Below are 54,586 nucleotides of genomic sequence, written 5' to 3' on the forward strand. Positions count from 1 at the left end.
ATCGAGCAGGTGGCGCAATCGCGCGGCTACAATCTGATCATCGCCAACAGCGCCCGGAAGACCGGGGCCTCATCGGTCGAGGCGCTGATGCTGGAGCGCAAGGTGGACGGGCTGATCCTGCCCCCCTCCACCGTGAAACCGGCGCTCATCAAGAAGATCGGCGACTTCCCCTACGTGGTGCTGGGCCAGCCGGACGTCGCGGCCCAAAGCGCCAGCTGGGTGGACGTCAACAACGAGCAGGGCGCGGCGCTCGCGGCCAGGCACATGTACGACCGCGGCTACCGCCGCATCGCCTACGTGGGCGGTGACGGAAAGGCCGGCTTTGTCAAGCGCCGGGTGATGGGCTACCTGGGCGAGATCGACTACGCGCCCATGATCTTCAAGGCGGACGGCAGCGCGCAGGATGCCGAGCGCGCGGCCCGGGAGGCGATGAACGCGGCTGTGTGCCCCGACGCCTTCCTCTGCAACGACAACCTGACCGCCTTCGGCGTACTCAAGGCGCTCAAGGCGCTGCACATCGCGGTGCCCGATCAGGTCGGGCTGGTCACCTTCGACAACGCGCCGCTGGCGGAATACACCGACCCGCCGCTCACCGCCGTCGACGTGGACACGGCGCTGTTGGGCGAGCAGACCGCACGCCTGCTGTTTCAGCGCATCAAGCGCCCCGCGGCCGGCCAGCAGGTGATGCTGTCCGCCGCGCTGATCGAGCGCGAATCAACCTGTAGGATGTGAATAAATGAACCTCGCCGCCATCGCCCATGGGATCGACTTGCCGTTTAGGCAACCGATTGCACGAAACCGAATCCGATTCCGGCTGCTGGCCGCCGACGGCGACCTCGCGGCCTGCGCGCTCGTTTTGTGGAAGCGCAGCGAGCCTTACCCGGACAGCCGCCGGACGCTGTCCATGCGGCCGCGCTATCGCGATGGCGTGAAAGCCGAGTGGGTTTGCGACGCCGCGTTTCCGGAGGAGGCGCACTACATCAAGTACTTCTTCCGCTTGGAGGACCGCGCGGGTCAGACGCTGTGCTTCTGCGAGCACGGCTTTTCGGAAGGCGAGCCGGCCTCGGGCTTCTTCGAGGTGCTGCAGGTGTTTGACTGCGACATTCCCCGCACCCCGGCGTGGGCGACCGGCGCGGTCTACTACCAGGTCTTTCCCGAGCGGTTTGCCGTCGGCAACCCCGCCAAGGCATTGCGGGATTACGCGCCCTGGGACGCCGAACCGACGCGCGAGAACTTCCTGGGCGGCGACCTCAACGGCATCCGGGCGAAACTGCCATATCTCGAGGAATTGGGCGTGCAGTGCCTGTACCTGACGCCGATATTCGCAGCCGCGTTCAACCACAAGTACGCCACGACCGACTACTTTCGGATCGACCCCGACTTTGGCGACGCGGACGACCTGATCGCGCTGGTCGACTCGGCGCACGCGCGCGGCATCCGCGTGCTGTTGGACGGCGTGTTCAACCACACGGGCACGGGCTTTGCGCCGTTTCGGGACGTGGTGGACAACGGCGTTTCCTCCGCCTACCGCGACTGGTTTCACATCAAGCGTTTTCCCGTCGAAATCGACCCCGCCTGCTACGAATGCGTGGGCGACTACCCCCATATGCCGCGGCTCAACACCGGCCACCCGGACGTTCGCGCGTTCATCCTCAAGGTCATGCTCCATTGGCTGGACGAGGCCGGCGTCGACGGCTGGCGGCTGGACGTGGCCGACGAGGTGGACATGAACGCGCTGCGCTGGCTGCGGGACTGCGTGAAGGCGCGCCATCCCGAGGCGCTGTTGCTGGGCGAGACCTGGGGCGATGCCGGCCGGCTGGTCGCGGAGGGCGGCGCGCTGGACGCCGCAATGAACTACCTGTTCCGGGGCGCGATGGTCGACTACTTCGCCAAGGACGCGATCGACGAAGCGCAGTTGGGTGTGCGGCTGGAGCGCATGCTCATGAAATACCCGGACGAGGTCAACTTGCGCATGTACAACTGCCTGTCCAGTCACGACACCGCCCGCTTCCTGACCGAAGCGGCGGGTGAGCGCTGGCGGCTGATGCTGGCGATCGCGTTCCAGCTGCTGTTCCCGGGCAGCCCGGCCATCTACTACGGCGACGAGATCGGCATGGAGGGCGGCAACGATCCGCTCTGCCGGGGCGGCATGGCCTGGGACCGGGCGGACGGCGATTTGCTTCAGTGGAGCAAGCGCTGGATCCAGTTTAGAAAGGGCAGCCTGGCCGTTCGGCAAGGCGGCTATCGGACGCTGCTCGCCGACTCCGGGCGCAGGCTGTTTGCATTCGAGCGCGCGGTCGCGGGTGAGACGATCATCGCGGCCTTCAATCGCGGCGACGTGCCGCAGACGCTGGACTTCGCGGACGCGGCGGGCGCCATCGTTCCGCCCCGATCCGTAAAGATCATCAAGCTTTAAGGAGGGGACCTCATGCGTACCATCAGGAACATGCTGGCGATCGCGCTGGCGGCCATGCTCTGCCTTGCCGGAACGGCATTCGCGCAGGCGGCGGAGCCGGTGACCATCAACTTCTGGCACCACTACAGCGCCCAGTCTGCGGAGAACGAGACGCTGACAAACGTACTGATTCCCAAGTTCGAAGCCGAGCACCCGGGCGTCAAGGTCAATGCCGTACCCCACGAGTGGGCGGAGCTGCACGACAAGATACTGATCAGCGCAAGCTCCAACAGCCTGCCGGATGTCGCCCGATGCGACATCGCCTGGCTGCCCGAGTTCCAGAAGATGGGCGTGCTGGTCGCGCTCGACGAGGCCATGCCCGACTACGGCGAGGTCAGCGCGCAGCTGATCGACAGCGCCATGTCCACCGCCCACATCGGCGGCCATTACTACGCGCTGGCGCTCAACACCAACAGCAAGATCCTCTTCTATAATGTAGAGATGCTCGAGACAGCGGGCGTCACGCCGCCGACCACGATGGACGAGTGGGCGGACGCGGTGGCCAGACTGTCGGGCGAGAACGCCAATGGCCAGCAGGTTTGGGGCTGGAACGAGCCGGGGCTCAGCGGCTGGAATATCTGCCCCTTCATCTGGAGCTTCGGCGGCAGCCTGACCGACGACAGCCAGACCGTCGCCAGCGCTTACGTCAACTCGGACGCCACCGTCAAGGCGGTGGAGACCTTCGCCAAGCTCGCCCAGCAGGGCCAGCTGACCGGCTTTAACAGCGGCGATATCCCGATGACCGACGGCTTCGGCACCGGCCGCTACGCAATGATGCTGGAGGGTCCCTGGAAGGTGGCGGAGCTCGCCGGCGCGTACCCCGACGTGGTCTATGGCACTTCGCAGATCCCCTCGGGCGCGGGCGGAAGCGTCAGCGTGCTGGGCGGCGAGGACATCGCCATGTTCACAACCGCCAACCGCGAAGCGGCCTGGCAGTTCATGCAGTTCATGACGAGCGAGTATGCCCAGACCGAGATGGCGAAGTGCGGCCAGATTCCGGTCAGCAAGTCGGCGCTTGAGAGTGAGACGGTCAGGAGCGCCGCCTTTGCCCCCTACCTCGAGGCCATCAAGACCGCCAAGGCGCGGCCCACCGTCGCCGCTTGGAGCGAGATGGACAATGCGCTGGCCGGCGCGCTGACCGCGGTCGTCGCCGGCGAGAAGACCGCCCAACAGGCCATGGATGAGCTGGCCGTGGTTTTCGACGGGTTGCTGAAATAACGCGCGTCAGGGCCGGGTGCTGCGGCAGATCCCGGCCCCCTTGCCTCCCTCAATAAGGGAAGAGCCGGCAGACAGGGGGAGAGAAGAGCGCTCGTCGCACCTGATGAGGCCTGCGTCAAGCGTCAAGCAGGTTCTCTCCCTCGGTCGGCCGCGGCCGACGCTACGCCCCCACCAAGGAGGATTGCCCATGGAAATGCGATCCAGCCTGAACCGGTTTCAGCTGGGTGTGCTGCTCGCGCCGGGGTTGATTGTGTTCGGCGCGCTTACGGTGTACCCGATCGGAAGGCTGCTGGTCGGCAGCTTCTGCGACTGGAATTTCGCCTCGATGCTGAACCAGACCTACATCGGCACGGCCAACTACCGCGCGGTGTTCGCAGACGCGACCTTCCGGATGGTGTTCGTCAACAGCATCGTCTACACGCTGGTCACGGTGCCCGGACAGATGGCGCTCGGGCTGCTCGTAGCCGTGTTGCTGAACGGCGTTCGCCGCTTTAGCGTGCCCTTTCGCGTGGTCTACTACCTGCCGGTGATCACCTCCTGGGTCATCGCGTCGCTGGTGTTCCGCTACATCTTCAACACCGAGGGGCTGCTCAATCACCTGCTGACGGAGGTGCTGCGCGTGACCGACCGCAATGTGCGCTGGCTGGACAGCCGCTGGGGCGGGCTGACGGTGGCGATGATCCTGGGGATATGGAAGGGCGTGGGCTGGAACATGGTGGTGTTTCTGGCGGCGCTGCAGCAGGTGCCGCAGGACCTGTACGAAGCGGCGGAAATCGACGGCTGCAGCGCATGGAAACGGTTTGCCCATGTCACGATCCCCTCGATCCGGGGCACGGTGCTATTCGCGCTGATCATGCTGACGATCGGCGGGTTCAACGTGTTCACCTCGATCAAGATGATCACGGGCGGCAAGCCCGCGCACCAGACCGACACACTGCTCACATGGATGTACTACAATGCCTTCAGCGCGGGCAAGTTCGGCTACGCAGCGGCGCTCAGCTTCATCATGGCGCTGGCGCTTTCGCTGATGGCGGCGCTGCAGTTCAAGACCATGAAGCAGCTGGACGCGTGAGGGGCATGCTATGAAAAGACGATCGAAGCGCTGGACAGGGTTTGCGCGCTACCTGCTGCTGATTGTGGGCGCAACGGTCTCGCTGCTGCCGATGCTCTACATGCTGTCCACGTCGCTCAGGCCCAACGGCGCGCTGTACGAATATCCGCCGCGCTTCTTCCCGCGGCCGGAGGCGCTGACGCTGGAAAACTACCGCTACATCCTGGCGCAGGGCAGGTTCCACCAGAACTTTCTGAATTCCCTGTTCGTGGCGCTGGCCTCGGTGGCCTGTTCCGCGCTCGTATCCAGCGCAATGGCTTTCGCGCTGGGCAAATTCCGGTTTCCCGGGAAGAAGCTGCTGTTTGGCTTCATCGTGCTGACCATGATCATCCCCGGTACGACGATGATTGTGCCGCAGTTCGAGCTGGCGTCCAAGCTGAACCTGGTCGGCAAGCTGTGGGGCCTGGTTCCCTTCTACGTGGCTTGGGTCATCCCGTTTTCCACCTTCATGATCAAGGGGTTCATCGAAAACATCCCCGGCGAAATCACCGAGGCCGCCTGGATCGACGGCGCGAGCGTGATGACCGTGTACGCGCGCATCGCGCTGCCGCTGGCCGCGCCCGCCGTGGCCTCGGTCAGCATCTTCAATTTCCTGACCGTGTGGGAGGAGTATCCCTGGGCCAACCTCGTAATCAACGATGCCGCCAGGCGCACGCTCCCGATCGCCATCGCGGGCTTCTTCGGCCAGCACCAGTTCACACAATGGGGCTACGTGTTCGCCATGTCGGCGCTCACGCTGGTGCCCGTCGTGATCGTGTTCATCACCTGCCAGAAGTATTTTGTGCGCGGCCTGACCGCGGGCGGGGTGAAGGGATAACTTGTTCGAAACGGGGCTTGCCAATCGCGCCCGCTTCTCGTATAATGGGGCTGTGATGTACAAACGCGGGAGGGCTATTGTTTTTATGAAGAAGTTATTGTCGATCGTGCTCATCCTGTGCCTGCTGCTGACGGGCGTCGCGGCGCTGGCTGAGCAGGACGGTGCGCAGGGGCAGGACGAACAGGGGGAGACAGATGCGGACGAGTGGCTGTTTGAGGAAGACGACGCGGGCGATGAGGACGAAGGCGGCGTCGACCTGAGCGAATTCGACGAAATCGAGGGCGATGAGCCGCTCAGCGAGGAGGATGAGGTCGAGGATACGCTGCTGGGCGCGATGGAGGTGTACAGCTGGTTTGTGCTGCAGCCGCTCGACGTTGACATGGAGAAGCCCAGCGTCGACGGTACGCGCTACCAGGTGCTCGACGAGCGCTTCAACACCATGGACGCGCTGCGCTCGTTCGTGTCAGGCTACTTCAGCGACGAGCTGACCGGCGAGCTGTTCGCGATGAATGTATACACCGAGGAGAACGGCTACCTGTACACCACCGCGAGCGGGCGCAACATCGACGAGGGCATCGGCGAAACCGAGTTCGAGGTTGCCGAGGAGACCGCCGACCGCATCGTCTACACGGTCACCGTGCACTACTGGGACGAGGCGACGGAGACCGAGAAGTTCACCTACGAACGCCGGTTGATCGACGGAACGTGGAGGTTCACCGTGTTCCCGTTCTTCTGGTAAACCCAATGGAAGCAGTTCACGCGCATACGGCCCGGCCGGATGCGCGTGATTCGATTACAGAAGGGGAGGAGCTCATGAAACTCAAACGGCAGGCCGGCGTGCTGATGCACATCTCATCGCTGCCCGGGCCCGAAGGCATCGGCACGCTGGGGCGACCGGCGCACGACTTCGTGGACTTTCTTGAGCGCGTCGGCGTGCGCGTGTGGCAGATGCTGCCCGTCGGGCCCGCGGGCGGCGGCGATTCGCCCTATCAAAGCCCCTCGACCTTCGCGGGCAACCCGCTTTTGATCGACTTTGCGCTGCTGCGCGAGGAGGGGCTGCTCGACGAGCGCGCCGAGGCGTGGCCCGACGGGCCGGTCGACTACCCGCGCGTGCTCAGGAATCGGCGCATGATGCTCGAGCGCGCGTTTGCGCTGTCCTACGCGCGGCTTGAGAGCGAGGTCGCGGACTTCCGCCGGCGGAACGCCTGGGCGGAGGATTACGCGCTGTTCATGGCGCTGCGCGAGCACTTCGAGGGCGCGAGGCTCGACGCCTGGCCCGACCGCGCCGCGCGGCTGCGCGAGCCGGAGGCGATCGAACAATACCGGGCGCTGCTGAGCGATCGGATCGACCGACACCTGTTCGCGCAGTACCTGTTCGAGCGCCAGTGGGCCGCGCTCAAGGTCTACGCCGCGGGCAAGGGCGTCCGGCTGTTCGGCGACCTGCCGATCTACACCGCCGCCGACTCGGCCGACGTATGGACGCACCCGGAGCTGTTCAAGCTCGACGAGGAACGCCGCCCGGTCAAGGTGGCCGGCGTGCCGCCCGACTACTTCAGCGAGGACGGCCAGCTGTGGGGCAACCCGGTGTACGCCTGGAAGGCGCACAAGGCGAGCGATTACGCCTGGTGGGTCGAGCGCATGCGCGGCGTGGCCAACCGGTTCGACTGGGTGCGCATCGACCACTTCATCGGGTTTGTCAACTACTACAGCGTGGATTACGGCGCGCCCAACGCGCGCGAAGGCGCGTGGAAGAAGGGCCCGGGCGCAGGGCTGTTCCGGGCGATCTGCCGGGCGCTGCCCGAGCTTACGATCGTGGCCGAGGACTTGGGCGTGACCAACCCGAAGGTGGACGCGCTGCGCAAGCAGTACGGCTTCCCCGGCATGAAGGTGCTGCAATTCGGCTTCGACCCCGGCAAGCGCAATCCGCACCGGCCGGAGCGGATTAAGAAGAACTGCGTGGCCTACACCGGCACGCACGACAACGACACCACGCTCGGCTGGTGGGCGAGCGCCTCGCCCGGGCTGCGCCGCGCGGTGCGCAAGCGCCTGCCGCTGGGGCCGGGCGAGGACGTGGTGGAGCGCATGGTGCACGCCGTGATGATGAGCCGCGCGGCCACATGCGTGATCCCGATGCAGGATATTCTGGGATTGGGCAACGAGGCGCGCATGAACCTGCCGGGCACGCCCGAGGGCAACTGGCGCTGGCGCATGTCGCCGGATGCGCTGAGCGATGAGCTGACGCAGCGGCTCAAGCGGTTGATCGACGAGAGCGGAAGGGGAGCGGACGCATGACGAGAGGGGAGAGGTTGCTCGAGGCGGCGCGTATCCGGCTGATGGCCGAGCATCGGGTGACGCTGGATGCGGCGCGGCCCGAGCAATTGCACGGGGCGCTCGCGGGCGCGCTGATTGAGGACATCGCACCCGCCTGGGCGCACGCGGAGGAGAAGCGCGACGCCGGGCGGCAGGTCGCCTACCTGTCGGCCGAGTACCTGATCGGGCGTCAGATCTTCAACAACCTCTATTGTGCCGGCTTGCTCGGCGAGGTCGAGCCCTTGCTGGCCGCGCAGGGCGCGTCGCTCGCCGCGCTCGAGGACATCGAGGACGCGGCGCTGGGCAACGGGGGTCTGGGGCGGCTGGCCGCCTGTTACCTGGACAGTGCCGCCACCCACGGCGTGCCGCTGACCGGCTACGGGCTGCGCTACCGCTACGGGCTGTTCAAGCAGTCGTTCGAGGAGGGCCGCCAGGTGGAGTCGCCCGACGACTGGACGCGCTGGGGCGATCCCTGGGGCGTGCGGCGCGAAGCGCTCGGCGTGGTGGTCGAGCTCAAGGAGGGCGCCGTGCGCGCGGTGCCCTACGACATGCCGGTTCTGGGCTTTGGCACGGACAACATCGGCACGTTGCGTCTGTGGCAGACCGAGGCGATTGAGGGCCTCGACTTTCAGGCGTTCGCCGATCAGCGCTACGCGCAGGCCTCGCTCCGCCAGCGGCGCGCCGAGGACATCGTGCGGGTGCTCTACCCCAACGACACCCGGCGCGCGGGCAAGCTGATGCGCGTCAAGCAGCAGTACGTGCTGTCGAGCGCCTCGCTCAAGGACATGCTGCGCGCCTTCCGCGCGCGCTTCGGCGGCGACTATGAGAAGTTCCCCGAGCGCTACGCGATCCAGCTCAACGACACCCACCCGGCGATGGCCATCCCCGAGCTGATCCGGCTGCTGATGGCGGACGGCGTTTCGTTCGACGACGCGTTCGCTCTTTCGCGGCGCACGTTCAGCTACACCAACCACACCGTGATGGCCGAGGCGCTCGAGGTCTGGGACGAGCGGCTGCTCGCGGGCGCGGTTCCGCAATTGGCGGGCGTGATCCGCAAGATCGACGCGCACCTGTCGGCGCGGCATCCGGGCAGGCACATCGTGCTGGGCGGGAAGGTGCACATGGCGGACCTCTCGGTGTACGCGACTTGCGCGACCAACGGCGTGGCCCGCATCCATTCGGACATCTTAAAGCGCGACCTGTTCGCCGACTGGCACGCGCTCTACCCCGAGCGGTTTTTCAATGTCACCAACGGCATCACCCAGCGCCGCTGGCTTGGATTGTGCAACCCGGAGCTGACGCGGCTGCTCAAGGACCGGCTGGGCACGGACGGCTTCCTGACCGACCTGAATCGGCTGTCGGAGCTCAAGGGGATGATCGACGAGGCGCTGTGCGATGAATTCCTGGGCGTCAAGCGGGAAAAGAAGCGCCAGCTGTCGTCCTTTATCGAGCGGCGCGAGGGCGTCGAAATCCCCACGGACTTCATCTTCGACGTGCAGGTCAAGCGGCTGCACGAGTACAAGCGCCAGCTGATGAACGCGCTCGCGCTTCTGGCGATCTACTTCGAGCTCAAGGCGGGTAATTTGCAGGATTTCCGCCCGATGGCCGCAATCTTCGGGGCCAAGGCCTACCCCGGCTACGTGCGCGCCAAGGCGGTGATCCACCTGATCCACCGCATCGCGGCGCTGGTCAACTCAGACGAGCGGACGAACGACCGGCTGCGCGTGGTGTTCGTGAGCGACTACAACGTCAGCTACGCCGAGCGCATCATCCCGGCCGCCGAGATTTCCGAGCAGATTTCGCCCGCGGGTACCGAGGCCAGCGGCACCGGCAACATGAAACTGATGCTGAACGGCGCGATCACGCTGGGCACGATGGACGGCGCGAACGTCGAAATTGTGGAGCAGGCGGGCATCGCAAATGCCGCCATCTTCGGTGCGACGGTGGAAGAGCTGAATGCGATGAAGGCCAACTACCAGCCGCGGCAATTATACGATGCGGACGAACTGCTTAGGCGCTGCGTGGACGCGCTGGCCGACGGCACGCTGGGCGAGCGCGACGCGGCGATCGCGGAACTCAAGGATGCGTTGCTTGCCGGAACCGATTGGCATGCGCCCGACCACTATTTTGTGCTCCACGACTTCCGTCCCTACCTCGAGGCGCGGCTGAACCTGAACAGGGTGTTCGCCGACCCCCGTGTCTACGCGCGCATGGCCCTTCACAACATCGCCTCCGCCGGCCACTTCTCCGCGGACCGCGCGGTTAAGACCTACGCGCAGGAGATTTGGAGGGTCTGAGGAGGCAATGCGGTAGAACGGAAGGGGGGATGCCGGTGGGCAAGGCGCTCAAGAAGCTGGCGCTCACGGTCACGGATCGGGTGTTCGTCACCGGGGTACTGATCCTCGTGCAGCTGTTTTGGTTTTTGTTTGTGTTCATCCACCTGACGCGGTACTCGGCGCTGCTGACCGCGCTGCTGCAGGTGGCCAGCTTGGTCATCGTGCTGGGGCTGGTGAAATCCGACGACAACCCGTCGTACCGCATCGCGTGGATCACGCTGGTGATGGCGCTGCCGGTGTTCGGGGGCTTTTGCTACCTGATCGCCGGCAACAAGCGTCCCTCGAGGCGCATGCGCAAGCGGATCGAGGTCGAACGACGCCGGATCGCCCCGTTGAAGCCAACGCTCACGCAGGCGCTCGAACGCCTGCGCGAGCGGGACGTGCGCGCGGCCGGGCGCAGCGAATATCTGAAGCGTTACGGCTGTCCGCTCTACGAAAACAGCCGCGCCACCTACTATCCGATCGGCGAGGAGATGTTCGCCGCGATGCTCGAAGCGCTGGAGGCCGCCGAGCACTTCATCTTCATGGAGTACTTCATCATCGAAGACGGCGAGATGTGGCGGAAAACCCTCGAAGTGCTTCAGCGAAAGGCGCGCGCGGGCGTGGACGTGCGGCTGATCTACGACGACTTTGGCTGCTTGACGCTGCTCCCGAATTCGTTCGTCCAGGACATGGAGTCAAGGGGGATCAAGTGCCTGCGCTTCAACCCATTCGTGCCGTTCCTGTCGATGGTGATGAATACCCGCGACCACCGCAAGATCATGGTGATCGACGGGTATGTAGCGTTCAACGGCGGCATCAACCTGGCCGACGAGTACATCAACCGCAAGGTCGTGAACGGCCATTGGAAAGACACCGGCGTAAAGGTGCGCGGAGACGCCGTATGGAGCTTTACGCTGATGTTCCTTGAGATGTGGAACGCGTTCCGGCGGGAGGAAGGGGACTGCGAGGACTTCGATGCGTTCCGCCCGCATGCGCACCACCCGGAAGCGTTTGAGACCGATGGGTTCGTGCAGCCGTTCGACGATTCGCCGCTCGACGACGAGCCGGTGTCGGCGACCACCTACATCGACATCCTCGCGCAGGCCAAGCGCTACGCGTACATCTTCACGCCCTACCTGATTATCGACGACCTGATGCGCGCGGCGCTGGCGAACGCGGCCAAGCGCGGGGTAGACGTGCGCATCGTGACGCCGGGCATCCCCGACAAGAAGCTGGTGTTTCGGCTGACGCGCTCGAACTATCCGCCGCTGCTGAGCGCCGGGGTCCGTATCTTCGAGTACACGCCGGGCTTCATACACGCCAAGAGCATGCTCTCGGACGATTGTTACGGGCTCGTGGGCACGGTCAACCTGGACTATCGGAGCCTGTTCTTGCACTTCGAATGCGGCACATACCTGTACGGCGCGGCCGCGCTCGACGCGCTCAAGGCCGATAAGCTGGCGACGCTCGCAAAGTGCCGGGAGGTCACGACGGACGACTGCCGGGAGGGGTTCTGGGGAAGGCTGTTGGACGCGGTGCTGAGAGCTTTCGCGCCGCTGTTCTAGGCAAGCGCTGCTCAGATCCCGTGCGCTTTGGCGCCTGCCCAGGGGTCACCGCCTATCTGAGGCTATCCGGGCAGCGCGGCGCCCTTGGACGTTCGCATCTTCACCTCATACCGCACCGTCTCCGGCGGCACTTCCAAGAGCGCCGGGTCGTTCAGATACTTATACAGCACCGCCAACGCGCGCGCATAGGACGCCCCGCCCATGATGCGCTCGTCGGTCACGATCCCGAGCGGCAGTTGGTTCTTGTAGCCCACCTGTCCGCCCGGAAGCGGCTGGAGCGCGCGCTCGATCTTGCCCAGCGACACGAACGCGCTTGTCGTGCCGAAGTTGTACAGGTGATGGTAGATGTACGACATGTTGATCGACGCCATGTTCGTGATGAACAGGCTCGTGTGGAACGGGCTGGCGTCGTAGATGAGGGATGGCAGCAGCCCGTACCGGTCGAGCAGTTTCACCAGCGCCACCGCCAACGTACCCAGCCCGGGTACCGCCAGCAGCGCCCGCGCGAACCGGTCGGTCAGCGTACCCTCATCGCTCACCCGCCCGTGCGCGATCGCCCGCCCCATCCTCGCGTCGACGTCGTAGATCGTGTCGGTCAGATTGAGCTCCACCTTGGCCACCGATTCGTCCACGCCATCGCCGCCGCTTTTCAAGACCACGAACGACACGCTTACCCGATTGCGCGCGTAGATCTGCTTGTTGACCACGAAGCGGTTAAGTTCCGGACAGGCCGCCATCGCGCGCAGATAGGCCGCGACCACGATCGTCATGAATGAAAAATTGTGCCCGTCCGCCCGCTTGGCCTTGATGTACTGGGCCAGTACGTCGTAGTCGAGCGCGTGCTTGCTGAAGTTCTGCGCGTCGTTACGCACGGGCATGATGTAGGGCCCGAATCGCACGATCGGATCCAGTTTTGTCAGGCGGCGGCCGTCGGGCCTGATGCCAAACACGGCAATCCCCCTTTTGTCTTCATAATCCTGTGTACATGCCAATCGGAATCATGAACGCGTTCATCAGGCGAGCGGGTCTTTCGTCCTCGCCAAGCCTTGCGGCGCGGGCGCGGCGATTCGGTGCCGCACGGTGCGGAAGGGAAGACGCCGCTGATGGATGCGGAAATGATTCCGGTTGGTATCCGTATAGAAAAGGGCCGCCCCTCAGCGAAGCGGCCCATCGGCCCGTGCGGACCGCCTATTGCTCAGTTTGATCCTCTTCGTCGTCTTCGTCGTCTTCGTCGTCATCGGCGTACAGCTCGTTCTGAACGAAATCGATCAGCTTATCGAGCAGCGCCTCGTCGACCGGGACGAACTCCTCTTCGTCGTCGCCCACCGGCTCGACGCGCATGATATAGGCTTCCTGCTGCTCGGCACCGCAACCATCGCAATGCTCATGGTCGTGATCGTGCTGCTCATCCTCGTTGTATTCGACCATCACGGCGTATTCCTGGCCCTCGTAAAAGAAATAGTCAAGAACCTCCATGGTGATTTCATTGCCCTCGTCGTCTACAATGACGATCAGATCCTGCTCCTGTTGCTCCATGGGAACACCGCCCCTTCCCGCGATCATGATGACGGACGCGCGTCCGCTCCCATATTATACCCAACGACCTAGCAAAAAGCAACAGCAATTTAAAAATAACAGGCTGCGGCGCGCGCGAAAATGGTGTAAAATAATGAGGTTAGACCTCGTCGGTCGGTTTCGCGTTTTTGCGCTTGTAGGCGTCGATCAGCGACTCGCGGCTGCCGTCGGGGTACTTCACCACCGTGTTTTCGATGGTGGAACGAAAGTTCTTGCGGAAGTTATCGAGGTATGCCGCGCGCAGTTGCTCGCGCTCGGCCAGTTCGTTAGGCGTCAGCGCCCGTTCGCGCGCGATGCGCGCAAGCTCGTTGATGCGCGCAATGTGTTCCTCCTGCATAGGTTTCTCTCCCCGTATCAATCAAAATGAAAAGGATGGTGCCGCGCCTATGATCCGCGCCCGATACCTGAGCTCGATGGACGATATCACAAGCGTGCTTGAAATCCGCCGCGCGGTGTTTGAGCGCAGCCCCGGCGCGGCCGCGCGCGACGCCTTTGACGACATGGCCGTGTACGCGCTGGCCTTTGACGAGGCAGACGCGCCCAGTGCCGCCGGCCGGCTGTACATCGACGCGGACGACCGCTTCCGGATCGACGCGGTCGGCGTGCTCGCGCCCCTGCGCGCTCGCGGCTACGGCGATCTGGTCATGCGCATGCTGCTCGACCGCGCGCTCACGTTGGGCGCGCCGGCGGTCTACGCAGACAGCTTCCCCTGCGCCGTGGGTTTCTACGCGCGGTATGGGTTAAGGCCGGTCATGGATACGCCCGTTTCGGACGGCGCGCTGGTTCCGCTGTGCGCAAGTGCCGATCAGATCGCTCTCGAAGGCAGTTGCGGCGGGCGACACGGATGCCCCGGCCGCACGCCCGACCCGTCGTAGGGGCGACCTGCGGCCGCCCGCCCCGTCGGACGCGGCTTGGGCAATGCGCCGCAGCGGTTCGGGCGACCCCGGTTCCATTTCGCTAATCCCAATCGCCGTCGTCGTACAACGCTTCGTCTTCCCCACCCAACAACCTCGCCCCCGCCTCGGCATCCAGCTTCGGCGCGCTCTTGAGCCGCCGCTGGATCGCGCGCGACTTGCGCGAGGCGTCTTCGATCGACTCGCCGGCCTGGCGGATGCGTTTCTGTGTGCGCGCCAGCGCGTCCGCGAAGTTGGCAAACTCGCCGCGCACCGCGCCCAGCAGCGCCCACACCTCTTCGCTGCGCTTTTCGATCGCCAGCGTCTTGAACCCCATCTGCAGGCTGTTGAGCAGCGCCGCCAGCGTACTCGGGCCGGTCAGCATCACGCGGTGGTCGCGCTGCAGCGCCTCCGCCAGGTCGCCGCGCTTGATCGCCTCGGCGTACAGCCCCTCCGACGCCAGGAACAGCACCGCAAAGTCGGTGGTTAAGGGCGGAGCGATGAACTGCCGGCCGACGCGCTCGCCCGCGAGCCGGAGCTTCTGCGTCAGCTCCTCCGACAGCTGCTGGGCGGTCTGGGCATCGCCGGCCTCTTCGGCCTCGAGCAGCCGGTAGTAGGCTTCGTGCGGGAAGCGCGCGTCGATCGGCAGGTACATTGTGCCGTCGCCCCCGCTGCCCGGCAGCCGGATCGCGAAGTCGCAAGCCTCGCCGCCGATCACCACGCGCTCCTCGTACTGCTCGCGCGCCATCAGCTGCGAAAGCAGCGCGCCCAGCTGGATCTCGCCCACCAGCCCGTGCGACCGGACGCCGGTCAGCACCCGTTTGAGGTCGCCCACGCCGCTGGCCAGCGTTTCGATCTCCGACAGCCCCCTGTACACCTGCTCCAGCCGCTCGCTGACCAGGTTAAAGCTCTCGCCCAGCCGCTTGTCGAGCGTCTGGTGCAGCCGTTCGTCCACCGCCAGCTGCATCTGCGTAAGCCGCTTGTCGTTGGCGTCCTGCAGGCTCACCATGCGCTGTTCCACCGTCTCGCGCATCCGCTCGAGCCTATATTCGTTGCGCTCCAGCTTGTCGTCGAGCGCGCCGCCGATGCGGTCGATGCGCTCCTCGTAGGACTGAAGCCGTTCTTCCACGCCGCGCTGCAAATGCGCCATGCGCGCCTCGTCCACCCGGCCCATATCGCGCAGCTGAGCGGCAAACGCGTCCAGCTGCGCCTGCTGCGTGCGCGACATCTCGCCCATCACGCGGGTCACCGAATCGCCCATCCCGCGCAGGTTGACGCTCATCTCCTCGCGGTCGCCCTTGGCCATCTCGCCCGCCTGCTCGCGCGACAGCCGCAGCTGATCCGCCAGCCGGTGCTCCACCCCGCCCAGCCGCTCGTCGAGCATAGATTCGCGCTTGCCCGCGCGCTTAAGCAGCAGCAACAGGCACACGGCCAGCAGCGCCGCCGCGCCCACCACCAGCCACAGGATCAGGTTACTGTCCAGTCCAATCGTCGGCATCGTCGTCCTCCGCATGATGTTTATCCGTTCGTTTTTTGGTAACCGCCGTCCGCCTGCCGCGCGTAGATTTCATCGGGCCCCAGCAATTCGTAGGCGACCTCGGCTATGCGCCGGCCCTCGGCGTCGGTCAGCACCACGGTCTCGCCCTCGGCGTTGAGCTTGAAGTTTGCGTGCAGCTCGCCGCCCGGCGCGCGCCGGTCCTTGCCCGAGGCGAACACCCTGATCCGCCCGCCCGGCTCGAGTTTTACGTCGGGCAGCGCCCAGCGCTGCGGCTGGCCCTGGTCGTCCGACAGCGCGTAGTCCTTCAGCGACACCGGTTGATCGCCCGTGTTGGCCAGCTCGATCCAATCGCAGTAATCGCCGTCGGCGTCCCTGACCAGTCCCCGATTCCAAGCGCACAGCGCGTGGATCGTCACGGGACTGGCAGACGCGCCCGCCGCCTCGGCCAGCAGCGCGTGATTTTCATCGGTGTTCCCAAGCCCCGGCGTGTAGGCGTCGGTGATGCGCCACGCGCCGCGCTCATCGCGCGCGTAGACCTGATCGGCGGCCAGCGCCGGAATGACCAGTGACTCCATGATCGCGCCGCGCGCGTCGTAGAGCAGCAACGCGTCGCCGGTCGAGCTCAGCCGGAACGGGGCCTCGAGCACCTCGCCCGGCGCGCTCCTGAAATCGCCCGTGCAATACACGAGCACCCGCTCGCCGGGCTCAAGCACCTGCTCGGGGAACCGGAACGGCCGCTTGCGGTCCGGCCGGTCGGTGAGCGCCCAGCCGGTGATGTCGATGGGCTGCGCGCCCGTATTGCAAAGCTCCGCCCAGTCGGCGTATCGCCCGCCCGCACCCGCCCAGGCTTGGCGGTTGCTGGTCATCACCTCGTCGATCCGCACGGGGCCGACCGGCGCAATCTCGGCGGCGGCACCCACCGGTCGCGGCTCGCCCAGCCGCAGGCCGCCGGGCAGCCAACGGAACTGCGCGAACCAGGAAAGCGCCAGCGCAATCGCCGCCGCCGCTACGAACCACGGCGGGACGGGCCAACGTCCCCGCCACTTGATCCAGCGCATCCTACACCGTCTCGGCCTGATAGGCCACCAGCGTCGCGTCGTCCACGCCCTCGACCGAAAGGATCTTGCCGATCAGCGCGTCCTGCCGGGTCACGCGCACCTCAAGCGCCATCTCGACGCCCTGGCGCGAGGCGGTCTTCGACTTCATCTTCTGGCTCTTGACCAACTTGGGGTTGTTAAGCGCGGCCAGCGCCTGAGCGTCCGCGCCCGGCCGACAGCGGATCACCAGCAGGTAGCAGTCGTCGCCCTTGTGGACGAACCGCCCGAGCAGGAAGATCAGCGCCGCGATGCCCACCGAGGCCAGCGCCGCCAGGAAGAACTGGCCCGCGCCCAGCAGGATGCCCATCGTGAGCGCCCAGAACATGTAGGCGGTGTCGAGCGGATCCTTGACCGCCGTGCGGAAACGCACGATCGACAGCGCGCCCACCATGCCCATCGACAGCTGGATCGAGTCGCGGATGCACATGACCACGGGCGTGGTGATGAGTGTCATCAGCACCAGCGTCAACCCAAAGTTGACGTTGAACAGCACGCCCCGGTAGTTCAGCCGGTATACGGTGAAGATGAAGACCCCGACCGCGAAGGCCAACCCCAGCGCCAGCAAAATGGTCGGCGTGGAGCTTACTGTGATGGACATGTTGGAGAAGTCGATCTTGTTCATCTAAAGATGCCCCCTCAATTGCATTGGTTCGCCTAATCCAGCGGCCTGACGCGCCTAATCCAGCGGCCTGACGGCTACTGTGGCTGCCAGACCACCATCTGCTAAACGGGCGCGTACTGCCTGCACAGCGTATACTTCGAGATCGCGCTGCGCTCGGCGCTGACGCTTGATAAAAGCGCCGCGATGAAGTCGGGCAGGTAGCGGTCGTACTTGACCTCGAGCACCATGCGCCCGGGTTCGAGCACCGGCAGCGTCCTGAGTCCCGGGTCGAACAGGTTCCGCCCGGTCAGCCCCGAGCGCACCTTCTTGTCAAAGGTGATGCGCACGCGCTCGGCCGGGTGCAGGTAGGCGACGCGCTCGTAGTCGACCACCACGCAAGGCTTCAGTCCCCTGAGCCGCATCTGGACGAACATGTCCTGAAGCAGCGGGTTGTCCGCCCTGTGCAGCCCGGCGGGGTCGCCGCCGATCAGCTGCTCGGCCAGCCGCCGGGTGATCGCCGCGCTGTCCTTGCGGATCAGGTCGCCCAGCTTGCGTTTGCGCTCGAGGAAGATCTCCCGGTCGCTGAGCTTGTAGATGCGGATGCGGTACTTGTCGCGCTGCGCTACGCCGTCCAGCTTGTCGTTGTAGGCGGAGTCGTTAAGGTCGTCGAAGTACAGCGAGCGCACCATGTACTCGCCGTGCGCGCCGGCGTTCGGGTCGATTTTAAGCACCTTGCCGAGCCGGTCCATCAGCCCCGGCGCGTCCGCGACCGAGATGAAGTATTTGAGCTCGTGCCGAACGTCAGCCATGTCCGCGCCTCCCTCGATGGTGTTACCTGCCAAGATGATCCATGATGTCGCCGAAGTACGCGCGCATCTGCGCGTCGCTCCATTTCAGTTCCCGCTTGATGTAGCCGAGCATCTTCCTGGGCCGCTCGTCGGCATACTTCTTGAAGCTGTTCAACGCGCTGCGCCAGCGCTTGACCGAGCCGCCCCAGCGGGCCGTTTGCGCGGCCATCTCGGGCTCGATCAGCCGCGCGTAGGCGTCGATCTTTGCGTTCACGATGTCGGGCCGCCAACTCGTATACATCAATTCGCCGAAGCGCCTGAGGAACTTCTCCTTGATCGCGGGATTGCGCATCAGCTGCACGAACAGCGTGTTGTCGGTCTTCTTGCCCGAGCCCGCGCCGCCCTTGTCGAGCCAGCGCCGGTAGGAGTCGGTGTCGGTGTAGAACGCCCAGTCGGTGTCGTACAGCACCCATTTCCAGCGCCCGTCGCCCTCGCGCGATCGGTAGCGCTTGACGTTGAGCAGGTCGGTGTTGCCGGTGTACATCTCGAGCGCCACGTAGTCGAGGTAGTTATCGACGTCCACCATCTCATAGACCTTTGCGAGGTTCGCTTCGCTGACGCAGCCGTTCTTCTTGAGCCAGGTCAAAAACGCCTGGTAGTCGGCGTCGGTACCCTGCTTGACCGTGCCGTTGCCCTTGACGATGTCGATGGCGTCGAGGTCCTTCCAGCCCTCGCGCTGGGCGATCGAGTACTTGTGGATGCGCTCGCGCAGGTTGTAATGCCCCCAATACTCGCCGTTCAAATACACCACCGCCGGCGCGGCATCCTGGTAGAACACGCCCGTGTTCTCGGCCAGCGAGGCGAGCACCGCGTCGCGCAAGCGCGTCTTGTTGGTGTCCTGACCGGAGGAGCGCAGCAGGAACGACCGGTAGCTGTCGTACGCCCGGTTCGGGAACAGCGCGGCGTCAAAGCTCGGCGGGCCGTAGACCGCGCGCGCGGTCAGCTTGAACGCCTTCTGCGACTCCATGCGGCTGTACTGGCCCTGCAGCGCCAGCGCCGTGCCCTGCGACAGGACGGTCGTGCCGTCGGGCGCGAACAGCTCGATGTTGGCGGCGCGCTCCCAGCTCTTCCAGAAGTTGGCCCCCTTGAACGGGTATTTCAGCTCGTTCGGGCCCATCGCGTAGATGCCGCCCCGGCTGCCGAACAGGTACTCGGGATCGGACACCAGCGACACGACCGGCAGGCTGTGCCTCGGCCCGAACAGGTAGCTTTGGGTATGGGTCATCGAGGGCAGCAGATCCTCGCCGTAGGCGCGCGCGCGGATGATCGTGGTCTTCGATACCGCGATCGCGCCCGAGTACAGGCTCGATTGCTCGGTCGGTTCCGACGCGTCGAGCGTGTAGCGGACCTGCTGCCCCGGCCCCGCCGACAGCTCGACCAAAAACTCGCCGCCCTCGAACCAGCCGCCCGGCCGGGAGAACACCACCGCGTCCGCGCGACCCGCGTAGGCGGGCCCCGCGTTGGCGGCGCCCGGCGTAGGCTCGGTGAGATAGTAATAACCGTCGCGCCCGGACATGCGTCCGTAGGATACCGCGGCGCGTTGATTCAGCATCGGCAGCCGGTCGATCACCGTGCCGTCCGGCCGCGACAGCGTGAGCGTCTCGCCGCGGGCGCAGGACAGCTTGAAATTGGCGGCGTAGAGCGCCTTCGCGGGGTTCGCCCGATCCTCGCCGGTCAACTGCACCAGCAGGTACTGGCCCGGCGCAATGTGAGCCCCGCTCGGGAAGCGCCACTTGCGCGGATGGCCCGGATCGTCCGACAGGCCGTAGCCTTTGAGGTCGATCGCCTCGCCCGACGCGTTGTACAGCTCGGCCCAGTCGCCGGTCGATTTGGCGGTGTTGGGCTTGCGCGCCGAGGCGATGGCCTCGTTCAGCGTCAACTTGTCCGGGTTGCCCGCCGACAGCGCGCGCTCGATGCGCTTCAACCCCTCGGGCGTGTTGGGCTCGCTGGGCGTGGGCGGGAAATCGGCGGTGAAGCGCCCGTCGTCCATGCGCGACCAGGCGCGGTCGGCATCAAGCGCCGGGCAGCTCACCCGGTCGATCAGCCGGCCCGAAGGGTCGGACAGCACCACGGTTTCGCCCTTGGCCGACAGCTTGAACGGCGCGTGCGGCTCGTCCGGCGTTTGCGACGCCTCCCCGGACGCCAGCACCAGCAGCACCGCGCCCGGCTCCAGCGTCCGGCCGGGCAGCACGTGTTTGTCGGGCCGGCCTTCGTCGTCCGACAGCATGTAACCTGCCAGGTCGATCGGCTGATCGCCCTGGTTGCGCAGCTCGATGTAGTCGCAGCTCTCGCCGCGCGCGCCCAGGCGGTATGTCTCGTTATCCGGCATCAACTCGTTGATGACCAGCGCGCCCGAGGCGCTGCCCACTTGCGCCGCCCAGCGGCGGTGGTTTTCGGGCGTGTTGGGCATGCCGGGCGTGTAGTACATGGTCGTCACCCACGTCCCGTTCTGCGTCCGGCGCGCGTAGGCCTGGTTGCCCTCGAGCGACGGGCAATCGACCGCGTCGACGAGCGCCCCCGACCGGTCTCGCAGCACGACGCGCTCGCCGCGCGCGTTTAGCTTGAACGGCGCGTGGTAAGGATAGCCCTTGACGTTCTTGAGGTTGCCCGTGGCGTAGATCAGCACGCACTCGCCGGGCGCCATCACCTGCTCGGGGAAGGTGAACCCGACCAGCCGCTCCTCGCCGTCGGTCAAACTCCAGCCGCCGACATCCACCGGCGCGTCCGACGCGTTGGTGAGCTCGACCCAGTCGGCATACCGGCCCCGGTCGTCGCGCACGGCCGAGCGGTTGGCGCTCATCAGTTCGTTGATAACGACGCCCCGTACAGCCGGCGCGGCCGCCACCTCCGCCGTCCCGCCCGCCGCGCGGTTTTGCAGCGCAAGCCCCAGCGCCAGCAGCACGACGGCGACGACAATCAGCCACAGCGGCGGTGCCGCTGCGGTTCGATCGGGCCATGGCGCGCCTGACCTTCGCGCGCCGCGCGGCGTATCCGTGGGCAAAATGACGCCTCCCATAATTCCATGCCTGGGGATGATTATACAATAGATTGGGACAAATTACAACCGTGTGGCAAAAGGTTCGGCGACACGCGGGCCGGCCCTACGGTCCGTCGATCCACGCAAAAAAACCTTCGGCGGTGGGCTGATTAAGCGGAAGAAACACCTCGCGCTCGAAGATGTCCTCGAGGCGGTGGGCGTCCGACGAATGGAGGCGTTTGGGGCCGTCCGGCAGCGGCGGGCAAGGCAAATGGCGCGCCACCTCGAGCGCGCGGTAGGGCGCGCCGGGCGGCAGGAAGCCCAGCACGTTAAGCAGGCCGTTGCTGCCCCGGTTGATGTGCGCCGGCACCGGCAGGCCATGCGCCGCAAGGATCATCCCGGTCAGCTGGTCCAGCCCCAGGTCGAGCGCCGACAGCAACAACCGCGGCTCGTTCCCGGTCGGCTCGTCTTCGGCGTCCATCAACTGCTGCTCGCCGAAGAAGGCCGGGCGATTGGGCATGTCCGGCAAGTGCGGATAGAGCGCGTCCGAGAAGGCAAGGGCCTCGGGAACCGTCCGGAAGTAGGCCAGCAGATGCACCTCCTCGCGCGTGGTCAGCTCCATCCCCGGCAGCAGGTTCAGCCCGATCTCGCGGCACACGCCTTCCACGGCGGGCAGCTGCCGCGCCGTGTTGTGGTCGGTCACCGCGATCAGCTCGAGCCCCTTGAGCAGCGCCATCCGGCAGATGTTGTTCGGGGTCATCAGCGCATCGCCGCACGGCGACAGACAGGAGTGGATGTGCAGGTCGGCCGCGCAATCCATGGGCTCTTCTCACCATCCTCGCTCATCCCAGCCCTGGGAGGGTTTGGGAGGGCCTCGGCCCCCCCGGAACGCGCCCGCCTGCCTGGAAACCCCGCGGGGTTTTCAGGCAGGCGGGCCCGTAACCCATCAGCTCGAAAGATTCCCGACTGGTCGTCCGCGCAGCGGGCGGATGGGCGGGAAGGTTTCGAGCCCCGCGTCAGCGGCGATCGGGTACGCCGGCGGCATACAGCAGACCGCACAGCTGGTAGGCGGTCTTGTCCGACTGAAGCAGCGCCACGCCTTCCTCGGCGGCCTTTTCTATGACGTTTTCTTCAAACGCAATGCCCTCGGGCGCGACCACCGCCGCCATGTCCATCAAGGTGGCCACCGCCACCACGTTCAGGTGGGTCTGCACGGTAACCCAGCACATGCCGGCCGCGCCGTGCGCCATCACCCAGCTGAGCAGGTCGCAGGTGTAACCGCAGCTGATCTCGCGCGCGGTATCGACGCCCGCGGTCAGCAACTTCGCGCCGGTCAGGTCGATGAACGACTGAATGGTCATGGGCTACCTCCTCGTATTATCGCTTAGCTCTACCATCTGCTTGGCCATGTCGCGTACGCGCGCCTTGAGCAGGAACAGGCAGTCGGTCTCGTGCGCGTAGCCGCCCACGATGTCCTCGGCCAGCGCCTGGCACGAGGGCGAGCCGCAGGAGCCGCAGTCGAGCCCGGGCAGGCGCTTTCTGATCTCCTCGACTTGGCGGATCTTCGTAAGCGCCGTCTCGAGGTTTTGGTCGATCTGCATGGCCTTGACGGGCCGAATCGGCCGGTCGAGGTGCACGATCGACCGCAAATGCGCCATTTCCTCGTCGGAGATGTTCTCCTCGGGTTTGAGCATGGGGAGCTTGAACAGCAATTCGCGGATGCGGTTGCGCGCGATGAACACGTTCTCGTACACCAGCGGCCCGCCCACGCAGCCGCCCACGCAGGCCAGCCCCTCGAACAGCGTCAGTCCTCCGAGCTTGTTGTTTTCGATCTCCTCGAGCGCCCGGGCCACGTGCTCGATGCCGTCCACCGCCAGCGCGTTTTCGATGCCCGCCGCGGTGGCCTCGCCGCCGGTGCGCGCCCAGCCGACGCCGAGCGCCGTCGCGCGAAAGCCCGTGTCGTCCTCGGGCGGGCCGGGCTTGCGCAAAAGGCCCGACAGCAGCCCGTAGATCTCCATGATCGAGATCGCGCCCGACACCTGGGAGGGCCCGTGGCCGATGGGGTTCTTGATCGCGGTCATCTTGGCGGCGCAGGGCGTGATGAAGAAGCAGCCCACATCCTCGGGCGGGACAGAGTTTTTCTGGCAAAACTCGCGGCGCGCCTGGGTGGCCGCCATCTCCATCGGCGATTTCACGTCCACGATGTGCTCGATCAGCTCGGGGAAGCGCGTCTGGATCAGCCGGATCACCGCCGGGCAGGAGGACGAGATCAGCGGGCGCGGGCAGCCGGGCTGCTTGAGCCGGTCCTGCACCGCGCGCGTCACGATGTCCGCGCCGCGCGCGACATCGTACACCTCGTCAAAGCCCATCTGCTTGAGCGCGCGCGCGACGCTGCCCACGTGCTTCAGGTTCCTGAACTGCCCGTACAGCGCGGGCGCGGGCAGCGCGATCTTGTAGGGGAAGCGGTTGATCGCGGCCAGCGGGTCGGTGACGCCCACCTTGGCGTGGTACGCGCACGCGCGGATGCACTCGCCGCAGTCGATGCAGCGCTCGTCGATGATGTGCGCCCGCCCGCCGTACACGCGTATGGCCTCGGTCGGGCAGCGCTTGAGGCAGTTGGTACAGCCTACGCACTTGGTAACGTCCAGCGTGACCGAATGGTGGTAGGCCTTGATCTCGCTCATAGCTGAAACCCCATCTCAATGGTCGTGCCCACGCCGACCGTAGATTCGATGTGAAAGTCCGTGGTGTTGCGCTTCATGTTGGGCAGGCCCATGCCCGCGCCAAACCCCATGGTGCGCACGTCGTCGGTGGCGGTGGAGTAGCCCTCGCGCATCGCCATCTCGATGTCGGGAATGCCCGGCCCCCGGTCGCGCACGTTGAGCTCGAGGTAGTCGGGCCGGATCCGCAGTTCGATCTCCCCGCCCAGCGAATGAATCACCAGGTTGAGCTCGACCTCATAGGTGGCGATCGACACCCGGCGTACGACGCCGCTGTCCACGCCCAGCTTTTTCAGGATGCGCTTGATGCTGGCCGACACCTCGCCCGCGGTTTCAAAATCGCCCTTCTCGACCGGATAGACCTCGTGCAGCGTAATCTGGTCGCTCATGCTTGACTCGACTCCTTACGTATTCTGACCTAGTCCGGCTCGCGCAGATGTACGCCGCCGGGCAGGCCGCTCTCGTATAACAGGCCGCAGGCCTCGTAGAGCGTATAGGGCGTGCCGATCACCACGATGCCGCGGTTCTTGGCCATGTTCAGCACGTCCTGCCCGGGGACCTTGCCGCGCACAAACACGATCAGCAGCACGTCCAGCATCTCGCAGGTGCGCACCACATGCGCGTTGGTCAGGCCCGTCAGCAGCACCATGCGCTCCTTCGGGAAGGCCAGCACGTCGCTCATCATGTCCGAGCCGCACGCCGACCGGATATCCTCCTCGGGCAGCTTGTCTCCGCTGAGGATCTTGGCGTCGAGCACCTTTATTATTTGTTCGGCTTTCAATGGGCTGCGCTCCTCTCGACGGGGATTCGCGGGGCGGATACCGCCCCGCCTCTTACGCCATTATAACGGATGGAGCGCCAAAAGAAAAGGGTCATTGGCATAGAACTGTCAAATCCGTAACGAATCGTGACGGCGCGCAGCCATCGTAGGCAGCCGACGCCCGAATGGATCATCGGCTGCCTAACCCCTTTAGAAACTCGATGTGCCCGGCGCGCAGGTCGATGAAGGCGTACTTGAGCCGGGACGACAGGATGAGCGCGGAATCGCCGCTGTCCGCGCTCAGCCGGCGGCAGGCGTCCTCGAGCGCGGCCAGCCGCTCGATCAGCCCGGCTGCGACGGCGTTGGGTGCCTCGCCCGCGGCCTTTTTCAGCCGCGCCAAATTTGCGCCCGCCTGCTCGGCCTCGATCGACAGCGCGGCGCGCAGCCCCGCAGGCTCGACCATGCCCCGGTCGAGCGCCAGCGCATGGGCGGCCAGCGCAGGGGTCAGCGCGCGCAGCGCCCCTTCTCCTTCGACCAGCGCCTTTAGCTGCGCCTCGGTGGCGGTCACGCGCAGCAGCGCCGCCTCGCCGGTCAGCACGTGGATCCGGGCATCAATCGCCTCATCCTGCTTGAGCTGGGCCGCGACGCGCTCGGCATCGGCCTTGTCGGAAAAACCCGCGCCGATCACGCAGCAGGCCTCGCCGTCCCTCAGCACATAGCCTGCCGCGCCGCGCGGCACGTAGCGCGCGGCCTCGACGCGCGCCGCGTCGGCTTGATCGCTTCGCTTAAGCTCCACCAAGTACAGCGAAAGCGCGTCGAAGCCCACGTCGCGGGTGATCCGCTCGGATGCGACCGGCGCTTGATCCAGGTCGAGCGCCAGCCGGTGGATCGCGGGCCGCGCATAGCGCACAAACGCCACGAGCAGCAAGGCGATGAACAGCAAAAGCAGCACCGCCGGCCTCGGAAAGCGCCGCCGCACGTATACGCGATGGCGGAGCAAGCTCTTTTTTCGCATAGGATCGCCTCCACAAAAGGCTATGCGCGTTGCGGCGGGCGCTATCCCTTCGCGCCGATTTTCCGGGATTGACAATCGGGGCGGGGTGTAATACAGTGTAACAAACAGGAGGTACCCACCTTGAAACAACACATCGACACCGCGCCGGTTTGGGCGGCTTATGAGCGCGGGGGGGAATGCCCGCTGTGCGCGCTCGAACGGCGGAGCGAGCGCGACTACATCGCCTATTTTCTGGGTGGATCGGTCATGGAACCGGCCCAGCGCATCGAGGTCAACCGCAAGGGCTTTTGCGCTCAGCACTTCCGGCTGCTCTACGACGCCGGCAACCGGCTGGGGCTGGCGCTGATGGCGCACACCTACCTGAAGGAGACGATCGCCCGGCTGGAAAAAGGCGAATTCGGAGCGCCCACGCGCTCCTGGCTGGGCGGCCGCGCGCAGGCCGAAGGCGGGGGGGCAAGGCTGTTCGACGGATGCGCGCTGTGCGACCGGCTAAATGAGGCCATGGCACGCTATGAGGAGACGCTGCTGTACATGTGGTCGCACGAGACGGCGTTCCGCGAGGTGTTCGAGGCATCGAAGGGGCTGTGCGTGCGCCACTGCGCGCACCTGACGGCGCGCGCGCCGCAATCCATGTCCGGCCGGGACGCGCGCGCGTTCTGCGAAGCGGCGGCGCGCGTGACGCTCGACAACCTGAAACGCGTGGAGGGCGACCTCGACTGGTTCACCCGCAAGTTTGACTTCCGCAACCAGGACAAGCCCTGGGGCGAGAGCCGCGACGCCGTGGAGCGCGCGCTGAACAAGCTGCGCTCGAACACCATCCGCGACCCTGAAGAGGAGGCGGCCACATGAGAACCGAGACGCTCAAAGTGAAATCGGAGGCCGACGGCCTGATGCTGTCGGTGCTGATCGCCGAACCCGAAGACGAACCGCGCGCGCTGGTTCAAATTGCGCATGGCATGGCCGAGTACAAGGAGCGTTATCTGGGCTTTATCGAGGCGCTTACCCGGGCGGGCTACGCCGTGCTGATCCACGACCACCGCGGCCACGGCGCGTCGGCTGCGACGGCGAGCGACCTCGGCTACTTCGGCCCTGCCGGCGCGGGCGGGCTGCTCGCCGACCTGAGGCAGATGGCCGGGCTCTTGACCGCGCGCCATCCGGGCGTTCCGCTGTGCCTGTTCGGGCACAGCATGGGCTCCCTGGCGGCGCGCGCCTACGCGCGCTCGGACGACGGCGAGCTGTCCGCGCTGATCGTGTGCGGCTGTCCGAGCGAGAATCCGTCCGCCGGCGCGGGCCGGGCGCTCGTCAAGGTGCTCAAATGGCTGCGGGGCGAGCGCCACCGAAGCGCGCTGATGGACAAGCTGACCAACGGCCCGTTCCGCAGGCAGATGCCCGCGCTCAGCGGCGCGTTCGGCTGGCTCAACTCCGACCCGGAGGCGGTCGCCGCCTACGAGCGGGACGAGAAGTGCGGTTTCAACTTCACGCTCAACGGCTACGAGGCGCTGATGGGGCTGATGAAGGCCGCCTACGCGCGCGATGGCTGGGCGCTTCGCAAGCCCGAGCTGCCCATCCTGTTCATTTCGGGCGCGGACGACCCCTGCATGATCGACCGCGCGCGGCTGGACGCGGCGGTTGGGCGCATGCGCGAGGTGGGCTACACAGGCGTATCGCTCCATGTGTACGAGGGCATGCGCCACGAAATCCTGCTCGAGCCCGGACGCGCGCAGGTGTACGCCGACGTGATCGCCTTTTTGGATCGGGCAGTGTTGTAATTCGGAGGATCGATGGAGCAGATTGAGGGCGTCGTCGAGGACGTGGTGTTCCGCAACGACCAAAACGGCTGGACGGTGCTGAGCGTCAAGGCCGGGCGCGAGACGGTCCCCTGCGTGGGCGTGCTGCCGCCGCTGCACGCGGGCGAGCGCCTGAAGCTGACCGGCGAATGGGCCGAGCACCGCGACTACGGGCGGCAACTCAAGGTCACTTCATTTGAAAGCGTGCGCCCCACCACCGCGCGCGGCATCGAGCGGTACCTCGCGAGCGGCGCGATCCGTGGCGTCGGCGCGTCCACCGCCAAGCTGATCGTGCAGCACTTCGGCGACGACGCGTTGACCGTGCTCGCCGACGAACCCGATCGGCTGACCGAGATCGTGGGCATAGGCCCCAAGCGCGCCGCGATGATCGCCGAGGGCTACTCAGCGCAGCGCGAATCGCGCCAGCTGATGGTGTTCTTGCAGACCTACGGCATCGGCGCGGCACTCGCCAACAAGGTCGTGCGCGCGTTCGGCGACCGCACGATGCAAGTGGTGCGCAGCGACCCCTACCAGTTGGCCGAGCGCGTGGAGGGCGTGGGGTTCAAGACCGCGGACGGCATCGCCTCGGCGCTGGGCGTCGAGCCCGAGAGCGAGCACCGGCTGACCTGCGGCGTGAAGTTCGCGCTCGACGAAGCGGTCGCCCAGGGTGGGCATACCTACCTGCCGCGCCCCATGTTGGTCGAGAGGGCGCGCGCGCTGCTGAACGTCGGCGCGCCGTTGGTCGAGCGCGCGGTCGATCAGCTGATCCTGTTGAACGAGTTGGTGGTCCGCGAGGAAGACGGCGGCGGCGCGATCTACTTGAAGCGGCTCTACGAAGCCGAGGGCGAGGTCGCCCGTCGGCTGCGCGCGCTCGGTCAACACGCGTTCCCATCGCTGGGCGACGCCGAGGCGCGGATCGCCGCGTTTGAAGAGCGCGAGCAGATCGCGTTGCACCAGGCGCAGCGGGACGCGCTGCTTTGCGCGGTCAGCCAGGGCATTTCCATCCTGACCGGCGGGCCGGGCACCGGCAAGACCACCTGCCTGCACGGCATGCTTAAGCTGCTGAGCGAACTTGGCGACACGGTGCTGTGCGCGCCGACCGGGCGCGCGGCCAAGCGCATGAGCGAGGCGACCGACGCCCCGGCCCAGACGATTCACCGGCTGCTCGAGTACGACGGTGAGAACTTCGCGCGCTTCGAGCAGAACCCGATCGAAGCGGGCGCGGTGATCGTGGACGAGATGTCGATGGTGGATATCTTCCTGATGCGCGCGTTGCTGCGCGCGCTGCCGGCCGGCTGCCGGCTGGTGCTGGTGGGCGACCAGGACCAGCTGCCGTCGGTGGGCGCGGGCAATGTGCTGTCCGACCTGATCTCAAGCGGCGTGCTTAAGGTGACGCGGCTGACCGAAATCTTCCGCCAGGCCGGCGAGAGCGCGATCGTCACGAACGCCCACCGGATCAACCGGGGCGAGATGCCGATCGCTAACCGGCGCGGCACCGACTTTTTCTTCGAGCGCGCGGACGGGCCGAAGGAGGCCGCCGAGCTTGTTCGCGCGCTGATCTCCGAGCGGCTGCCCAAGTATCTGAACGTCGACGCGCTGCGCGCCATCCAGGTGATGAGCCCGATGAAAAAGGGCGACGCCGGCGTGTGGGCGCTGAATCGATCGCTGAGGGAGGCGCTCAATCCCGCGCGCGGCGATAAGCATGAAATCATGGCAAACGGCGGCATCCTGCGCGAGGGCGACAAGGTGATGCAGGTTCGCAACAGCTACGAGCTCGAGTGGACGCGCGAGGGCGAGCGGGGCCTGGGCGCGTTCAACGGCGACATCGGCTTTATCTCGGTGATCGACCCGGGGGAGCGCACGGTCACCGTGACCTTCGACGACGAGCGCGTGGCCGTGTACGGCGAGGAGGAACTCGAGGACCTCGAACCGGCCTACTGCGTGACGGTGCACAAGAGCCAGGGCAGCGAGTTCGAGGCCGTGGTGCTGCCGCTGGTCAGCGGCCCGCCGATGCTGTACACGCGCAACCTGCTCTACACCGCCGTCACCCGCGCGCGGAAGTTGGTGGTGCTGGTCGGGCGGGCGGATTGCGTGCAAAAGATGGTGGAGAATAATTACGTGTCGCACCGCTATACGGCGCTGGCCGAGCGGCTGCGAGAGGGGTAGCCCATTCCCCTCCTTTGGAAGTATGTCACGCAGGCGCCTCCCCGCTTTTCGGAACAGGAGCGGACTGACGATGAAGGCGCCGCCCGTCGGGCGGCACCTCAGCCCATTGACAACCCCCCCTGTCAGGCAACAGCGTGGCAGGGGGTTCGGAATGGAAAGAGGAACAAAAGGCTCAAGGCACGGGAAAAAGGAGAGGCGATCCTCTTCATATTTGGACTGCGGCGGTGAGAAATGACTGCTCGCGCATGTTTGCTCGACCGAGCATGCGGGCAGTACGTAGGCCGTGGTTTTCCTTGGCTTCGGCGAAGGATCGTTCAATGGTTTCCTTGCGCAGTTATCAAGGCGCGCCTGGACGGCCATGCTAATTACCGGGGCGGGCGCTACACGATCGGGCGCTACACCGTGTCGGCGCATGTGCCGATGGGCGCGCATGTGGCCGCGACCCTCGACGGACGCCGCAGCGGCGAACCGCTGGCCGGCAACAAATACCCGATGGTGGGCCGATCGTTCGCAGGTGATGGGCTGCGCGCGTTCTCCTTCACCGAATTCGCACGGCTTCAGCAATTGGTCGACGGCATTGGGCGATAGATCACTGCCCAGCAAGGATCGCGCGCCTCGACCCCTGCGCGCCGCAACCATCTATATTTGGGCAGGCTGCGGTCGTGTGGCCGACCACCAACTGCGGCCTATATTCAATTTTAACGATGCCAGGCTGCCCGTTTCCGGTCCTGACCTGGTCGATGTTGCGCAGAAGCAGATCAAAGGCGTCCCTGCCTTTTCGCGCAAGTTGGGAATCCACCGTGGTCAGATTGATCCGATTGAATCGGGATGGAAACACGTTGTCAAACCCGGCCACCGAGCAGTCGGCCGGCACATGCAGCCCCTTGGATTCGATGGCATCCAGGATGCCGTAGGCCACCATGTCGTTCACGCCGACACAGGCCGTTACGCCCGGCTTCTCAAAGGCTTTGAGCGAGAGCGTATAGCCCGCCTGATACTCATCCTCCGGCTTGTAGTTGCCTTCCGCGCCCAGCTTCTGCGCCTCGTAAACATCCAGGCGCCCGCCCGCGTTCGTCACCCGATTCCGAACGCCCGCCAGGCGCATGCCGCGCTGGGTATTGGCTACCCGGAGCGGCGTGGTGATGAACGCGAATCGGCGATGCCCGAGGCTGAGCAAATAATCCGCGAGCGTCTCACCAGCGATCATGCTGTTCAGTTCCACCGTGTTGGCGTCCATGAATTCATCCTTTCGGTCGCTGACGATGATCACGGGCGTAGAGAGCGATAGGGCCATCACCCTTTCCCTATGATAGGGCATATAGGCAAACACAATTCCGCTAAAAGGCAGCGTGCCCGCCAGATTCAGAAAGGCCCCTTCCATCGCCTCATCCCGATAGGTCGTATAGAAGAATGCCTTGTATCCCTTGGCGACCGCCTCGTTTTCGAGCTCTTGCAAAAGCGTGGCATAATAGGGATTCGCCAGCGTGGGCGTAACGACCGCGATCAGGCGCGCCGCCGTGATACCCTCCCTGCCCTTTCTGACCGGCTGATAGTTCAGCTGCGTGGCAGCGGCAAAGACGCGTTCGATGGTTTCGCGGGAAAAAGACGCGCCCACCTTCCTCGACAGGATCATGGAAACGGTGGATTGGGAGACCCCGGCCAGCTTGGCAATATCCATCGTCGTCGCCTTCTTCCCCGGCATGGCTGTCCCCTCCTCGATCAACATAATATGAATAATATCAGATAATTCCATTAGTTGCAACTCTGTATCCAAAATATTGGAGGCCAATCAATGCGGCGCTAACATATTTCGAGAATCGCTTGACAACGCGGCGTGTTATGCATATAATTGGATCAATATATTAATCATTCATAGATTATAATGATTAATAATTAATTGCCCGGTCGATCAAAGAAAGGGAGGTCTATCCATGAAACACATCCGTATGATCATCTCCGCCGCTCTGTGCCTGGTCCTGATCGCCTGCTCCTTGGGCGCCCTTGCCGACGGCTTTGTGATCACCTACAACACGCCGCAGGATTGGGTGAACTGGGGCACCGCGCTGCGCACGTTCAGCAAGACCACCGGCATTTCCGCACCCAACGACAACAAGAACAGCGGCCAATCGCTCACGGCGCTGATCGCGGAGAAGTCCAGCCCCCTATGCGACATGGTCTACCTGGGCATCACCTTCGGCATAAGGGCTGAAGGCGAGGACGTGCTGCAAAGCTACAAGCATGGCTACTTCGATCAGATCGACAGCGCCTTGAAGAATGCCGACGGCCTGTATTCCACGGTTCACTACGGCTCCATCGCCATCCTGGTCAACACGGAAGTGCTGGGCGATCTGCCCATTCCTCAGAGCTGGGCGGATCTCTTGGATCCAAAGTACAAGGGCATGATCGGCATGTTGGACCCCACCGCCGCCGCCGTCGGCTACAGCGCCTCCATCGCGGTCAACGAGGCGATGGGCGGATCGCTGGACAATTTCGATCCCGCCATCGAGTATTTTAAGAAGCTGAATGAGAACGACGTGGTATACCCCATGCAGACGTCCACCGCCAAGCTGCTCAAGGGCGAGATTCCCATCCTGATCGACGCCGATTTCAACGGCTATGGCCTGAAATACGCCCAGAACGGGCCCATCGAAGTCGTCATTCCTCAGGAGGGTTCCTTGAAGATCCCCTACGTGATCGGCATGGTGAAGGATTGCCCCAACCCCGACAACGCCAGAGCGCTGATCGACTACCTATTCTCCGTGGATGGCCAGAGGGATTTCGCCAAGGGCTACGTGCGCCCCATCAACCCGGAAGCACTGACCGATGACGTGAAGGCGCTGTTCCTGCCCGATGAGGACTACGCGCGCGTCAAGGACGTGGACTGGGCCAAGATGGCCACCGTGCAGAGCGATTTCGTCGCCCGCTGGACGACAGATATCACGGGGAAATAAACTTCATCAGTACGACCAAACAGGGCGGGCGGATGATATCCGCCCGCAACCTGTTTGGCGGACCGCATAAGCTTCCGGAGGTGTGCTACGCCATGCGAAAGAGTGCCAACCTGGTCTTCGTGCTGCCGGTCATGGTTCTGTTTACGTTGTTTTTTATTCTGCCCATCTTTATGCTGGGCGTCAAGAGCTTTACCGGAGAAAACGGTTTTACCCTGCTCAACTACACATCCATCATTACAAATACGCGCTATGCGACCGCGCTCTGGAACAGCCTGTGGCTGTCGGTGGTTGTGACGGCTGTCACGCTGGTGATTGCGGGCGTGATCGCCTTCTTTCTGGCCCGCTCGGAGTTTAAAGGGAAGAATCTTTACATGACGCTGATTACCTTCCCGGTTTCCCTGCCCGGCGTGGTCGTCGGCTTCATGATCATCATTCTGTTCGGCACCACGGGCGTCGCCCCGATGCTGACGCGCCTACTCACCGGCACCGCGTCCGGTTCCTTCGCCTATACGATCCTCGGCATATTCTTCGCCTATCTGTATTTCTCCATCCCGAAGGCCGTGCTCACCATCTACGGCTCCGTCGTGGAATTTGACGTGCGGTTGGAGGAAGCCGCGCGTACCGTGGGCGCGAATGAACAGCAGGCCATTTTCAAGATCGTGATCCCGACGCTGATGCCGGTATTTGTCTCTGCTTCCGCGATCGCCTTTTGCACCTCCATGAGCGCCTTCGGCACAGCCTTTACCCTGGCCAATAACTTCGAGATCATCCCCATTTTGATGTATACGGAATACACGAATTACTTTAATATTTCCGTTGCCAGCGCCATGGCCATCTTTATCGGGCTGGTCTGCGTGCTTTTGAATATGCTGGCCCGACTGATTCTGGAAAAGGAGTAAGCGCGATGAAAGCATACAATCCGATGGGCAAGCTGCTTAAAATCCTTGTTTACCTGCTGATCATAGCCACCACCGCCTTCTTGATCGTGCCCATCGTGTTTACGGTATTGGGTTCGTTCAGCGCCTATTGGGGGAAATCCATGTTCTCCAAGGGCCTGACGATGGAATGGTATGGCTATGTCTTTGAATACTACGGCCATACCATCGGCCTCACCTTTATGATCACCTGCGTGACCGTCGTCGTCAACGTGATTTTGGGCAGCATGACGGCCTATAAGATCGCCATGGCCCGAAACAGCCGTTCCAAGGCGGTGAAGCTGCTGGAAGAGGTCCTGACCCTGCCCGCCGCCATTCCCGGCATCGCCATTGGGCTTGCACTGGCCCAGGCTTACGCGCCCTTGCGCCGCTCGGGCGTGCTGCTGTTCATCGCCCATGTGATCTTCACCTTCCCGCTCATGTTCCGCGCGGTGACGGGCGCGCTGCGCGCCAAGGACTTCCGCTCCATCGACGAGTGCGCCTCCTCATTGGGCGCAGGCCCCTTCCGCAAGTTCTTTCAGGTGATTTTCCCGGCCATCCGCGTATCCATCCTGTCGGGCGCGGTGAATGTGTTCATGATGTCGCTGGGCGAATTCAACATCACGTTTTTCTTGTATACGCCCTTGCTGATGACCCTGCCCGTGGGCATGTATGAATCCTACGCATCCCTGCGTATCGAGGTAGGTAGCGCGTTTACCACGCTTTTCCTGGCTTTCGCAATCCCGCTGACTTACCTGATGAACAGGCTGAACAAGTCAAAGACGAAATAGCCGACAGGCTGAACGGAAGGATGGTATTCATCATGCAGGATATCCACGTGACCATATCCCATATCAACAAGGTGTTCGCCGATGGCACCAAGGCGCTTCACGACATCAACCTGGAAATCGGGCAGGGTGAAATCGTCGTTCTGCTAGGTCCCTCCGGATGCGGCAAGAGCACCCTTTTGCGCATCATCGGCGGCCTGGAAAAGAAAACCAGCGGCGAGATCCGCTTCTACGATCAGGAAATCAGCTCTACCCCGGTTGAAAAGCGGAATGTCGGCTTCGTTTTCCAGAACTACGCGCTCTTCCCGACCATGACCGTTCGGCAGAATATCGCCTTCGGATTGAAGCTGCGCAGGCTCTCGGCCGATCAGATCGAAAAGAAAGTGGACGAGCTGATCGCCATGATGGACCTGGAGCTGCACGCCTCCAAAAAACCCCAACAGCTTTCCGGCGGTCAGCAGCAGCGCGTCGCCATCGCGCGTGTGCTTGCGATCGAGCCCAAGATCCTGCTGCTGGATGAGCCGTTGACCGCGCTGGACGCGAAGCTCAAGGAGCAGTTGCGCATCGAGCTGGGCCTGATGCTGCGCCGGTTGGGCATTACCGCCATCTATGTGACCCACGACCAGATGGAAGCCATGGCGCTGGCGGATCGCATCGCCGTCATGAACGGCGGCGTTATCGAGCAAATTGATACGCCCGAAGCCATCTATTCCACGCCCAGGACCGAGTTTGTCGCCCAATTCATCGGCAAGATCAATAGACTCGAAGTAGGCGGCAAGGTCGTCTTCATCCGCCCGGAGGACATGCGCCTGGTACCCGAGGGACAGGCGCTGCCGGACGATATACCGGCGACGGTGGAGCAGTGCATCTTCATGGGTGGCAGCTGCCATGTTTGCGCCAGGATCGGTGAGCAGCCGGTGATCTTTGAGTCCGGCAACACCGAGCGGCTTGAGGCGGGTCGGAAGATTTCCATTCGCGTCAACCGCGAAAAGATCATCGCCCTGTAATTTTTAAAACAAAGGAGCCAAACCGCATGCACCGTATCTCTTATTCCGAATTGATCGTTCTCGGCGGCGATATTGTTGGAAACATGAAAGCGCTGATCGAACGCGGCGCTCAACATGTGGAACTGATGATGGACGGCGGGGCCTGGGATGCCTGGGACGGGCAATACGCCGGGCTGATCGCCCAATTGAAGCAACTGCCCTTGACGTATACCCTTCATCCGGCGGCTTGGGACATCAATCTGACCGCCGAGATGAAGATCCTGCGCGAAGCAGCCTACCAGCATCATCTGGATGCGCTCCGACTGGCTGCTCAGCTTGGGGCCGGCCAACTCGTGCTGCATCCCGGCTTTTCCACCTCTCCCGCTTTTTCCAAGCCGCAGGCGCGGCAGCGGGCCGTCGACATCACCGGCCGGCTGGCCGTGGAAGCCAAGGCGCTGGGCGTCGCGCTCGCCTTTGAGAACGTCGGCTACAACGGTCAGTCTCTCTACACGCAGCAAGAATTCGAGCATGCGCTGGACCCCATCGACGCCCAGGTTTCTTACCTGATCGATCTGGGCCATGCCCATATCAACGGTTGGGATCTGCCCGCCTTGATCCGCAAGCTCGGGCCGCGCCTTTGCGCTGTGCACATCCATGACAACGACGGCCTGAAAGACCAGCATCTGCCCATCGGCAAGGGCACGATTGATTGGCAGCCGGTCCTTGCCGAGATGAAGGCAATTCCGAACCCTGGCTGTGAGTTTATCCTCGAGTATGCCCCCGCGCAATCGTTGGAAAGTCTGTCGGCCGGCAAAGAAATCCTGGAATCACATCATTGTATTGAAATAGGCGTGTATTCCTAGCCGAACATACACCCGAACTCGAAGCGGCGCGCAAGCCGCGCGCCGCTCGGCCCATTGACAACCCCCTGTCAGGCAACAGCGTGGCAGGGGGTTCGGGATGGAAAGAGGAACAAAAGGCTCAAGGTACGGAAAAAAGGAGAGACGATCCTATTCATATTTTGGACTGCGGCGGTGAGAAATGACTGCTCGCGCATGTTTGCTCGACCGAGCATGAAGATCATCCGGAACAGAAGCTCCGGACGAATCGCCGGTCGCCCGTTGTCAAGGCGATACAGCGGCTCACACAGCTTGTAAATAAAGCTGAAATCAATCGCACGGTCGATCCGCCGGAGCAGATGAACCTCCGGAATCATTTGTTCCAGGATGACAATTTCCATTGCACCTTGCTTTTCATGGTTCCTCAGCATTCTTCCTCACCCGCTGTTTACTTCGACATCCCCCCTCAATATCCTTTTGGCCTGAAAACTAAATTTCAGCCCGCCGACATCTTTGTCGACGGGCTGAGGTGCCGCCCGTCGGGCGGCACCTTCATCGTCAGAACATCGGGAACGCCGCGCCGCCTTGCGCCCGGACTCGGCTTTTCGATCCTCATGTCCGGATACCCCGGATACGGCGGCGCGGGGAACGCCGGGGTTCCGCCCCAGACCTCGTCAAAGGGTTTCACCTTCTGGACGCCCTTCAGCGCTCAGGCGGGCATCAGCCCACGGCGAACATCTTCTGGAGCGTGGATTTATTCACCAATCCATTGGCCTTGATGCCGTTCGCCTTCTGGTAGGCGGACACCGCGGCCTTGGTGTCGCTGTCGTATACGCTCGTTTTCGGAACGGTCAGATAGCCCAGGTCCGTCAGCTTGTCCTGCAAATACTCAACCGCCTGCTTGCTGTCGTAATCCAGCCCCAGATTGGCCTTCAGCCAGCTCTTGAGCGTCTTGATGGTCGAGTTCTTCACCACCTGCTCGCCCGGACCCGGGGTCGACGTCGGCTCAGGAACCGGCGCGTCCTTCGCGAACAGCAGCTTCTGCGTCTTGGCGTCCGCCACGCCCGTGGCCTTGCGCTCGACCTGCGCCTGGAAATCCTTGACCGCGCGCACGGTGTGCTTGTCATAGGCTTCGCCCGTCCTGCCGCTCAGATAGCCGAGCTTCTTGAGCCGCTTGTTCAGCCGCAGCACCACCGGCGCGTTGTCATCCTTCCGGAGTTCATAATAGGTCTTGCACTCGGGCGCGGATTTCTTGAACAGCGAGGCGAGCTGCTTGGCCGTGATCGCGTCGCCCGACTGCTTGCTGCCGATCGCGCTCAGGAAGCGCTTCACCGCCTCCTCCGTGTCCGGGCCGTACGAGCCGTCCACCGAGTGCTTGGTGTAGAACAGCGCGCGCAGCCGCCATTGCAGGTTCCGCACCCGGATGCCGCTGTCGCCGCGCGTAAGTTCCACATAGGCCTCGTACTTGGGCGCATTGCCGCCGATCACCGCAGCCTGCAACGCCGCGTCGGCCTTGCCGGTCTCCGTCAGATCCATGTCGGATTGCAGGTACCGAACCGCGGTCTCCGTGCCGCCGCCGTACACCCCGTCCACGCTGCCCACCGGGTAGCCCAGATCCTTGAGCGCCTGCTGCAGCGCCTTCACCTCGTCGCCGTTCGCGCCGCGCATAAGCTCCGTCGTGGCCGCCTTGGCCGCCGGCTCTTCGGTTACAGGCTGCTCGGCCGCCGGATCGGCGGGCAGGTAGGTGGCCAACAGTTCCAGCGCGGCCGCGTCGACGCCCTGCGCGTAGACCGCACCCTCCTCGTCCAAGATATACTGCCGCTCCGCCTCCGGGTCAGGGGTCAGCGGATGGTCGAGCAGCGCCAGTTGCACGCCGGTTGCCGCCTCGATGTCGTAATCCATCACCTGGACGCCCGCGTCCAGCGCCTGTATGTAGTACAGGTGCCCATCCTTGAGCTGCGCGGCCAGCACGTCGGCCGCGACCTGCGACCAGTCGGTCTTGCCCGCCGCGCGCACGCTCAGCGAACGCTCCGCGTCGAGATCCGCCTCATAGCCGCCTTGGGTCATCAGCGCCGGCGCCGGCTGCGCGGTCTGGGCAAACGTCGGCAACGCCAACGCCAGGCACAGCAGGATCAAACCAAGGGCAGAGACAATATTTCGTTTCATAGGTTCATCCCTCCTATGCCTATTGGACGTTCGCCTGTCCGATCGGTTCCAGGCTTTGCCACATTTTTTCCCACATTCTGGATGGGCCTTATTCGGGCCGTTTTTTAAACGCGAAGAAGCGCTGGCCCAGATAATTGAGGCCCGTGAACAGCACCTGGGCCACGGCCATCGCGATTTGATCGGCGCTCGCGCTCGTGGCGGGCAGTTGCCTGAGCGCCCAGTTCGTCGCCGGCCGCGCGATGAGGTGCGCAATAAGGTAGCACGCGCCGATCACCAGCGCGAAGCGCCAGGCGGTGCTGGCCACTGAGTCCGCGTTCTGAAACGAGAAACGCTTATTGAGCACGTAGCTCAGCAGGCTGGTCAGCACGTACGCAATCGCGCTCGGCGCCCAATAGCCCTCGCCCCACAGGCGGTTCAGCCCCTGCATGATGACAAACGACAGCGCGGTGTTGCCGATGCCGATCAGGATGAAGATCCACAGGCTGCGATCGAAGAGTTTGCGCATGGGAAAGCACCTCCAAATGGGTGATTGCCCATGGATTATATCACGCCCCCGCCGCTTTCTCAAGCGCCTCGACGCGCGCCGCGAGTGCCTTGATTTGCGCCCGCTGGCGCTGATGCCCCTCGACCAGCACCGCGATCAGCTCGGTATAACACAGCCCCAGTTGCCCGGGATCGTCGCCTACGAGCAGCGCGGCGTCCGCGTAGTCGGTCCCTTCGAGCGCCTGCGCCACGTCCTGCGCGCCCAGCCCGAAGCGCAGCCGGGCATCGCCGCCCTCCGATTTCAGCCGGTAGCGGATGGGCTTCAGCCGGTTCAGCAGGTCGGCGGCCTCAAGCGGCGCCACGCCGCGCTTGAGCCGCAGATCCGACGTGTTGACCGTATTGTTCGTGTAGATGCGCCGCCAGCGCATGCCGTCGCCGCCGATGTCGTAGGCATTGTCGCTCTCGGGCAGGATGTGCGCGCGCAGCCCCGCGGCGCTCTCGCCCTTGCGCGCGTCGTGCGTCAGCCACAGATGCGCGCCCCCGCCTTGAAGGTGCAGGTTGCCCCCGCCGATCACGTCCATTGCGCTCGCCGCGTCGATGAACAGGCTGCCGGCGCTGCCGTACATGCCGCCCACGGTCGAACCCGCGTACAGCATCTCGAGCCCGCTGCCGAAGTCGCCTATGTTCCCGATGCGCAGCTCGTAACCGGAGGGCGATTCGGGGTTGCGCAGGCTGCTCGTCGCGAACCGGCCCGCGGCGTCAAAGCCCCCGAGCAGCCGCCCCGCGCCGTCGTAGAAGCCGCACGCTATGGCGTTGGCCTGAAAGTAGCTGCGGGTGGTGCTCTGTTCGACGCGCAGTCCCTGACCCTGGCGGATCGACACCTGCGTGACGCCACTTGTGTCGGCCAGCGCCGCCGTGATCGCCTGCGCGGTCTGGCTGACGGTCGAGTACTGCGAGAGGTTCAGGTCGCCGACCGCCATGTCGATCGCGTCCGCCGTCTGCTCGATCGTCGAGTAGCCCGCAAGGTCGCTGGACTGCGCCTTGCTGTCGATCGCCGAGCGCGCGTCCTTTGACAGGTCGCGGTACTCGATGTCGCCCATCACCTTGCCCCACAGCGCGCGCAGATTGTCGTTGAGCTGCTTGAGGCTGAGCGCCCCGAAGTCGACGATTTCCCGGTATCCGATGTTGCTCATGATATCCCCTCCCGCCGAGGATTCTGGTGTATTTTGACTGACATAAGCAGACAAACAAACATTTAACCACGCATTCCCACCTCAAACGGCCCCGTTTTTGCGATTTCACGCTTGATAAACGTCATATGTGACGATATAATAGAGTAATATTTTCTAAATAAGCAGGCTTTGGGCTTGCGCTTGGGGTCTTTCCCGCATGCAGCATGGTAGGTGGTGTTGTCGGGCCCGCCCGATGATATAGATTGTTTGAAGGAAAAGGGGGATCCGCTCATGAAGAAATTGGCATCGCTTTCCCTGGCTCTGATTCTGGCGCTGAGCTTCGGCTCGGTCGCGCTGGCTGAGTCGATGAAGATCGGCGGCATCGCGCCGCTCACCGGCGCGGTGTCGGTCTACGGCCTGCTGGTCAAGGACGGCGTCGAACTGTATAAGGACGAAATCAACGCGGCCGGCGGCGTGCTCGGCCAGCAGATCGAGATCGTCTGGATGGATGACACCGGCGACGCGGTCGAGGCCACCAACGCCTACAACCAGCTGTCGAGCAGCGGCATCAACGCGCTGATCGGCGCGGTGACCACCGCGCCGACGCTTGCGGTCGGCACGCGCGCCGCGCAGGATCGCATGCCCATGATTACCGCCTCCGCCACCGCGTACGACGTGACCAGCGCGGGCGACAACATCTTCCGCGCCTGCTTCCTCGACCCCTATCAGGCCGAGCTGATGGCGCAGTTCGCGTCCGAGAAGCTTTCCGCCAAGAAGGTCGCGGTGCTCTACGACAACACCAACGACTACTCGATCGGCCTGTACGAGTCCTTTGTGAAGAAGGCCGAAGCGCTGGGCCTGGAAGTGGTGGCGCAGGAGGCCGCCGTCGAGAACGGCGCCGACTATTCGCCCCAACTAATTAAGATCGCCGACGCCCAGCCCGATGCGGTGCTGGTCGCCTACTACTACGAGAGCGCCGCGCTGGTGCTGCGTCAGTCGGTCGACGTAGGGCTGGATGCGTGGATGCTGGGTGCGGACGGCTGGGCCAACATCCAGGATCAGGTCGCGGACGATCCGGCGCTGCTTGAGAAGGCCGCCTACTGCGACTCGTTCTCCGAGGAGGACGACAGCGAAGTGGCGCAGGCGTTCATCAAATCGTTCACGGAGAAGTACGCCAAGGCGCCCGCCGGCTTCAACGCGCTGGGCTACGACACCGCCAAGATTCTGTTCAGCGCCATCGAGAAGGCCGGCTCCACCGATAAGGAGGCCGTGATCGCCGCGATGAAGGCTACCGACCTCATGTGCGCGACCGGCCGCATCACCTTCAACGACCACAACGACCCGATCAAGTCGGCGTTCATCAAGGGCTTTGAGAACGGTCAGCCGAAGCTCATCGCCCGTATCGACCCGTAATGTCAAACCACTGACGGCGTGGGGGCAGCGCAACCGCACTGCCCTCTTGCCTTGTTTTCCAAGGGGGAATGCACATGCAGCTGTTTTTGCAAAACCTGATCGGCGGCCTGCAGATGGGCAGCATCTACGCGTTGATCGCGCTGGGCTACACGATGGTGTATGGCATCGTGCGGCTGATAAACTTCGCGCACGGCGACATCATGATGGTCGGCGCGTACGCGGTTTACTGGCTGCTGTCGCTGCCCTTCATGGCCGCGCTCGGCACGGACAATCCGACGCTCTCGGGCGCGGTCGCCGTTGCGTTCGCGGTCGCCGTTTGCGTGGCGCTGGGCGTGCTGGTCGATCGGATCGCCTACAAGCCGCTCAGGAACGCGCCGCGCATCTCGGCGCTGATTACCGCGATCGGCATTTCGCTGGCGTTGCAGATCATCGCGCAGCTGGTCTTTGGCAGCGGGCAGCTCGCGTTCCCTCCAATCGTGCCCAAGATCGCGCTGTTCAAGGTGGGCAGAAAGCCGGTCTACCTGCTCGAGGTGCTGACGCTCGCCGTGTCGATCGTGCTGATGATCGCGCTGTCGCTGTTCGTCAAGAACACGCGCACCGGCAAGGCGATGCGCGCGGTGTCCGAGGACAAGGGCGCGGCGCAGCTGATGGGCATCAACGTGGATAACACGATCTCGATCACCTTCGCGATCGGCTGCGCGCTGGCCGCGATCGGCGCGGTGTTCTACGCGCAGAAGGTGGTCTACATCAAGCCCCTGCTGGGCTCGATGCCCGGGCTCAAGGCGTTCGTCGCCGCGGTGCTCGGCGGCATCGGCATCATTCCGGGCGCGGTGCTCGGCGGCTTCATCATCGGCATCGCCGAGACCTTCATCAAGTACTACGCCGGCGAGTACGTGGACGCCATGGTGTTCGGCATCTTGATTCTGGTGCTGCTGCTCAAGCCCTCGGGCATGCTGGGCAAGAAGGCCAAGGAAAAGGTATAAGGGGGGATCGCAGTGAAGAAGAACAGGCGCTTTACCAGCGGCCTCAACCTGGTTGCGGTCGCCCTGCTGTTCACCATCATCAAGCTCGTGGTGCCGCTGACCGGCGGCAACCGCTGGCTCGACCTGCTCACCCAGGTGTGCTACAACATCATCATGGTGGTCAGCCTGAACCTGGTCACCGGGGTGCTGGGCGAACTGACGCTGGGGCACGCCGGCTTCATGTCGGTGGGCGCGTACGCCTCGGCCATCATAACTTCGCGTCTGCCGGGCCTTGCCTGGATGTTTCCGATCGCGCTGATCGCCGGCGGCGCGCTGGCGGCGGTATTCGGCTACCTGGTCGGCGTACCGGCGCTCCGGCTCAAGGGCGACTACCTGGCGATCATCACGCTGGGCTTTGGCGAGATCATCCGCGTCTTGATTAACACGGTGTTCGCGCCCTGGACCGGCGGCGGCAAGAAGATGTTCGACATCCCGCTGTACACCACGTTTGACAACGCCTACTGGCTGATGGCCGCGAGCGTGGCGCTCTTGTTCATGCTGGCCTGGTCGCGCCACGGGCGCGCAATCCTCTCGATCCGCGAAAACGAGGTGGCCGCCGATGCGTCGGGCGTACCGGTCACCCAGTACAAGATCCGCACCTTCGTGGTGTCGGCCTTCTTCGCCGGCATCGCGGGCGGGCTGTACGCCCATTCGGTGGGCGTGCTCGACCCGGCGCGGTTTGACTTCAACCGCTCGATCGAATACCTGGTCATGGTGGTGTTCGGCGGCATGGGCTCCTACACCGGCTCGGTCGTGGCGGCCACCGGGCTGACCTCGGTGCAGTTCGCGATGGCCCGGCTGGTCGAGTATCGCCAGTTGGCCTACGCGCTTTTGCTGATCGCGATGATGATCTTCAGGCCCTCGGGGCTGCTCGGCGTCAAGGAGTTCTCACTGTCAAAGTTCCTTAAGCGGCTGTTCCCCGGCTGGGACAAGCTGGCCGAGCGGGTCGAAGCGCTGCTCACGCGCCGGCGCGCCGGCTCGATCACACCCGACGTGCCCAAGTACCGCTACGACGCGCGGCACCTGCCGGTGCTCGAGATGCAGCATCTGGGCATCCGCTTCGGCGGCCTGCATGCGGCCGAGGACGTGAACATCGAGCTCAAGGAAAAGGAAATCGTGGGCCTGATCGGGCCCAACGGCGCGGGCAAGACAACGGTGTTCAACCTGCTGACCGGCGTATACGCGCCCACCGAGGGCGACATTGTGCTGATGGGCCGCTCGCTCAAGGGCAAGCCCACCTACAAGATCACCTACGAGGGCGTGTCGCGCACCTTCCAAAACATCCGCCTGTTCAAGTCGATGACGGTGATCGAGAACATTAAGGTGGCGTTCCAGAGCCGCATGTATTACTCGATGCTCGACGGCATGCTGCGCAACACCTACTACGACCGCGAGGAGCGCGGCTGCGACAAGCGCGCGCGGGCGCTGCTGCGCGTATTCGACATGGAAGACCTGGCCGAGCACAATGCCAGCGCCCTGCCCTACGGCCAGCAGCGCAAGCTGGAGATTTGCCGCGCGATGGCCAGCAACCCCAAGGTGCTGCTGCTCGACGAGCCGGCCGCCGGCATGAACCCGATCGAGACGCAGGAGCTGATGCAGACCATCCAGCAGATCCGCGAGCTGTTCGGCGTGACGATCCTGCTGATCGAGCACGACATGAAACTGGTCATGGGCATCTGCGAGCGCATCTACGTGCTCAACTACGGCAAGGTGATCGCGAAGGGCTCCCCCGACGAGATCCGCAACAACCAGGAAGTGGTCGCGGCCTACCTGGGCGCGCCCGAAGACGCCATGAAGGAGGGCGCGTAAATGCTGAAAGTCTCTGACATGAACGTCTACTACGACGCCATTCACGCGCTTAAGCAGGTGTCGTTTGAGGTGCGCGAGGGTGAGATCGTCACGCTGATCGGGGCCAACGGCGCGGGAAAGACCTCGACGCTGCACGCCATTTCCGGGCTGATCCGCCTAAGGAGCGGCAAGATCGTGTTCCTGGACAAGGAGATTCAGTCGGTCGCGGCACACGACATCCTCAAGATGGGCCTCGCGCAGGTGCCCGAAGGGCGGCGCATCTTCGCCAAGATGACGGTGCTCGAGAACCTCGAGATGGGCGCGTACGCGCGTGCCGACCGCGCCGCGCTGCCCGGCGATCTGGAGAAGGTGTACAAGTCCTTTCCCCGGCTCCGGGAGCGCCGCAGGCAATTGGCCGGCACGCTGTCGGGCGGCGAGCAGCAGATGCTGGCGATGGGCCGCGCGCTGATGTCCTCGCCCAAACTCCTGATGATGGACGAGCCCTCGATGGGCCTGTCGCCGATCCTGGTCAAGGAGATCTTCTCGATCATCAAGGAGATCAACCGCCAGGGTGTGACCGTGCTGCTGGTCGAGCAGAACGCCCGCATGGCCCTGTCGATCGCCGACCGCGCCTACGTCTGTGAGACCGGCAAGATCGTCATGAGCGGCCCGGCGAAGGAGCTGCTCGCGAGCGAGGAAGTGAAGAAGGCGTACCTGGGGACATAGGTGGTGTGATGCCTGCCTTACCGCAAAGGGGCTGTCGCAGGTACTTGTTCCTGCGACAGCCCCTTGTCACGCATTCGCGCTGCCGGTGTATTCGTTAGTGATTATACCGACTTGCTAAAGCCGGGCGCGGTATACGTCTCGCCATTGTAGATTGCCTTGTAGGCCGTCTTGACTCGATAGCTTCGACCGGCCGCCTTGGTGTAGGTGATGGTCTTGGTGCGTGATTTTGCGTTGGACGCCATCCCTGCGCCGTTAGCTACGGTCACCCACTTGCCATCCTGCTTTTCCTGGATGCAGAACGTGGGGAAGCCAACAGAACTCACGATCATCTTTGTGTCGATTGAGGCTTTCGCCGTAATGGCATCCCCGCTTACGGTTACCTTCGTATTGGCGGTATCGATAACATCGCTCGCATATGGTATGGCCTGCGCGGAGGCAACCGCGGCGGCTATCAAAGGAAGCAGCAAGGTCAAGGCCAGCACGACAGCGTAGAACTTTCTCATGGCTCAAATGCTCCTCTCATAAATCGAATCAATCATCCGGTGCATGTCTTCGGCGGAGATATATCCGCCGATTTTGCATTCATAGGGTTGCCGGCTCCAAACGGCATTCAGCCATCCCACGTTGCTGAGCAGGGTGTATACCGTGTCGCCGCGCTCATATTCTTCAATATAGTCGTCGTTCTTCTCGATGAGCGTATGGGACTGCATGCTTGATTCCTCATCAGCAGACCGAACATACTTTTCGATAAGTAATGACAGGAATTCTCCATCACCATTTGTGAAGTCGATGCGTAGTGTCGTGGAAATCACATCGCTGTTCACGTGAATCCTGGGATGGCCGTAGCCTTCGGGAATCCACGTCGGCAGAGGAATGAATATCTGATGCTCTTCCAATACCTTGTCGAGGTCGGAATCCAGCCCTGTCGGCAAAAAGCGCGTGAGCGGATCGACTGTCATCTCGTTCGTCATGTCGATGTCGACATAATACCGCTCCCGATCTTTCGAGACGATCCGCTGCCACGGCAGCCACCCAAGCGCATAGGCCACGGCGGCCATCAAGGCCAGCACGCCGACCAGCACGAGTGCGGCGGCTGCGCGCCTGTTCGGGTGTCCGGGCATCCGGTTGGCGGCGCGTTGCTCGGCCTTCCGCTGGGCGACGCGCCGCTTGAAGGTACGCACGGCCCGCTTCACGACGGCCGGATCCGCTTCGGGTTCACCCTCATGCAAGACCGCCAGACAAATCTCCATCAGCCGATAATCCACCTGATATGGCGGTTGGCACTCCAACATGCGCAGGATGACTTGCGCGCCTTGCTTGCTCAAGGAGGGCGCAGTGTCTCCGTGATTTTCCCCGCCGGTTCGCAACTGCTTTTCCGCATGATCTTCGCCCCCCTCACTTATTAGTGTCGTGAGGATGACCGAACCTGACATCAATATTGTTAATGTTGAATTTGATATAGCCCGCCGCACTTTCTCGATCAACCGCTGCTTGCGCTTCCAGATGCTGTCTTCCGAGACGCCGTACTTTTCCGCCAATCGCTTGGCGGTGATTTCGTCGTCGAAATATGCCGTCAAAAACTCGAAGCTTTCGGGGTCGAGCGCATCCTTGATAGCGCTCAACATATCACTTTTTCGTTCCAAATCCCGCAATGAATCCTCGTGAGCCTGGTTCGCCTGCATATGGGAGACGCTGTGATAATCGCTTTCGTCGTCCAAGGCGTAACCGGTCACCCTATCCCGCCGTCTTGTCGTCCGGCAGCGGTTTTGCAGGTTATGCAACGCGGCAAGATAGATCCAGCCGGCCAGATTGTTGTGGTCTTCATACGCCTCCCTTCTCTCATACAGCAGCATAAGCGCGTCCTGTATGCAATCCTCCACCTGATCGACGAGGGCGGTATGCCCAAACCTTCGCGCAACGCTTACCAGCCGCGCATAAATTGACGAATACTTTTGAAGCACGATTTCAGCGATGTCTTTTTCATCAATCATCACGCCGCAAGCCTCCCATGTTCGACTGCTCTCGGTCCGCTTAAATCGATTATAGCATACAAGATCTGTTTGCATATATGTAACAAATATAAATTTTCACGAACAGTTGAAAAATTGAAATTTTATGTCAGGATTGGGCCTTCTTAGTACATTCATAAGTGAAGGGGTAAAGCGGCGCGCGACGCTTCACTGCCTGTCGTCCGAGGGGAAGGCCGGGCGTCCGGGTCGGCGACGGCCTCTGGCCTCACGGGACACCGTGCTTGGCGGGGAGGTGGATGTGTGAGTTCAAGGCGCGGTAGAAGGCCACGGTGGCTGTGACCCTGCTTCGGAGGGTACTTCCGAAGCGTGCTGCAGTGACGGATGCGGACTCGCGAGCATGTGAAGTCAAAGTGGCATACTCATTTCATGAGAATGGAGGCTTTTCTATGAAAAAGAAATCTATTGGTATTCTTCTGGCGGTCCTGGCGTTCCTATTCGGCCTGTCGGCTTCAGCCTATGCAGCCAATGCCGAATATCGATTCGAAATGAACAACACGGGTTATGACTTTAACGCTTCAACGATTCCTTGTTACGTCACAAAGGCGGCAAGCAATGGGCGATGGGGAATCAACCTTGTGACATGGAAGGTAGCCAAGAAGGGTGAGGGCACACGATTCCGCAACGTAAAGTACAGCATGAACGGTAGTGCGACCGTCGCGGGAGAGGGCTGGGTCAAAAAAGCCGGCAAGACATCATTCAGCTATATCTCTGGGGAAGGGGTCAGGGGACTGACCTATGAACCGAGAGCGCGAATCGATTCTGACTACCACTACAATCAGGTGATCACGGGGTACTTTACGCCGGATGCATAACTGCACAGGATGATGTCGGGGGGCGTAAAGCCCCCCCCGACATAAATTTATTGCAACAAGCCACTGATAAAGGAGAGCGCTCATGAAAAAGACTCCCGCATGGATTCCATTCGTATGCGCCCTCGCGCTGCTGGTCGCGATGAGCGGCTGCGCGGGAACCCCGGAGACCGTCGTCGACAATGGCGTCAAGCGATCGGCAACCCAGGTCGAGCAGGACGCGCAACAGGTGGTCGAGCGGCAGGGCCTATCCGACAAGGCGCGGGTGATCGCGGACGCGCCGGATACGGTCTCGCGAACATACACCTCGCGCAACGGCGTGGTGCATAGGATCGAGGCCCAAGTATACGCGGGACCGGCGGAGGATGTCAAGGTATTCAAGCTCTCAGTCAGCCCCGCGGAATACGAACGCGTGTTGCCGATTCTGTTTGGGGATGATGTGGATAAGGTGGTGGAGCGGCCCATACCTACCGACCCCGGATTTACTGAATGGGTTGTACCACACGGAAATGACGATTTTACAAAACGCATGGTTTGGGTCGCGAGGGAGCATTTCTCTCATTTCAATTTCTTTAACAGCGCCGTTCAGACGCAAAAGACTGACTGGGACGACGAGGATGCGTCGGCCGCGGTATTGGTGCAGACGCAGCAGCCGATTCTGGCCTCGTTTTACCGGCATATCGAAGCGCTGGGCCTCGTTGGCGCGACGGTCAGTAATTTTCGACCCACCTCCATGGGGTGCGATATCATCTTTACGCCGCAATATACCCGCCTGCCCGCCATTGCGGAAGGCCCGACCGTGTATGGCATGATGAACTTGACGGAGCATGATATCAGCTCCATTCACGGGAATTTTATGCAAGAAATCACCTGGGAGGAGAACGTGCCACAGATTCTTAGCTTTGACCAGGTGATGCAGATCGCCGGGCAACACCTGACAGGGGATGATTACGCGACGCGCGGGGCTGTGTTTGACCGGATTTCTCTTGCGCATATCTATTTTGCCAATCAGGATGAGGCGATCGTCGCCCGTCCGGTTTGGTGGTTTGCCGTTGTTCAGCAAGAGAACCGGGGGGTTGGGGGCGATTATGAAACGGGCGAGGGCGCGAGCGAAGGGTTTGATGACCTGGGTTCATTTGCCATCGACGCGGTGACCGGCCTGGTACAGAAGGTGGTATAGGGCCATGCTGTGGATGAAAATAAAAAGGGCGGCGCGCAATCCATGGTTGTACGCGTGCTCGGCGATCATACTGTTTTTCATGCTGAGAACGGTATGGCGATACATCGTAGAACCGGGCATTTCGAGTATCGACGCCCTGTCATTCATCATCAACCCGACGGGTTTCAGCATGATATCGCCGTATGCCGCGTTCTTTTGCGTGGTGCCCTATAGCGCGACATTTTGTGACGAGTACCGCTGCGGCTTCGCGCGGACGTTGCTGCCGCGCGCCGGCAGGCCCCGTTACGCCCTCGGCAACATTCTTTCGGTCGCCCTGTCGGGCTCGCTCGTCTTCATGCTTCCGCTGGCGATTACTTGTCTCGTCGCCGTGCTCAAGGCTGCGCCGACAACGGGGGCCAATCTATCCGATTACTATTCCGATACAATTTGGGAGCCGATCTTTTTTCAGCATGGCACTGGCGCCGTCATGGGCCTAAAGATCGCCGTCAGCGGCCTGTTTGGCATGGTCTGGTCCCAATTGGGGCTGTTCGTTTCATGCCTGTCGCTCAACCGCTTTGTGACGATCATCGTGCCCTTTGTGCTGTATCAGACGATGTGGTCCGTCTTTGACGCCACACTGCTCAGCCCCGTCATCTATTTATGGGCGAACGCGTCGTTTTTTCCATCGCTGGGCTACGTCGTGGGTGTACAACTTGGCCTGTTCGCCGTGCTGTCGGCCCTGTCCTATGCCGCGATCTGCTGGAGGTGCCGCAATGTCTGAGATGAGTAAGCTGGTAAGGCTGCAGGCTCGCGGTTGGCGGTCCAACCCGCTCGTAGGGCTTGCCTTTCTATTGGGGCTGAATTTTATGCTGACCCCAACGCTGAATTACATTCGGTATGCGAAATCGCTGGGTCAGCCCATTCACATACTGGAGCCCCTGACCGTAGCCGGCTCCATGGGGAGTTCCTTCATGCTCATTTTTCTGGGCGTGCTGCTGTTGCTATCCGACGCGCCCTTTGTCAACGACTTCTCGCAAAGCGTGCTCCTTCGCACGTCCCGCATGAAATGGGCCGCTGCCTATCTCCTGTACATCGCCCTTTGCTGTTTCGCGTATTGCCTGTTGCTGCTGGTGTTTTCGCTTCTGGTCGCGATGCCCAACGCGTATGCGGATGATGTCTGGAGTTATCCCATGATGCAGTTGGCTGCGGGCAGGGCCGGCTTTGTCGAGGGTGTCTCCTTCTTCAGCGTATCCTTCCTGCAAAAGTTTACCCCCGTGCAGGGCGGGCTGATTACGCTGGCTTTTCAGATAAGCTATGGTTTCGTACTGGGCGCGGCCATGTTCTTTTTCAACATGGTCTTCCACCGCGTCGTGGGCACGGTGCTTGCGTTGTGTGCGCACGTGGCGGGCGTCATCATCTACGTGGAGGGCATTGAGGTGAATCCGTATCTCTCCCTGATGATTCACGCGATGCCCTCGGCGCACAACATCAGCGGCAACCCATCGCTAAACGTGCCGACACTGCGCGAATCCATGCTGCTGTGGGCCGCGCTGGCCCTGGTTCTGGTTTTGTGTACGCTACTGCGCTGCAAGCGATTTGATTTCATGGTACCCGACAGAAGCATGTAGGAGGCCATCCATGCGTGAGATGATCGAGGTCGTATCCCTGCAAAAAGCTTTTAAGGAACAGGTTGTGCTCCGCAATGTAAATCTTAGCGTGTCCAAGGGGACGATTACGGGGCTGGTCGGCGACAATGGATCCGGAAAATCAGTCCTGCTCAAGTGCATCTGCGGCCTGATGATCCCGGATCGAGGGACGGTATGGCTTGGGGAGAAGCGGGTGGGCAAGGACATGGATTTCCCATCCAATGTGGGCGCGCTGATTGAAGCCCCCGGATTTTTGCCCAGGGAAAGCGGGTACGACAACCTGTACTACCTCTGGAGTATCCGTAAAATGGTTCTGTTGTCCGCCATCGAGCGGAGCATGGAGGTCGTAGGGCTTTCCGCCCGGGACCGCAAGCCTGTGGGCAAGTACTCCATGGGCATGCGTCAGCGCCTCGGGATTGCCCAGGCTCTGATGGAAGACCCGGAAATCCTCATCCTCGACGAACCGTTCAACGGCCTGGATAAGCATGGGCGGGCGGAAATGTACGAGGTGATGAATGATCTGCGCCAAGCAGGGAAGACCATGCTGATCACCAGCCATTACGCCCTCGATATCGAGAAACTGTGCGAGGCCGTGTATGAAATCGACGTGGGCGAAGCTAAGCCGTTGGGTGCGGCGGGTTGACCCGGGTGCTGTCCGGCCCCCCGGCCATCCCGCTTTCGCCCGCGACCATTTATTGTATGGGGGGAATATCCATGAAAGCGTAGACGCGCTGCAGGAAGATCTGGACGAGTGGTTTGTTCTACAACTCCGAACGCCCCCACAGAGGCTACCGGAATCGTGGTAAACGGCCGCTGGATACGGTCTTGGAATACTCACATTCTGTTAGACATGAGCCTTAGCTGTACATACTACCTTCGTTCCGCGATTTCTCCATTCTTTAGATAGACCAGCTCTTCACATTGCTGAGCAATGTGCTCGTTATGTGTGACCAAAACGATCGTTTTCCCTAATGCGTGCAGTGCATGTATAATGCGCATAACTTCATCTTCGCTTTCGCAATCAAGCGCCCCTGTTGGTTCATCGGCCAACAATAACACCGGATCGTGAATGGTCGCACGGGCAATTGCGATCTTCTGCCGTTGTCCGCCAGACAATTGGTAAGGATATCTGTTCCTAAGTTCACCGATGCCAAGCTCTTCAAGTTTGTTTTCTGCGATACTCTTTATTTCATCCTTGCTATACCCCTTATATCTCAATGGTAATATTATGTTTTCGTAGACGTTCCGGTCTTCTATCAATGCGTAATGTTGAACAATAAATCCAACATTGTTCAAACGAAATTTCGCCATGTCATGCGCCTTCTCGATTGGTGTATTATCAAACATATAGCTGCCTTCATCAATACGGGTAAGGCCGCCCAATACATTGAGTAAAGTGGACTTTCCTGACCCGCTTTTTCCCATAACGCCCCAAAACGCTCCCTTATTAATCGATAGGTTTATGTTGTTCAAGGCTATTACTCTTGTACTGCGAAGCGCGTATGTCTTCCTCACGTTTTGTAATTGAATATATTTCATGTATCAGCCCTCCTAAGCAATTCATCCAGACTGCGTCTTTCGACATGAATACAATACGGGAAATAGAATAGTACAAGTATCAGCACGCTCCATAACACCAGTTCGATGTGATATTCCATACCTCCCATAACAAATGTTGATATAACGAAGGCGCCAACATGGGCAATGGCGAATAAATATGCAACAAGCCAAAGTAAATAAGTGGCAATTGTCGATTGCCTTGCGCCACAGAGCACCAGTATTCCTAATGTCCGCTTGCAAACCTGCACAATGTGATTTAGCAGGGACATAACCCCGATGAGCGATACAAAAAAGGCGACTGCTGCAACAAAAATATACGTATAGAGATACCTTCCAGCAAGTGTGCTCAGAATTTGTATTGACACATTTGGAATTTGGAGTATACCGAGCGGGAATACCCCGTGCTTCTTCAACAACGCATTCATTGTCTTTATGAAATCGGGCAATTCATCATGACTGTTTAGCAATACTGTGCCTCCCAGTTTCTGCATAGATAACATGACTTGATGATCAAACTCCGGAACACCACGTATTGGCTCAAGCAGAAAATTGCGTGCAGGGAGAAGTATGTAATCATCGAGGGCCAGCATCTCACCCTGATGAATATAGCTGGAGTACTGCGGTAAAAACCCCACTATTTCCATATCGAACTTCATACCGAGGTAGGCGATGCGATATGTATCGCCGATTTTGAATAATGTATGATAATTATATCCAAGTATTGCAGATATGGAATTTGCTGTGTATATGTAGTCATCCGGCAAAAAAGGTCGTCCCTGATCCGTCACAATTTGAAAGTTATCGAAGAAAGCAGAACTTACTTGAACTGATTTTATGCGCGATGAGTTGTTTTCTATGTAATAGAACGAAGCATCTTCAATCGATATATCGGCAAATTCAATGGGTTGCATTATAATGTCCATATAAGAGAAGTTTTCATTTGTTGCCATATCTTTATGATATTCTTTAATTCTTTCTAACGCATGAGGATCCTTGAAGAATTCATGTTCATTGGTAAACTCGTCGACTATGGTATATAGAGGCATTTCTGAACGGTTTTCAATCGATTCAAACCTTGAATTATATGATATGGCGGACGTATAGACCATGTTCAAAAAGGCAAGAGCCATGGTCAGCTCTATTATCATAAGTATACACAATTTCCGTTTTTGCCGGAAAAGCCGCATCATTTCAATCATATTACCACCTCACACCCGCTGCAACATCGCGTTTTGTTCTAACGTAAACGTAGGTATGCATTACGGCAAACATAAGCAATATGAGCAAGAAATCCACGCACAAAACGCTCACGACCGATGATACGCCGGTATCAATAAACCAGAGCGGCCGAAAAGCAAAGAACACGCAACTTGCAATGAGCCCAACCGCGCTCAAAATTGTATTTGATTTGGCGGTTTCTCGTACTATATTTTTCATAGGCACTCCAATCAAGTTTAATATGCCCACTTTTACCCTACATCTGTATACTTCAAAATAAGCATCTGCTCCGACGAACAGAAGCAATAGAGCCAAGAGAAGGTAAGCGATTGGAGCCTTTGCTGAGTTTACTTGAAAGACTTGAGCCGTTCCATAACGATCATGATTCAAGCGTCTCACATTGGCTCCTTGTTGCGCCGAAGCCTCCGCCACCATCTCCATAGCCGCTTTGACAAGAGCAGAATGACCATCGATTATATATACTCCGGCGGTGTTCATCGGCAGTGCATCAGACAGAGGTATCAGCACCTTATAGTCCGCAAATGTGTGAATGTTTTCTATACCAAGTGTGGCGACGATTTCATAGGTTTTATCATGGATGTCTATATACGGAATACCCTCTTTTGAATACACTCCGTCGACACGTGAGCCAATTGCAGCGACATTATTTCCAGATATATCGCCGAAATTGTCACCCAATTGTCCGTTGATAAGTGGTACCGGAAAAGAATCAGGGTTCTTCGAATACAAACCAGTCGTCTGGTTATCCAGCTCACAATATACAAGCACTTTCGGATCAAATCGTGCAAGGAGCTTCTCCATGTTTTCTTGATCCAGCGTAGTCGTAAAGCGCGACGCATTTTGTGTGTACACATTTGCGCTCAGCGTATTAATTAATTCTTCATCCGCTGCCGAGCATAGGGTCATGGCAATGCAAATTCCAATAAGAAAAAACAGCAATGGTCTGGCGAGATGTTTCGTATAACATGATGGCTTGCATTTCATAAATAATCGCGCTCCAATACAACAGGAATCGCAGGAGGATGCTTCCATTCGGTTTCGGCTTTCCCGTCGCACGTTCATTATAAGTGATTTCTGAACGGAATGCCGCGATTGACGTAGAAACCCATTCTGGTGACGTGAAACGCACATATTCGCATAAACTGCGCAAGGAGATCCACCTTT

Annotated in this window: 52 protein-coding genes and 1 pseudogene (1 of these 53 running past the window's edge); 27 read left to right on the top strand and 26 right to left on the bottom strand. The window is 62.0% G+C overall.

Annotation, left to right across the window (positions count from 1 at the left end):
* The 9 genes from ACH6CV_RS05575 to cls form a co-directional block, all read left to right on the top strand.
* Positions 1-732, top strand: the 3' portion of a protein-coding gene (locus ACH6CV_RS05575; protein WP_456357183.1) for a LacI family DNA-binding transcriptional regulator. The gene continues 258 nt to the left of window position 1, outside the view; the window shows 732 of its 990 coding nt (coding positions 259-990); its start codon lies off the left edge, out of view; it ends in the stop codon at positions 730-732.
* A gap of 4 nt (positions 733-736) precedes the next feature.
* Positions 737-2,416 (top strand): glycoside hydrolase family 13 protein, encoded by a 1,680-nt coding sequence (locus tag ACH6CV_RS05580; RefSeq protein ID WP_456357184.1) that lies wholly within the window; start codon positions 737-739, stop codon positions 2,414-2,416.
* 12 nt (positions 2,417-2,428) lie between these two features.
* Positions 2,429-3,673 (top strand): extracellular solute-binding protein, encoded by a 1,245-nt coding sequence (locus ACH6CV_RS05585; protein WP_456357185.1) that lies wholly within the window; start codon positions 2,429-2,431, stop codon positions 3,671-3,673.
* Positions 3,674-3,860: 187 nt separating this feature from the next.
* Positions 3,861-4,745: a carbohydrate ABC transporter permease gene (locus ACH6CV_RS05590; RefSeq protein WP_456357186.1), complete on the top strand. Its 885-nt coding sequence runs from the start codon at positions 3,861-3,863 to the stop codon at positions 4,743-4,745.
* Positions 4,746-4,755: 10 nt separating this feature from the next.
* A complete protein-coding gene (locus ACH6CV_RS05595; protein ID WP_456357187.1) occupies positions 4,756-5,601 on the top strand; it encodes a carbohydrate ABC transporter permease in 846 nt (281 codons plus the stop codon).
* 85 nt (positions 5,602-5,686) lie between these two features.
* Positions 5,687-6,340: a DL-endopeptidase inhibitor IseA family protein gene (locus ACH6CV_RS05600; RefSeq protein ID WP_456357188.1), complete on the top strand. Its 654-nt coding sequence runs from the start codon at positions 5,687-5,689 to the stop codon at positions 6,338-6,340.
* A gap of 74 nt (positions 6,341-6,414) precedes the next feature.
* Entirely contained in the window at positions 6,415-7,893 is a 1,479-nt protein-coding gene (gene malQ, locus ACH6CV_RS05605; protein ID WP_456357189.1) for a 4-alpha-glucanotransferase, read from the top strand.
* Positions 7,890-10,208 carry a glycogen/starch/alpha-glucan phosphorylase gene (locus ACH6CV_RS05610; protein ID WP_456357190.1) on the top strand — a complete coding sequence of 773 codons (2,319 nt, stop codon included), beginning with the start codon at positions 7,890-7,892 and terminating at the stop codon, positions 10,206-10,208. Before malQ ends, ACH6CV_RS05610 begins: the two co-directional genes overlap by 4 nt.
* A gap of 29 nt (positions 10,209-10,237) precedes the next feature.
* A complete protein-coding gene (gene cls / locus ACH6CV_RS05615; RefSeq protein ID WP_456357191.1) occupies positions 10,238-11,794 on the top strand; it encodes a cardiolipin synthase in 1,557 nt (518 codons plus the stop codon).
* A gap of 62 nt (positions 11,795-11,856) precedes the next feature.
* Here cls and ACH6CV_RS05620 read toward each other — a convergent pair whose 3' ends face one another.
* The 3 genes from ACH6CV_RS05620 to ACH6CV_RS05630 form a co-directional block, all read right to left on the bottom strand.
* Positions 11,857-12,744 carry a hypothetical protein gene (locus ACH6CV_RS05620; RefSeq protein WP_456357192.1) on the bottom strand — a complete coding sequence of 296 codons (888 nt, stop codon included), beginning with the start codon at positions 12,742-12,744 and terminating at the stop codon, positions 11,857-11,859.
* Between the two features lie 238 nt (positions 12,745-12,982).
* The gene (locus ACH6CV_RS05625; RefSeq protein WP_456357193.1) at positions 12,983-13,330 is read right to left on the bottom strand and encodes a DUF1292 domain-containing protein; all 348 of its coding nucleotides are present in this window, start codon (positions 13,328-13,330) and stop codon (positions 12,983-12,985) included.
* A gap of 139 nt (positions 13,331-13,469) precedes the next feature.
* Complete coding sequence (locus ACH6CV_RS05630) at positions 13,470-13,706, bottom strand: DUF896 domain-containing protein (RefSeq protein WP_456357194.1); 237 nt, start codon at positions 13,704-13,706, stop codon at positions 13,470-13,472.
* 49 nt (positions 13,707-13,755) lie between these two features.
* Here ACH6CV_RS05630 and ACH6CV_RS05635 point away from each other — a divergent pair, with 49 nt between their 5' ends.
* Positions 13,756-14,244: a GNAT family N-acetyltransferase gene (locus tag ACH6CV_RS05635; protein WP_456357195.1), complete on the top strand. Its 489-nt coding sequence runs from the start codon at positions 13,756-13,758 to the stop codon at positions 14,242-14,244.
* Between the two features lie 82 nt (positions 14,245-14,326).
* On the opposite strand, the gene ACH6CV_RS05640 is transcribed toward ACH6CV_RS05635, so the two are convergent.
* The 11 genes from ACH6CV_RS05640 to ACH6CV_RS05690 form a co-directional block, all read right to left on the bottom strand.
* Positions 14,327-15,760, bottom strand: a complete 1,434-nt coding sequence (locus tag ACH6CV_RS05640; protein ID WP_456357196.1) for a DNA recombination protein RmuC — start codon at positions 15,758-15,760, stop codon at positions 14,327-14,329.
* A 20-nt stretch (positions 15,761-15,780) separates the two neighbouring features.
* A complete protein-coding gene (locus tag ACH6CV_RS05645) occupies positions 15,781-16,818 on the bottom strand; it encodes a lamin tail domain-containing protein (RefSeq protein WP_456357197.1) in 1,038 nt (345 codons plus the stop codon).
* Between the two features lies 1 nt (position 16,819).
* The gene (locus ACH6CV_RS05650) at positions 16,820-17,479 is read right to left on the bottom strand and encodes a DUF4956 domain-containing protein (RefSeq protein ID WP_456357198.1); all 660 of its coding nucleotides are present in this window, start codon (positions 17,477-17,479) and stop codon (positions 16,820-16,822) included.
* Positions 17,480-17,580: 101 nt separating this feature from the next.
* Entirely contained in the window at positions 17,581-18,267 is a 687-nt protein-coding gene (locus tag ACH6CV_RS05655; RefSeq protein ID WP_456357199.1) for a polyphosphate polymerase domain-containing protein, read from the bottom strand.
* 22 nt (positions 18,268-18,289) lie between these two features.
* On the bottom strand, positions 18,290-21,307 hold the full coding sequence (locus tag ACH6CV_RS05660; RefSeq protein WP_456357200.1) for a lamin tail domain-containing protein: 3,018 nt from the start codon (positions 21,305-21,307) through the stop codon (positions 18,290-18,292).
* 100 nt (positions 21,308-21,407) lie between these two features.
* On the bottom strand, positions 21,408-22,103 hold the full coding sequence (locus tag ACH6CV_RS05665) for a PHP domain-containing protein (RefSeq protein ID WP_456357201.1): 696 nt from the start codon (positions 22,101-22,103) through the stop codon (positions 21,408-21,410).
* 196 nt (positions 22,104-22,299) lie between these two features.
* Positions 22,300-22,644 (bottom strand): AraC family transcriptional regulator, encoded by a 345-nt coding sequence (locus tag ACH6CV_RS05670; RefSeq protein ID WP_456357202.1) that lies wholly within the window; start codon positions 22,642-22,644, stop codon positions 22,300-22,302.
* 3 nt (positions 22,645-22,647) lie between these two features.
* Positions 22,648-23,967, bottom strand: coding sequence for a [Fe-Fe] hydrogenase large subunit C-terminal domain-containing protein (locus ACH6CV_RS05675; protein WP_456357203.1), 1,320 nt, complete (start codon positions 23,965-23,967; stop codon positions 22,648-22,650).
* Positions 23,964-24,392 (bottom strand): ATP-binding protein, encoded by a 429-nt coding sequence (locus ACH6CV_RS05680; RefSeq protein ID WP_456357204.1) that lies wholly within the window; start codon positions 24,390-24,392, stop codon positions 23,964-23,966. Before ACH6CV_RS05680 ends, ACH6CV_RS05675 begins: the two co-directional genes overlap by 4 nt.
* Positions 24,393-24,421: 29 nt before the next feature.
* Complete coding sequence (locus tag ACH6CV_RS05685) at positions 24,422-24,784, bottom strand: hypothetical protein (RefSeq protein WP_456357205.1); 363 nt, start codon at positions 24,782-24,784, stop codon at positions 24,422-24,424.
* A gap of 169 nt (positions 24,785-24,953) precedes the next feature.
* Positions 24,954-25,778: a hypothetical protein gene (locus ACH6CV_RS05690; RefSeq protein WP_456357206.1), complete on the bottom strand. Its 825-nt coding sequence runs from the start codon at positions 25,776-25,778 to the stop codon at positions 24,954-24,956.
* Between the two features lie 120 nt (positions 25,779-25,898).
* Here ACH6CV_RS05690 and ACH6CV_RS05695 point away from each other — a divergent pair, with 120 nt between their 5' ends.
* Genes ACH6CV_RS05695 through recD2 form a run of 3 tightly spaced genes read left to right on the top strand, consistent with a single transcriptional unit; the run spans position 25,899 to position 29,731 of the window.
* Positions 25,899-26,627, top strand: coding sequence for a DUF6062 family protein (locus ACH6CV_RS05695; protein WP_456357207.1), 729 nt, complete (start codon positions 25,899-25,901; stop codon positions 26,625-26,627).
* Positions 26,624-27,547: an alpha/beta fold hydrolase gene (locus tag ACH6CV_RS05700; RefSeq protein ID WP_456357208.1), complete on the top strand. Its 924-nt coding sequence runs from the start codon at positions 26,624-26,626 to the stop codon at positions 27,545-27,547. The genes ACH6CV_RS05695 and ACH6CV_RS05700 overlap by 4 nt, the downstream gene beginning before the upstream one ends.
* A gap of 12 nt (positions 27,548-27,559) precedes the next feature.
* Positions 27,560-29,731, top strand: a complete 2,172-nt coding sequence (gene recD2 / locus ACH6CV_RS05705; RefSeq protein ID WP_456357209.1) for an SF1B family DNA helicase RecD2 — start codon at positions 27,560-27,562, stop codon at positions 29,729-29,731.
* Positions 29,732-29,942: 211 nt separating this feature from the next.
* Here recD2 and ACH6CV_RS05710 read toward each other — a convergent pair.
* Positions 29,943-30,062 (bottom strand): annotated as a pseudogene (locus tag ACH6CV_RS05710) (transposase); the annotation flags it as partial.
* A 258-nt stretch (positions 30,063-30,320) separates the two neighbouring features.
* Positions 30,321-31,433 carry a LacI family DNA-binding transcriptional regulator gene (locus ACH6CV_RS05715; RefSeq protein WP_456357210.1) on the bottom strand — a complete coding sequence of 371 codons (1,113 nt, stop codon included), beginning with the start codon at positions 31,431-31,433 and terminating at the stop codon, positions 30,321-30,323.
* 229 nt (positions 31,434-31,662) lie between these two features.
* Here ACH6CV_RS05715 and ACH6CV_RS05720 point away from each other — a divergent pair, with 229 nt between their 5' ends.
* The 5 genes from ACH6CV_RS05720 to ACH6CV_RS05740 all read left to right on the top strand — a co-directional run bounded on the left by ACH6CV_RS05720 (position 31,663) and on the right by ACH6CV_RS05740 (position 36,233).
* Entirely contained in the window at positions 31,663-32,682 is a 1,020-nt protein-coding gene (locus tag ACH6CV_RS05720) for an extracellular solute-binding protein (protein ID WP_456357211.1), read from the top strand.
* Between the two features lie 92 nt (positions 32,683-32,774).
* Positions 32,775-33,581, top strand: coding sequence for an ABC transporter permease (locus ACH6CV_RS05725; RefSeq protein WP_456357212.1), 807 nt, complete (start codon positions 32,775-32,777; stop codon positions 33,579-33,581).
* Positions 33,582-33,586: 5 nt separating this feature from the next.
* A complete protein-coding gene (locus tag ACH6CV_RS05730; RefSeq protein ID WP_456357213.1) occupies positions 33,587-34,387 on the top strand; it encodes an ABC transporter permease in 801 nt (266 codons plus the stop codon).
* A gap of 32 nt (positions 34,388-34,419) precedes the next feature.
* Positions 34,420-35,391 carry an ABC transporter ATP-binding protein gene (locus ACH6CV_RS05735; protein WP_456357214.1) on the top strand — a complete coding sequence of 324 codons (972 nt, stop codon included), beginning with the start codon at positions 34,420-34,422 and terminating at the stop codon, positions 35,389-35,391.
* 26 nt (positions 35,392-35,417) lie between these two features.
* Positions 35,418-36,233, top strand: coding sequence for a sugar phosphate isomerase/epimerase family protein (locus ACH6CV_RS05740; protein WP_456357215.1), 816 nt, complete (start codon positions 35,418-35,420; stop codon positions 36,231-36,233).
* Positions 36,234-36,301: 68 nt separating this feature from the next.
* Here ACH6CV_RS05740 and ACH6CV_RS05745 read toward each other — a convergent pair whose 3' ends face one another.
* From ACH6CV_RS05745 to ACH6CV_RS05760, 4 genes are all read right to left on the bottom strand, one after another.
* The gene (locus tag ACH6CV_RS05745; RefSeq protein ID WP_456357216.1) at positions 36,302-36,640 is read right to left on the bottom strand and encodes a hypothetical protein; all 339 of its coding nucleotides are present in this window, start codon (positions 36,638-36,640) and stop codon (positions 36,302-36,304) included.
* A 289-nt stretch (positions 36,641-36,929) separates the two neighbouring features.
* The gene (locus tag ACH6CV_RS05750; RefSeq protein ID WP_456357217.1) at positions 36,930-38,375 is read right to left on the bottom strand and encodes a peptidoglycan-binding domain-containing protein; all 1,446 of its coding nucleotides are present in this window, start codon (positions 38,373-38,375) and stop codon (positions 36,930-36,932) included.
* An 88-nt stretch (positions 38,376-38,463) separates the two neighbouring features.
* Complete coding sequence (locus ACH6CV_RS05755; protein WP_456357218.1) at positions 38,464-38,880, bottom strand: GtrA family protein; 417 nt, start codon at positions 38,878-38,880, stop codon at positions 38,464-38,466.
* A 40-nt stretch (positions 38,881-38,920) separates the two neighbouring features.
* Positions 38,921-40,051: a tail fiber domain-containing protein gene (locus tag ACH6CV_RS05760; RefSeq protein WP_456357219.1), complete on the bottom strand. Its 1,131-nt coding sequence runs from the start codon at positions 40,049-40,051 to the stop codon at positions 38,921-38,923.
* Between the two features lie 270 nt (positions 40,052-40,321).
* On the opposite strand from ACH6CV_RS05760, the gene ACH6CV_RS05765 reads away from it, so the two are divergent.
* The 4 genes from ACH6CV_RS05765 to ACH6CV_RS05780 all read left to right on the top strand — a co-directional run bounded on the left by ACH6CV_RS05765 (position 40,322) and on the right by ACH6CV_RS05780 (position 44,979).
* On the top strand, positions 40,322-41,443 hold the full coding sequence (locus tag ACH6CV_RS05765) for an ABC transporter substrate-binding protein (RefSeq protein WP_456357220.1): 1,122 nt from the start codon (positions 40,322-40,324) through the stop codon (positions 41,441-41,443).
* A 74-nt stretch (positions 41,444-41,517) separates the two neighbouring features.
* The gene (locus ACH6CV_RS05770) at positions 41,518-42,426 is read left to right on the top strand and encodes a branched-chain amino acid ABC transporter permease (protein WP_456357221.1); all 909 of its coding nucleotides are present in this window, start codon (positions 41,518-41,520) and stop codon (positions 42,424-42,426) included.
* Between the two features lie 12 nt (positions 42,427-42,438).
* Positions 42,439-44,274, top strand: coding sequence for a branched-chain amino acid ABC transporter ATP-binding protein/permease (locus ACH6CV_RS05775; protein ID WP_456357222.1), 1,836 nt, complete (start codon positions 42,439-42,441; stop codon positions 44,272-44,274).
* Positions 44,275-44,979: an ABC transporter ATP-binding protein gene (locus ACH6CV_RS05780; RefSeq protein ID WP_456357223.1), complete on the top strand. Its 705-nt coding sequence runs from the start codon at positions 44,275-44,277 to the stop codon at positions 44,977-44,979.
* Between the two features lie 101 nt (positions 44,980-45,080).
* Here ACH6CV_RS05780 and ACH6CV_RS05785 read toward each other — a convergent pair whose 3' ends face one another.
* Positions 45,081-45,482 carry a hypothetical protein gene (locus tag ACH6CV_RS05785; protein WP_456357224.1) on the bottom strand — a complete coding sequence of 134 codons (402 nt, stop codon included), beginning with the start codon at positions 45,480-45,482 and terminating at the stop codon, positions 45,081-45,083.
* A gap of 3 nt (positions 45,483-45,485) precedes the next feature.
* The gene (locus ACH6CV_RS05790) at positions 45,486-46,970 is read right to left on the bottom strand and encodes a sigma-70 family RNA polymerase sigma factor (protein WP_456357236.1); all 1,485 of its coding nucleotides are present in this window, start codon (positions 46,968-46,970) and stop codon (positions 45,486-45,488) included.
* Between the two features lie 425 nt (positions 46,971-47,395).
* Here ACH6CV_RS05790 and ACH6CV_RS05795 point away from each other — a divergent pair, with 425 nt between their 5' ends.
* The 5 genes from ACH6CV_RS05795 to ACH6CV_RS05815 all read left to right on the top strand — a co-directional run bounded on the left by ACH6CV_RS05795 (position 47,396) and on the right by ACH6CV_RS05815 (position 51,266).
* Positions 47,396-47,821: a hypothetical protein gene (locus ACH6CV_RS05795; RefSeq protein WP_456357225.1), complete on the top strand. Its 426-nt coding sequence runs from the start codon at positions 47,396-47,398 to the stop codon at positions 47,819-47,821.
* An 82-nt stretch (positions 47,822-47,903) separates the two neighbouring features.
* Positions 47,904-48,998 carry a hypothetical protein gene (locus tag ACH6CV_RS05800; protein ID WP_456357226.1) on the top strand — a complete coding sequence of 365 codons (1,095 nt, stop codon included), beginning with the start codon at positions 47,904-47,906 and terminating at the stop codon, positions 48,996-48,998.
* Positions 48,999-49,002: 4 nt separating this feature from the next.
* Positions 49,003-49,758 (top strand): hypothetical protein, encoded by a 756-nt coding sequence (locus tag ACH6CV_RS05805; RefSeq protein WP_456357227.1) that lies wholly within the window; start codon positions 49,003-49,005, stop codon positions 49,756-49,758.
* The gene (locus ACH6CV_RS05810; protein WP_456357228.1) at positions 49,751-50,605 is read left to right on the top strand and encodes a hypothetical protein; all 855 of its coding nucleotides are present in this window, start codon (positions 49,751-49,753) and stop codon (positions 50,603-50,605) included. Before ACH6CV_RS05805 ends, ACH6CV_RS05810 begins: the two co-directional genes overlap by 8 nt.
* 10 nt (positions 50,606-50,615) lie before the next feature.
* Positions 50,616-51,266 carry an ABC transporter ATP-binding protein gene (locus ACH6CV_RS05815; protein WP_456357229.1) on the top strand — a complete coding sequence of 217 codons (651 nt, stop codon included), beginning with the start codon at positions 50,616-50,618 and terminating at the stop codon, positions 51,264-51,266.
* 227 nt (positions 51,267-51,493) lie between these two features.
* On the opposite strand, the gene ACH6CV_RS05820 is transcribed toward ACH6CV_RS05815, so the two are convergent.
* The 4 genes from ACH6CV_RS05820 to ACH6CV_RS05835 all read right to left on the bottom strand — a co-directional run.
* Entirely contained in the window at positions 51,494-52,162 is a 669-nt protein-coding gene (locus ACH6CV_RS05820) for an ABC transporter ATP-binding protein (protein WP_456357230.1), read from the bottom strand.
* Positions 52,159-53,382, bottom strand: coding sequence for an ABC transporter permease (locus tag ACH6CV_RS05825; RefSeq protein WP_456357231.1), 1,224 nt, complete (start codon positions 53,380-53,382; stop codon positions 52,159-52,161). Before ACH6CV_RS05825 ends, ACH6CV_RS05820 begins: the two co-directional genes overlap by 4 nt.
* Position 53,383: 1 nt before the next feature.
* Positions 53,384-54,223, bottom strand: coding sequence for a hypothetical protein (locus ACH6CV_RS05830; RefSeq protein ID WP_456357232.1), 840 nt, complete (start codon positions 54,221-54,223; stop codon positions 53,384-53,386).
* A 79-nt stretch (positions 54,224-54,302) separates the two neighbouring features.
* Positions 54,303-54,586, bottom strand: a 284-nt coding sequence (locus ACH6CV_RS05835) for a hypothetical protein (protein WP_456357233.1), incomplete at its 5' end; no start/stop codon positions are given.

Origin of the sequence: Anaerozeibacter quisquiliarum (genome assembly GCF_051162045.1) — a bacterium.
Taxonomy (GTDB): domain Bacteria; phylum Bacillota; class Clostridia; order Christensenellales; family Aristaeellaceae; genus Anaerozeibacter; species Anaerozeibacter quisquiliarum.

What these genes read in the sequence shown, in the direction of transcription:
- ACH6CV_RS05580 (WP_456357184.1), top strand. Translation starts at nt 737, where the DNA reads ATGAACCTCGCCGCCATCGCCCATGGGATCGACTTGCCGTTTAGGCAA.
- ACH6CV_RS05585 (WP_456357185.1), top strand. Translation starts at nt 2,429, where the DNA reads ATGCGTACCATCAGGAACATGCTGGCGATCGCGCTGGCGGCCATGCTC.
- ACH6CV_RS05590 (WP_456357186.1), top strand. Translation starts at nt 3,861, where the DNA reads ATGGAAATGCGATCCAGCCTGAACCGGTTTCAGCTGGGTGTGCTGCTC.
- ACH6CV_RS05595 (WP_456357187.1), top strand. Translation starts at nt 4,756, where the DNA reads ATGAAAAGACGATCGAAGCGCTGGACAGGGTTTGCGCGCTACCTGCTG.
- ACH6CV_RS05600 (WP_456357188.1), top strand. Translation starts at nt 5,687, where the DNA reads ATGAAGAAGTTATTGTCGATCGTGCTCATCCTGTGCCTGCTGCTGACG.
- malQ (WP_456357189.1), top strand. Translation starts at nt 6,415, where the DNA reads ATGAAACTCAAACGGCAGGCCGGCGTGCTGATGCACATCTCATCGCTG.
- ACH6CV_RS05610 (WP_456357190.1), top strand. Translation starts at nt 7,890, where the DNA reads ATGACGAGAGGGGAGAGGTTGCTCGAGGCGGCGCGTATCCGGCTGATG.
- cls (WP_456357191.1), top strand. Translation starts at nt 10,238, where the DNA reads ATGCCGGTGGGCAAGGCGCTCAAGAAGCTGGCGCTCACGGTCACGGAT.
- ACH6CV_RS05625 (WP_456357193.1), bottom strand. Translation starts at nt 13,330, where the DNA reads ATGGAGCAACAGGAGCAGGATCTGATCGTCATTGTAGACGACGAGGGC.
- ACH6CV_RS05630 (WP_456357194.1), bottom strand. Translation starts at nt 13,706, where the DNA reads ATGCAGGAGGAACACATTGCGCGCATCAACGAGCTTGCGCGCATCGCG.
- ACH6CV_RS05635 (WP_456357195.1), top strand. Translation starts at nt 13,756, where the DNA reads ATGATCCGCGCCCGATACCTGAGCTCGATGGACGATATCACAAGCGTG.
- ACH6CV_RS05640 (WP_456357196.1), bottom strand. Translation starts at nt 15,760, where the DNA reads ATGCCGACGATTGGACTGGACAGTAACCTGATCCTGTGGCTGGTGGTG.
- ACH6CV_RS05645 (WP_456357197.1), bottom strand. Translation starts at nt 16,818, where the DNA reads ATGCGCTGGATCAAGTGGCGGGGACGTTGGCCCGTCCCGCCGTGGTTC.
- ACH6CV_RS05650 (WP_456357198.1), bottom strand. Translation starts at nt 17,479, where the DNA reads ATGAACAAGATCGACTTCTCCAACATGTCCATCACAGTAAGCTCCACG.
- ACH6CV_RS05655 (WP_456357199.1), bottom strand. Translation starts at nt 18,267, where the DNA reads ATGGCTGACGTTCGGCACGAGCTCAAATACTTCATCTCGGTCGCGGAC.
- ACH6CV_RS05665 (WP_456357201.1), bottom strand. Translation starts at nt 22,103, where the DNA reads ATGGATTGCGCGGCCGACCTGCACATCCACTCCTGTCTGTCGCCGTGC.
- ACH6CV_RS05670 (WP_456357202.1), bottom strand. Translation starts at nt 22,644, where the DNA reads ATGACCATTCAGTCGTTCATCGACCTGACCGGCGCGAAGTTGCTGACC.
- ACH6CV_RS05675 (WP_456357203.1), bottom strand. Translation starts at nt 23,967, where the DNA reads ATGAGCGAGATCAAGGCCTACCACCATTCGGTCACGCTGGACGTTACC.
- ACH6CV_RS05680 (WP_456357204.1), bottom strand. Translation starts at nt 24,392, where the DNA reads ATGAGCGACCAGATTACGCTGCACGAGGTCTATCCGGTCGAGAAGGGC.
- ACH6CV_RS05690 (WP_456357206.1), bottom strand. Translation starts at nt 25,778, where the DNA reads ATGCGAAAAAAGAGCTTGCTCCGCCATCGCGTATACGTGCGGCGGCGC.
- ACH6CV_RS05700 (WP_456357208.1), top strand. Translation starts at nt 26,624, where the DNA reads ATGAGAACCGAGACGCTCAAAGTGAAATCGGAGGCCGACGGCCTGATG.
- recD2 (WP_456357209.1), top strand. Translation starts at nt 27,560, where the DNA reads ATGGAGCAGATTGAGGGCGTCGTCGAGGACGTGGTGTTCCGCAACGAC.
- ACH6CV_RS05715 (WP_456357210.1), bottom strand. Translation starts at nt 31,433, where the DNA reads ATGCCGGGGAAGAAGGCGACGACGATGGATATTGCCAAGCTGGCCGGG.
- ACH6CV_RS05720 (WP_456357211.1), top strand. Translation starts at nt 31,663, where the DNA reads ATGAAACACATCCGTATGATCATCTCCGCCGCTCTGTGCCTGGTCCTG.
- ACH6CV_RS05725 (WP_456357212.1), top strand. Translation starts at nt 32,775, where the DNA reads ATGCGAAAGAGTGCCAACCTGGTCTTCGTGCTGCCGGTCATGGTTCTG.
- ACH6CV_RS05730 (WP_456357213.1), top strand. Translation starts at nt 33,587, where the DNA reads ATGAAAGCATACAATCCGATGGGCAAGCTGCTTAAAATCCTTGTTTAC.
- ACH6CV_RS05735 (WP_456357214.1), top strand. Translation starts at nt 34,420, where the DNA reads ATGCAGGATATCCACGTGACCATATCCCATATCAACAAGGTGTTCGCC.
- ACH6CV_RS05740 (WP_456357215.1), top strand. Translation starts at nt 35,418, where the DNA reads ATGCACCGTATCTCTTATTCCGAATTGATCGTTCTCGGCGGCGATATT.
- ACH6CV_RS05745 (WP_456357216.1), bottom strand. Translation starts at nt 36,640, where the DNA reads ATGCTGAGGAACCATGAAAAGCAAGGTGCAATGGAAATTGTCATCCTG.
- ACH6CV_RS05750 (WP_456357217.1), bottom strand. Translation starts at nt 38,375, where the DNA reads ATGAAACGAAATATTGTCTCTGCCCTTGGTTTGATCCTGCTGTGCCTG.
- ACH6CV_RS05755 (WP_456357218.1), bottom strand. Translation starts at nt 38,880, where the DNA reads ATGCGCAAACTCTTCGATCGCAGCCTGTGGATCTTCATCCTGATCGGC.
- ACH6CV_RS05760 (WP_456357219.1), bottom strand. Translation starts at nt 40,051, where the DNA reads ATGAGCAACATCGGATACCGGGAAATCGTCGACTTCGGGGCGCTCAGC.
- ACH6CV_RS05765 (WP_456357220.1), top strand. Translation starts at nt 40,322, where the DNA reads ATGAAGAAATTGGCATCGCTTTCCCTGGCTCTGATTCTGGCGCTGAGC.
- ACH6CV_RS05770 (WP_456357221.1), top strand. Translation starts at nt 41,518, where the DNA reads ATGCAGCTGTTTTTGCAAAACCTGATCGGCGGCCTGCAGATGGGCAGC.
- ACH6CV_RS05780 (WP_456357223.1), top strand. Translation starts at nt 44,275, where the DNA reads ATGCTGAAAGTCTCTGACATGAACGTCTACTACGACGCCATTCACGCG.
- ACH6CV_RS05785 (WP_456357224.1), bottom strand. Translation starts at nt 45,482, where the DNA reads ATGAGAAAGTTCTACGCTGTCGTGCTGGCCTTGACCTTGCTGCTTCCT.
- ACH6CV_RS05790 (WP_456357236.1), bottom strand. Translation starts at nt 46,970, where the DNA reads ATGATTGATGAAAAAGACATCGCTGAAATCGTGCTTCAAAAGTATTCG.
- ACH6CV_RS05795 (WP_456357225.1), top strand. Translation starts at nt 47,396, where the DNA reads ATGAAAAAGAAATCTATTGGTATTCTTCTGGCGGTCCTGGCGTTCCTA.
- ACH6CV_RS05800 (WP_456357226.1), top strand. Translation starts at nt 47,904, where the DNA reads ATGAAAAAGACTCCCGCATGGATTCCATTCGTATGCGCCCTCGCGCTG.
- ACH6CV_RS05805 (WP_456357227.1), top strand. Translation starts at nt 49,003, where the DNA reads ATGCTGTGGATGAAAATAAAAAGGGCGGCGCGCAATCCATGGTTGTAC.
- ACH6CV_RS05810 (WP_456357228.1), top strand. Translation starts at nt 49,751, where the DNA reads ATGTCTGAGATGAGTAAGCTGGTAAGGCTGCAGGCTCGCGGTTGGCGG.
- ACH6CV_RS05815 (WP_456357229.1), top strand. Translation starts at nt 50,616, where the DNA reads ATGCGTGAGATGATCGAGGTCGTATCCCTGCAAAAAGCTTTTAAGGAA.
- ACH6CV_RS05820 (WP_456357230.1), bottom strand. Translation starts at nt 52,162, where the DNA reads ATGAAATATATTCAATTACAAAACGTGAGGAAGACATACGCGCTTCGC.
- ACH6CV_RS05825 (WP_456357231.1), bottom strand. Translation starts at nt 53,382, where the DNA reads ATGATTGAAATGATGCGGCTTTTCCGGCAAAAACGGAAATTGTGTATA.
- ACH6CV_RS05830 (WP_456357232.1), bottom strand. Translation starts at nt 54,223, where the DNA reads ATGGAGAAGCTCCTTGCACGATTTGATCCGAAAGTGCTTGTATATTGT.